The organism is Streptomyces sp. NPDC052496, from assembly GCF_040679095.1.
Classification (GTDB): domain Bacteria; phylum Actinomycetota; class Actinomycetes; order Streptomycetales; family Streptomycetaceae; genus Streptomyces.
In genome coordinates, this window is sequence record NZ_JBFAUH010000001.1 from 470,746 (window position 1) to 528,416 (window position 57,671).

At 70.5% G+C, this 57,671-nt stretch carries 38 protein-coding genes and 1 pseudogene (1 of these 39 running past the window's edge); 19 read left to right on the forward strand and 20 right to left on the reverse strand.

Going from position 1 to position 57,671, the window contains the following annotated elements; genetic code table 11:
• Positions 1 to 104 precede the first annotated feature (104 nt).
• Both AB0L45_RS02145 and AB0L45_RS02150 read right to left on the reverse strand, forming a co-directional pair.
• A complete protein-coding gene (locus AB0L45_RS02145) occupies positions 105 to 890 on the reverse strand; it encodes an ABC transporter permease subunit (protein ID WP_365835626.1) in 786 nt (261 codons plus the stop codon).
• A gap of 131 nt (positions 891 to 1,021) precedes the next feature.
• On the reverse strand, positions 1,022 to 4,003 hold the full coding sequence (locus AB0L45_RS02150; RefSeq protein WP_365835127.1) for an alpha/beta fold hydrolase: 2,982 nt from the start codon (positions 4,001 to 4,003) through the stop codon (positions 1,022 to 1,024).
• Positions 4,004 to 4,214: 211 nt separating this feature from the next.
• On the opposite strand from AB0L45_RS02150, the gene AB0L45_RS02155 reads away from it, so the two are divergent.
• Complete coding sequence (locus AB0L45_RS02155) at positions 4,215 to 5,456, forward strand: styrene monooxygenase/indole monooxygenase family protein (protein WP_365835129.1); 1,242 nt, start codon at positions 4,215 to 4,217, stop codon at positions 5,454 to 5,456.
• Positions 5,457 to 5,593: 137 nt separating this feature from the next.
• Here AB0L45_RS02155 and AB0L45_RS02160 read toward each other — a convergent pair whose 3' ends face one another.
• The 6 genes from AB0L45_RS02160 to iolC form a co-directional block, all read right to left on the reverse strand.
• Positions 5,594 to 6,073 (reverse strand): GNAT family N-acetyltransferase, encoded by a 480-nt coding sequence (locus AB0L45_RS02160; protein WP_365835131.1) that lies wholly within the window; start codon positions 6,071 to 6,073, stop codon positions 5,594 to 5,596.
• A 316-nt stretch (positions 6,074 to 6,389) separates the two neighbouring features.
• Positions 6,390 to 7,883, reverse strand: coding sequence for a CoA-acylating methylmalonate-semialdehyde dehydrogenase (locus tag AB0L45_RS02165; RefSeq protein ID WP_365835133.1), 1,494 nt, complete (start codon positions 7,881 to 7,883; stop codon positions 6,390 to 6,392).
• 82 nt (positions 7,884 to 7,965) lie between these two features.
• A complete protein-coding gene (gene iolD, locus AB0L45_RS02170; protein ID WP_365835135.1) occupies positions 7,966 to 9,876 on the reverse strand; it encodes a 3D-(3,5/4)-trihydroxycyclohexane-1,2-dione acylhydrolase (decyclizing) in 1,911 nt (636 codons plus the stop codon).
• Positions 9,873 to 10,988, reverse strand: coding sequence for a 5-deoxy-glucuronate isomerase (gene iolB, locus AB0L45_RS02175; protein ID WP_365835137.1), 1,116 nt, complete (start codon positions 10,986 to 10,988; stop codon positions 9,873 to 9,875). Before iolB ends, iolD begins: the two co-directional genes overlap by 4 nt.
• A gap of 190 nt (positions 10,989 to 11,178) precedes the next feature.
• Positions 11,179 to 12,072: a deoxyribose-phosphate aldolase gene (locus AB0L45_RS02180; RefSeq protein WP_365835138.1), complete on the reverse strand. Its 894-nt coding sequence runs from the start codon at positions 12,070 to 12,072 to the stop codon at positions 11,179 to 11,181.
• Between the two features lie 393 nt (positions 12,073 to 12,465).
• On the reverse strand, positions 12,466 to 13,482 hold the full coding sequence (iolC, locus tag AB0L45_RS02185; RefSeq protein ID WP_365835140.1) for a 5-dehydro-2-deoxygluconokinase: 1,017 nt from the start codon (positions 13,480 to 13,482) through the stop codon (positions 12,466 to 12,468).
• Between the two features lie 258 nt (positions 13,483 to 13,740).
• Here iolC and AB0L45_RS02190 point away from each other — a divergent pair, with 258 nt between their 5' ends.
• Positions 13,741 to 14,661, forward strand: a complete 921-nt coding sequence (locus AB0L45_RS02190) for a sugar phosphate isomerase/epimerase (protein WP_365835142.1) — start codon at positions 13,741 to 13,743, stop codon at positions 14,659 to 14,661.
• 33 nt (positions 14,662 to 14,694) lie between these two features.
• Positions 14,695 to 15,717: a Gfo/Idh/MocA family oxidoreductase gene (locus tag AB0L45_RS02195; protein ID WP_365835144.1), complete on the forward strand. Its 1,023-nt coding sequence runs from the start codon at positions 14,695 to 14,697 to the stop codon at positions 15,715 to 15,717.
• 383 nt (positions 15,718 to 16,100) lie between these two features.
• On the opposite strand, the gene AB0L45_RS02200 is transcribed toward AB0L45_RS02195, so the two are convergent.
• Complete coding sequence (locus tag AB0L45_RS02200) at positions 16,101 to 16,283, reverse strand: hypothetical protein (RefSeq protein WP_365835146.1); 183 nt, start codon at positions 16,281 to 16,283, stop codon at positions 16,101 to 16,103.
• 20 nt (positions 16,284 to 16,303) lie between these two features.
• Between AB0L45_RS02200 and AB0L45_RS02205 the strand changes: the two genes are divergently transcribed.
• From AB0L45_RS02205 to AB0L45_RS02225, 5 genes are all read left to right on the forward strand, one after another.
• Positions 16,304 to 17,167: a sugar phosphate isomerase/epimerase family protein gene (locus AB0L45_RS02205; RefSeq protein WP_365835148.1), complete on the forward strand. Its 864-nt coding sequence runs from the start codon at positions 16,304 to 16,306 to the stop codon at positions 17,165 to 17,167.
• Positions 17,168 to 17,169: 2 nt separating this feature from the next.
• A complete protein-coding gene (locus AB0L45_RS02210) occupies positions 17,170 to 18,768 on the forward strand; it encodes a sugar porter family MFS transporter (RefSeq protein ID WP_365835150.1) in 1,599 nt (532 codons plus the stop codon).
• 240 nt (positions 18,769 to 19,008) lie between these two features.
• On the forward strand, positions 19,009 to 19,212 hold the full coding sequence (locus tag AB0L45_RS02215; RefSeq protein ID WP_365835152.1) for a MerR family transcriptional regulator: 204 nt from the start codon (positions 19,009 to 19,011) through the stop codon (positions 19,210 to 19,212).
• A 77-nt stretch (positions 19,213 to 19,289) separates the two neighbouring features.
• The gene (locus AB0L45_RS02220) at positions 19,290 to 20,237 is read left to right on the forward strand and encodes a 2-dehydropantoate 2-reductase (protein WP_365835154.1); all 948 of its coding nucleotides are present in this window, start codon (positions 19,290 to 19,292) and stop codon (positions 20,235 to 20,237) included.
• Between the two features lie 335 nt (positions 20,238 to 20,572).
• A complete protein-coding gene (locus AB0L45_RS02225; protein WP_365835156.1) occupies positions 20,573 to 21,631 on the forward strand; it encodes a Gfo/Idh/MocA family oxidoreductase in 1,059 nt (352 codons plus the stop codon).
• Positions 21,632 to 21,740: 109 nt separating this feature from the next.
• Here the strand turns inward: AB0L45_RS02225 and AB0L45_RS02230 are convergent, their stop codons facing one another.
• Positions 21,741 to 22,961 carry a cation:proton antiporter gene (locus tag AB0L45_RS02230; protein ID WP_365835158.1) on the reverse strand — a complete coding sequence of 407 codons (1,221 nt, stop codon included), beginning with the start codon at positions 22,959 to 22,961 and terminating at the stop codon, positions 21,741 to 21,743.
• 543 nt (positions 22,962 to 23,504) lie between these two features.
• Here AB0L45_RS02230 and AB0L45_RS02235 point away from each other — a divergent pair.
• Together AB0L45_RS02235 and AB0L45_RS02240 are read left to right on the forward strand one after the other, a co-directional pair.
• Complete coding sequence (locus AB0L45_RS02235; protein WP_365835160.1) at positions 23,505 to 23,801, forward strand: heavy-metal-associated domain-containing protein; 297 nt, start codon at positions 23,505 to 23,507, stop codon at positions 23,799 to 23,801.
• Between the two features lie 5 nt (positions 23,802 to 23,806).
• The gene (locus tag AB0L45_RS02240) at positions 23,807 to 26,137 is read left to right on the forward strand and encodes a heavy metal translocating P-type ATPase (protein WP_365835162.1); all 2,331 of its coding nucleotides are present in this window, start codon (positions 23,807 to 23,809) and stop codon (positions 26,135 to 26,137) included.
• A 508-nt stretch (positions 26,138 to 26,645) separates the two neighbouring features.
• On the opposite strand, the gene AB0L45_RS02245 is transcribed toward AB0L45_RS02240, so the two are convergent.
• From AB0L45_RS02245 to AB0L45_RS02265, 5 genes and pseudogenes are all read right to left on the reverse strand, one after another.
• Entirely contained in the window at positions 26,646 to 27,935 is a 1,290-nt protein-coding gene (locus AB0L45_RS02245; protein ID WP_150238655.1) for a citrate synthase, read from the reverse strand.
• Positions 27,936 to 28,050: 115 nt separating this feature from the next.
• A complete protein-coding gene (locus AB0L45_RS02250) occupies positions 28,051 to 30,318 on the reverse strand; it encodes an ATP-dependent RecD-like DNA helicase (RefSeq protein WP_365835164.1) in 2,268 nt (755 codons plus the stop codon).
• A gap of 322 nt (positions 30,319 to 30,640) precedes the next feature.
• On the reverse strand, positions 30,641 to 31,519 hold the full coding sequence (locus tag AB0L45_RS02255; protein ID WP_365835166.1) for a sugar phosphate isomerase/epimerase family protein: 879 nt from the start codon (positions 31,517 to 31,519) through the stop codon (positions 30,641 to 30,643).
• Positions 31,516 to 32,592 (reverse strand): annotated as a pseudogene (locus AB0L45_RS02260) (dihydrodipicolinate synthase family protein); the annotation flags it as partial. The pseudogene AB0L45_RS02260 and the gene AB0L45_RS02255, both read right to left, overlap by 4 nt.
• A 95-nt stretch (positions 32,593 to 32,687) precedes the next feature.
• On the reverse strand, positions 32,688 to 33,839 hold the full coding sequence (locus AB0L45_RS02265) for a Gfo/Idh/MocA family oxidoreductase (RefSeq protein WP_365835168.1): 1,152 nt from the start codon (positions 33,837 to 33,839) through the stop codon (positions 32,688 to 32,690).
• 223 nt (positions 33,840 to 34,062) lie between these two features.
• Here AB0L45_RS02265 and AB0L45_RS02270 point away from each other — a divergent pair, with 223 nt between their 5' ends.
• The 5 genes from AB0L45_RS02270 (at position 34,063) to AB0L45_RS02290 (ending at position 40,514) form a co-directional block, all read left to right on the forward strand.
• Positions 34,063 to 35,283 (forward strand): LacI family DNA-binding transcriptional regulator, encoded by a 1,221-nt coding sequence (locus AB0L45_RS02270; protein WP_365835629.1) that lies wholly within the window; start codon positions 34,063 to 34,065, stop codon positions 35,281 to 35,283.
• A gap of 43 nt (positions 35,284 to 35,326) precedes the next feature.
• Positions 35,327 to 36,286, forward strand: a complete 960-nt coding sequence (locus AB0L45_RS02275) for a bifunctional helix-turn-helix transcriptional regulator/GNAT family N-acetyltransferase (protein ID WP_365835170.1) — start codon at positions 35,327 to 35,329, stop codon at positions 36,284 to 36,286.
• A 29-nt stretch (positions 36,287 to 36,315) separates the two neighbouring features.
• Positions 36,316 to 37,125, forward strand: a complete 810-nt coding sequence (locus AB0L45_RS02280) for a sugar phosphate isomerase/epimerase family protein (RefSeq protein WP_365835631.1) — start codon at positions 36,316 to 36,318, stop codon at positions 37,123 to 37,125.
• Between the two features lie 605 nt (positions 37,126 to 37,730).
• The gene (locus AB0L45_RS02285; protein ID WP_365835172.1) at positions 37,731 to 39,554 is read left to right on the forward strand and encodes a glycoside hydrolase family 3 protein; all 1,824 of its coding nucleotides are present in this window, start codon (positions 37,731 to 37,733) and stop codon (positions 39,552 to 39,554) included.
• 318 nt (positions 39,555 to 39,872) lie between these two features.
• Positions 39,873 to 40,514: a hypothetical protein gene (locus AB0L45_RS02290; RefSeq protein ID WP_365835174.1), complete on the forward strand. Its 642-nt coding sequence runs from the start codon at positions 39,873 to 39,875 to the stop codon at positions 40,512 to 40,514.
• A gap of 143 nt (positions 40,515 to 40,657) precedes the next feature.
• On the opposite strand, the gene AB0L45_RS02295 is transcribed toward AB0L45_RS02290, so the two are convergent.
• From AB0L45_RS02295 to AB0L45_RS02315, 5 genes are all read right to left on the reverse strand, one after another.
• Positions 40,658 to 42,079: a S28 family serine protease gene (locus AB0L45_RS02295; protein WP_365835176.1), complete on the reverse strand. Its 1,422-nt coding sequence runs from the start codon at positions 42,077 to 42,079 to the stop codon at positions 40,658 to 40,660.
• Between the two features lie 271 nt (positions 42,080 to 42,350).
• The gene (locus AB0L45_RS02300; protein WP_365835178.1) at positions 42,351 to 46,280 is read right to left on the reverse strand and encodes an ABC transporter ATP-binding protein; all 3,930 of its coding nucleotides are present in this window, start codon (positions 46,278 to 46,280) and stop codon (positions 42,351 to 42,353) included.
• Positions 46,281 to 46,423: 143 nt separating this feature from the next.
• Entirely contained in the window at positions 46,424 to 47,680 is a 1,257-nt protein-coding gene (locus AB0L45_RS02305; protein WP_365835180.1) for an esterase-like activity of phytase family protein, read from the reverse strand.
• A gap of 94 nt (positions 47,681 to 47,774) precedes the next feature.
• On the reverse strand, positions 47,775 to 49,412 hold the full coding sequence (locus AB0L45_RS02310; protein ID WP_365835182.1) for a penicillin-binding transpeptidase domain-containing protein: 1,638 nt from the start codon (positions 49,410 to 49,412) through the stop codon (positions 47,775 to 47,777).
• A 431-nt stretch (positions 49,413 to 49,843) separates the two neighbouring features.
• Complete coding sequence (locus AB0L45_RS02315) at positions 49,844 to 52,792, reverse strand: discoidin domain-containing protein (protein WP_365835184.1); 2,949 nt, start codon at positions 52,790 to 52,792, stop codon at positions 49,844 to 49,846.
• A 205-nt stretch (positions 52,793 to 52,997) separates the two neighbouring features.
• On the opposite strand from AB0L45_RS02315, the gene AB0L45_RS02320 reads away from it, so the two are divergent.
• The 4 genes from AB0L45_RS02320 to AB0L45_RS02335 all read left to right on the forward strand — a co-directional run.
• The gene (locus AB0L45_RS02320; protein WP_365835186.1) at positions 52,998 to 53,816 is read left to right on the forward strand and encodes an ATP-binding cassette domain-containing protein; all 819 of its coding nucleotides are present in this window, start codon (positions 52,998 to 53,000) and stop codon (positions 53,814 to 53,816) included.
• Complete coding sequence (locus tag AB0L45_RS02325; RefSeq protein WP_365835187.1) at positions 53,788 to 55,992, forward strand: YhgE/Pip domain-containing protein; 2,205 nt, start codon at positions 53,788 to 53,790, stop codon at positions 55,990 to 55,992. The genes AB0L45_RS02320 and AB0L45_RS02325 overlap by 29 nt, the downstream gene beginning before the upstream one ends.
• On the forward strand, positions 55,989 to 56,693 hold the full coding sequence (locus AB0L45_RS02330) for a TetR/AcrR family transcriptional regulator (RefSeq protein WP_365835189.1): 705 nt from the start codon (positions 55,989 to 55,991) through the stop codon (positions 56,691 to 56,693). Before AB0L45_RS02325 ends, AB0L45_RS02330 begins: the two co-directional genes overlap by 4 nt.
• 236 nt (positions 56,694 to 56,929) lie before the next feature.
• Positions 56,930 to 57,671 carry the start of an NAD-dependent malic enzyme gene (locus tag AB0L45_RS02335; protein WP_365835191.1) on the forward strand. It continues 965 nt past the right edge of the window, so 742 of the gene's 1,707 nt are visible here — the first part of the coding sequence; its start codon is at positions 56,930 to 56,932; its stop codon lies off the right edge, out of view.

Genomic DNA, 57,671 nt, shown 5'->3' on the forward strand with positions numbered 1-57,671 from the left:
ACCCGCTCAGCCACCTCCTCGCCCCGCCCACACCCCCACTCCCACACCCCCGCCCACAGTCCCACTCCCACTCCCACTCCCGCTCCCGCTCCCGCTCCCGCTCCCTACGACACGATGTCCTTCCTCCCGAACCCCCGGAACGCCAGCGCGAACAACACCAGCGCGTACGCCACCGACACCGCCGCCCCCTGGATCATCCCCGTGCCGTCCAACTGGGGCTGCAGAGCGTCGGCCCAGGCGAACTGCCAGTGCGCCGGGAGGAAGTCGCGCCACTGCTCCAGAGCCGTGACCTGGTCCAGCACATTGCCGACGATGGTCAGGCCGACCGCGCCGCCGACCGCGCCCAGCGGCGCGTCCGTCACCGTCGACAGCCAGAAGGCGAGGGCCGCCGTGACCAGCTGGCTGACGAAGATGTACGCGACGGCGAGCGCGAGGCGGGGCAGCGCGTCGCCGGCGGCCAGCGCGCCGCCGGTGGGCAGTTGGAGCGGCCCCCACCCGTACGCGGCGGTGCCGACGCCGAGCGCGACCAGCGGCAGCAGCGCCATCGCCGCCGCGCTGAACAGCAGGGCCACGGTGAGTTTGCCGATCAGCAGCCGGGTGCGCGGGACGGGCGCCGCGAGCAGGTAGCGCAGCGAGGACCAGCTCGCTTCGGAGGCGACCGTGTCCCCGCAGAACAGCGCTACGGGCACGACCAGCAGGAAGCCCGCCGAGACGAACAGGACGGTCGCGGTGAAGTTGGCGCCCGAGGCGGTCGCGGTGTCCATCAGGGTGATCCGGTTGTTGCGGCCGCTCGGGTCGCCACCGATCGCGAAGGCCGCGACCAGCACGAACGGCAGCGCCACCAGGATCGCGGCGATCACCGACGTACGACGCCGCTTGAGCTGCCGCATCGCCTCGACGCGCAGCGGAAGCGTGCGGCGCGCGCGGTATCCGGGAGCGTGCGACGCGCCCGGTACGGACGAGCCGGCGGGGCCGTCGGGGAGCGTGGGCCCGCTGCTCGTGCCCGGTTCGGTGACGGGGGTCACCGGTCACCTCCGATCATGGTGAGGAAAGCGTCCTCCAGGCGGCGGTGGGGGCCGATGCGGGCCACCGGAATCTCCAGCCGCAGCAGTTCCGGCAGCAGACGCGCGGTGCTCGTCGTGCCGTCCAGCGTGACGAGCAGGCCCTCGTCGGCCCGGACGGCCGTCGCCACACCGGGCAGCGCGGCCACCTTCTCCAGGAGGACGTCGGTCAGCGGTTCGCTGCCTTCCACGCCGACGAGAAGGGTTTCACCGCTGCCGACGATGTCGGCGACAGGTCCCGTCTGGACGAGTTGGCCACGGTCCATGACGACCAGATGCGTGCAGGTCTGTTCGACCTCGGCCAGCAAGTGGCTGGAGACGATCACAGTGCGTCCGCCGGCCGCGTACCGGATCATCACGTCCCGCATCTCGCGGATCTGCGGCGGGTCGAGCCCGTTGGTCGGCTCGTCCAGGATGAGCAGGTCCGGAAGGCCCAGCATGGCCTGTGCGATGGCCAGGCGCTGCCGCATGCCCTGGGAGTACGTGCGTACCGCGCGCTGCAACGCGTCGCCCAGCCCGGCGATCTCCAGAGCCTCCTCGATGTGCGCGTCCTCGGGCGGCCGGCCGGTCGCCTGCCAGTACAGGTCGAGGTTGGCACGCCCGGACAGGTGCGGCAGGAATCCGGCACCCTCGACGAACGCGCCGACCCGCGACAGCACCGGCGCGCCGGGCCGGATCGTATGCCCGAAGACGCGGATCTCGCCGGCGTCCGGCCCGATCAGCCCCATGAGCATCCGCAGGGTGGTGGTCTTGCCCGCGCCGTTCGGCCCGAGCAGGCCGAGCACCTGGCCCTTCTCCACCCGGAAGGAGAGGTCCCGTACGGCGTAGCGGTCGGCGGACTTGGCGTACCGCTTGCTCAGGCCGGTGATCTGCAGCGGTACGTCCGCCAGGTCCGGGTCGGGCGCGCCGGCCGCGGTCCGCCGCCGGCCGACGAACAGCAGCAGTACGGCGACGACCGCGCCCGCGGCGGGCAGCGCCCACGTCCACGCGGGCAGCGGAGCCGCCGCGCTCTTGACGGCGGGCGCGGTCGGCACGCTCAGCACACCGTTGCCGTCCAGGGATGCGGTGTACGTGGCGGGCTCGGCCGGCGAGGCGTAGGCGAGGTCCGTCGAGGACAGCACCAGGCGCAGCCGGTGCCCGGCCGCGAACTCGTGGTCGATGGCGGGCATCCGCAGTTCGACGCTCTTGCCGGCCTTGGCGCCGATGATGCGGTACGGCTCGGCGAGCCCGGCGGGCAGCACCGGCCGGCTGCTGCCGTTCGGCCCGATGTCGTACACCTTGGCGAAGAGCACCGCGTCGTCACTGGTGGAGCCGATACGTACGCGGGCGGTCGGCGCACCGGTGACCCGCAGCGGATCGCGGAGCGGCTGCGACTCGAAACCGGCGAACTGGCCCGGGGAATCGAGGGAGAGCCCGGCACCGACACCGGAGAGGCTGTTGAGCGCGCCGACGCCCGGCACGGTCGAGATGGACGGCGGACTGGCCCCGGCCGGGTTGCTGAAGCGCTGTTCGCGGCCGGTCAGGCGCACCGGGCGCGGGTCGTTGCGCAGGCCGGGGTAACGGTCGCCGCTCGCGCCGCGCAACCGTGCGGCGCCGTTGGTGGAGTCCACGGCCCCGCCGCGGCTGACACGGAAGGCGGGCCCGGTGTCCGCGTCCTTGTCGTCCTTCAGGTAACGGTCGAACCATGCCTTCGTACGGTCGGCGAGGCGGCCGTTCTCGCGGTCGCCGCCGTCGTGCCCGCCGGCGAGCCAGTCGACGGACACGGGCGCACCGTTCTTGCGGAGCGCCCGGTACGCCGCGTCGGCCTGGCCGAGCGGGAACAGCGAATCGGTTCTGCCCTGCATGAGGAGCGTCGGAACCTTGATCCGGTCCGCGACGGCGACGGGGCTGCGCGCTTCGAGAGTCGTGCGGGCGGCGTCGTCGGGCTTGCCGGAGACGGCGATCCGCTCGTACATCTCGCACAGCTGCGGCTCGAACCGGCCGCACCCGTCGGTGACGTCCCGGGACGCGGACCCGTCGGAGGACTTCCCGCTGCCGTCGGCGCTTCCGTTTCCGGCACCGGTGTTTCCTGCACCGGTATTTCCTGCACCGGCGTTTCCGTCACCAGTACCGCTGTTCCCGTTCTCGGCTCCGCTGCTCCCGTTCCCGGCACCGTCGCTCCCGCTCCCGGTACCTGCGCTTCCGTTCCCACCACCGGTGCTCCCGCTCCCCGTACCGGTGCTCTCCTTCCCGGACTCCTCCGCCGCCCCCGCCCCGACCGAACCCGTGGAGAAGAACATGCCGGCCCACAGCTTCTTGAAGACGCCGTTGGGAAAGAGCGCGTCGGCCAGGTTCCAGTACGTGATCTGCGGGGCGATCGCGTCGACACGCTTGTCGTACCCGGCCGCCAGCAACGCGGCCGCTCCCCCGTACGAGGCTCCGGCGATACCGACCCGCGGGTCGCCTGCGGCGTCCAGCCGTACCTCGGGGCGCTTCGCCAGCCAGTCGATGAGCCGGCGGACGTCGGCCACCTCCCGGTCCGGGGCGTTCAGCCCGATCTTCCCCGTGGACGCGCCGAAGCCGCGCGCCGACCAGGTCAGTACGGCGTACCCGTCGCGCGCCAGCTGCTCGGCCTGCGTGCGTACCGACTCCTTGCTGCCGCCGAACCCGTGCCCGAGGAGGACGGCGGGCCGTCGGCCGGCGCCGTCCGCGGTGAAGAACGAGGTGTCGACACGGACCTTGCCGTCACCGCCGCCGCCACCACCACCGGCATTGGCACCGCCACCGGCATTGGCACCGCCACCGGCACCCCCGCCACTCTCCGGCACGCTGAACGTCCGGTCCTCCCGGTGCACGGCCGGCGGGTCGTCGGCGGCGACGGCCGCCCACGTACCTGACCCGGCGAGTACGGCCAGCACGGCCGCCGTCGCGTACAGCCGTCGTCCGCGGAGTCGGAAAGTCATACGGTGAATCCTAAGGACGTTCCGCCGCGGACCACCGAGCCGCCGGGGCGAACCCGCGCACCTCCTCCGGCAGTACGGGCGCCGCCGCACATACCGCGCCCGCAGTACGCGCAACGCGCCCGTGCGCCCCGTGGCCCCCTGTACACCGCACCACGCCGCCGCTACAAAAGACGATGTGGGGGCGGGCCGGGTCGGCCCAGGGGAGGCGGCAATGCGCAGGATCGCCATCGTCGGCGCTGGGCAGGCGGGGCTGCATCTCGCCCTGGCCCTCCTCGCCGCGGACTACGACGTCACGCTGGTCACCGACCGTACGGCACGGGAGGTACGCGCCGGGCGGGTGATGTCGACGCAGCTCATGTTCGGCCCGGCGCGGCGCCTGGAGCGCGCCGCCGGGCTCAATCTCTGGGACGCGACCGCGCCCGGAGCGAGTTCCCTGCGGGTGACGGTGTGGGATCCGCCCGGGAAATCCGCGCTGACGTTCACCGGGCAGTTCGACGAGCCGCCGCACTCCGTCGACCAGCGGGTGAAGATGGCCGGCTGGCTCGGTCTGTACGAGGCCAGGGGCGGCCGGGTCCGGTACGGCTCCGTCACCTCCGCCACGCTGCCCGCGCTCGCCGCCGAACACGAGCTGACGATCGTCGCCTCCGGGCGCGGCGACCTCACCCGGATCTTCGCCCGCAACCCGCTGCACTGCCCCTTCGACCGCCCGCAGCGCACGCTGGCCTGCATGTACGTGCACGGTGTCGCGGCGCCGCCCGGCGAACCGGAACCGCAGACGCGGATCAACGCGGTGGCCGGCGCCGGCGAGGTGTTCGTGCTACCGGCGCTCACCACGGGCGGGCCGTGCGGCATCGTGCTGTTCGAGGCGCTGCCGGGCGGGCCGTTCGACTGCTGGCACGACCAGCCCTCGCCGGCCGGCGGCGTGGCCCGGGCGCTCGAACTGATGCGCACGTATGCGCCCGGGGAGTACGAGCTGTGCAAGGACGCCACGCCCACGGACGCGGGCGCGACGCTGTACGGCGCGGTCACCCCCGTCGTCCGGCACCCGGTGGCCGAGGTCGCGCCGGACACGTACGTGCTGGGCATGGCGGACGCGGTCGTGACCAACGACCCGATCACCGGCCAGGGTTCGAACATGGCGGCCCGCGGCGCGGCCGCCTACCTGGACGCGATCCTGGAACACGGGGACGGGCCGTTCGACGCGGAGTGGATGCATGCGGCGTTCGCCGTGTTCTGGCGGCACGCCCGGCAGGTCACGGAGTTCACCAACCTGATGCTGGAGCCGCTGCCGCAGCACGTACAGCGGCTGCTGGCTGCCGCCACCGAACACCCCGCCGTGGCGCACCGTTTCGTCAACGGGTACGCCGATCCGGCGGACTACCACGACTGGCTGATGACGGCGGCTCTGGCCGAGTCCTACCTGGCCACCGCCACCGCGGGCGCCAAGAGGTGAGAGCCGGCGGCCACCGGCTGCCACTCACCCGGCAGCCGCTCCCTTCCCCCGACTCCCGACTTCTGACTCCCGACTTCTGACCTGCTCCCAGCCTCTGCCGCCCGGCCGGCTCTCAGCTCCTGCTGCCCGGCCCGCCCTCAGCTCCTGCCGCCCGTCTCCAGCACCAGCGTGAAACGTTTCTTGTCCTTGCGGGTCGCGCCGAACCGGTCGTAGAAGCGGATCGCTCCCGCGTTCCAGTCGGGCGTGTTCCACTGCATCTCCGCGACGCCCAGCGCCTTGCCCTCGGCGATGACCGCCTCGGTCAGCAGGGCGCCCAGCCCGAGGCCGCGGTGTTCGGCACGCAGGTAGAGACAGTCCAGGAGCAGGTACTCGCGGCCCTGCCAGGTGTCGAAGGCTGTCGAGCAGGTGGCGTACCCGGCGAGTTCGCCGCCGGACAGTTCGGCGACCAGGCAGCGCAGCCACGGCGGGCGCGGCCCGAAGAGCGCGTCCGCGAGCCGGTCCTCCAGGTCGACGGCGGGCGGCGCGGACCGTTCGTACGCGGCGTGCTCCGCGGCCAGCGCGACCACGTCCGGCAGGTCCGTACGGACCGCGTGGCGGATGACCGGGGCCCCCGTCATGGAGCACCCGCCGCGGCACGCTGCATCTCCACGGCACCTGTGGGCTGTTGTTCGTCATTCATACGCAGCATCATGCGCCATCCGGCCTGAACGGTTCCCCGGTATGACAACGGGTTTCCGCGACGGGTTTTCCACGACGGGCTTCCGCGACGACGGTGACCAGCGGGAGACCAGGAGCCTCACACGCCCCGGCACCCTGGAACAGCAGCCCAGCCCGGCAGCCCAGCCCGCCGGCCGGCATGCCGGACTCGCCCGCGGGCCCGCCTCTCGCGGCCCGCGGGCTCGCACCGTCGTCAGCGGTGCTCTCCCGACGATCTCAGTGGTTGCTGGGGAAGCCCAGGTTGATGCCGCCGTCGGACGGGTCCGGCCAGCGGGTCGTGACGACCTTGCCGCGGGTGTAGAAGTGCACGCCGTCGTTGCCGTAGATGTGGTGGTCGCCGAAGATGGAGTCCTTCCAGCCGCCGAAGGAGTGGTAGCCGACCGGCACCGGGATCGGGACGTTCACGCCGACCATGCCGGCCTCGACCTCCAGCTGGAAGCGGCGGGCCGCGCCGCCGTCCCGGGTGAAGATGGCGGTGCCGTTGCCCCACGGCGAGGAGTTCATCAGCGAGATCGCCTCGTCGTAGGTGTCCACGCGGACGACCGACAGGACGGGGCCGAAGATCTCGTCGCGGTAGGCGTCCATCTCGGGCGTGACGTTGTCGAGCAGCGAGACGCCGATCCAGTGGCCGTTCTCGTGGCCGGCGACCGTGAAGTCCGTACCGTCGATGACGACGTCCGCACCCTGGGCCGCGGCACCGGTCACGTAAGAGGCGACCTTGTCGCGGTGGGCCTTGGTGATGAGCGGGCCCATCTCGGAGGCCGGGTCGTCGCCCGGGCCGATGGTCAGCGCGGCGGCCCGCTCCTTGATCTTCTCGATCAGCGGGTCGGCGGTGCCGCCGACGGCCACCAGCACGGAGACCGCCATGCAGCGCTCGCCCGCCGAGCCGTACGCGGCGTTGATCGCGGAGTCCGCGGCGAGGTCGAGGTCGGCGTCGGGCAGCACCAGCATGTGGTTCTTGGCGCCGCCGAGGGCCTGGACGCGCTTGCCGTTGGCCGTACCGGTGGTGTGGATGTAGCGGGCGATGGGCGTGGAGCCGACGAAGGAGACGGCGGCGATGTCCGGGTGCTCCAGGATGCGGTCCACCGCGGTCTTGTCGCCGTTGACGACGTTCAGCACGCCGTCCGGCAGGCCCGCCTCGGCGGCCAGTTCGGCCAGCTTCAGGGCCGCGGACGGCACCTTCTCGCTGGGCTTGAGGACGAAGGTGTTGCCGCAGGCGACGGCGAGCGGGAACATCCACATCGGCACCATCGCCGGGAAGTTGAACGGCGTGATGCCGGCGACGACACCGAGGGACTGGCGGATCGCGGCCACGTCCACCCGGGTGGAGACCTGGGTGGACAGCTCGCCCTTGAGCTGCTGCGGGATGCCGCAGGCCAGCTCGACGATCTCCAGGCCGCGGGCGACCTCGCCCAGCGCGTCGCTGTGCACCTTGCCGTGCTCGGCGGTGATCAGCGCGGCCAGTTCCTCGCGGTGCGCGTCGATCAGCTCGCGGTAGGCGAACAGTACGGCCGTGCGCTTGGCCAGCGAGCTGGTACCCCAGGTGCGGTACGCCTCCTTGGCGGCGGCGACGGCCGCGTCCACCTCGTCCACGGAGGCGAAGGCGACCTGCTTCTCCTGGGCGCCGGTCGCGGGGTTGTAGACCGGGCCGAACGAGCCGGACACACCCTCGGCGGGCTTGCCGCCGATCCAGTGGTTGATGGTCTTCATGCGGGGGGCCTTTCTCGGTGACGGCGGTGGGTGGAACAGCGGGTCGGTGGGCGGTTCGGGCGGACGGGCGCGGGTGTGCGGTTCACAGGTGGCGGCGGCGCGCGGCGGCGTGCCGGTCGTAGTCCTTGCGGGCCTCGACCGCCGCCGGACGCGTCGCGGTCTCGGCCACAGGGACATCCCACCAGGCTTGGGCCGCGGGCGCGCCCGGCACAGTGTCAGCCGTTGCGGTCTCGACATAGACACATGTGGGGCGCTCGTCGGCGCGGGCCGCGGCGAGCGCGGCGCGCAGTTCGGCGACGGTCGCGGCGCGGATGACGTGCATGCCCAGGGAGGCGGCGTTGGCGGCGAGGTCCACGGGCAGGGGGGCGCCCGTGTACGAGGCGTCGGCGGCACGGTAGCGGTAGGCCGTGCCGAAACGTTCGGCGCCGGTCTGCTCGGACAGGCCGCCGATGGAGGCGTACCCGTGGTTCTGGACGAGCACGACGTTGATGTTGACGCCTTCCTGGACCGCGGTGACGATCTCGGTGGGCATCATCAGGTACGTACCGTCGCCGACCAGCGCCCATACGGGCCGGTCCGGCGCGGCCAGCCGGACCCCGATGGCGGCAGGGATCTCGTAGCCCATGCAGGAGTAGCCGTATTCCAGGTGGTACTGGCGGCGGGAGCGGGCGCGCCACAGTTTGTGCAGGTCGCCGGGGAGCGAACCGGCCGCGTTGATGACGACGTCCTGGTCGCCGACCGTGGCGTCCAGAGCGCCGAGGACCTGGGTCTGGGAGGGGCGTACGGAGTCGTCGGGCGCGGCGTAGGCGGCGTCGACCAGGGTTTCCCAGCGGGCTTTGGCCGCGCCGTACTCCGCCTCGTACGCGGGCGCGACGCGGTGTCCGGACAGGGCTCCAGTGAGGGCTTCGAGGCCGGCGCGGGCGTCGGCGACCAGGGGGAGCGCGGCGAGTTTGTGGGCGTCGAAGGAGGCGACGTTCAGATTGACGAAGCGGACGCCGGGGTCGGCGAAGAGGGTGGCGGAGGCGGTGGTGAAGTCCGTGTAGCGGGTGCCGACACCGATGACGAGGTCGGCGCGGGCGGCCAGCGCGTCGGCCGTGGCGGTGCCGGTGTGGCCGATGCCGCCCACGTCGGCCGGGTGGTCATGGCGCAGGGAACCCTTGCCGGCCTGGGTGGAGGCGACGGGGATGCCGGTGGCGTCGGCGAGGGCGCGCAGGGCGTCCTCGGCCTCGCTGTGATGGACGCCGCCGCCCGCGATGATCAACGGCCGCTCGGCGGCGCGTACCGCCCGTACGGCGTCGGCCAGCGCGGTGGCGTCGGGTGCGGGGCGCGGCACCCGCCACACGCGGTCGGCGAAGAACGCCTCGGGCCAGTCGTACGCCTCGGCCTGCACGTCCTGCGGCAGCGCGAGCGTGACGGCGCCGGTCTCCACGGGGTCGGCGAGCACCCGCATCGCTTGGAGCGCGGCCGGGATCAGCGCTTCGGGACGGGTGATCCGGTCGAAGTAGCGGGATACGGGGCGCAGGGCGTCGTTGACGGACACATCGCCCGCGTACGGGACTTCGAGCTGCTGGAGCACGGGGTCGGCGGGGCGGGTGGCGAAGGTGTCGCCGGGCAGCAGCAGTACCGGCAGGCGGTTGACCGTGGCGAGGGCGGCACCGGTGACGAGGTTGGTGGCGCCGGGGCCGATGGAGGTCGTGACCGCGTGCGCGGACAGGCGGTCGCACTGGCGGGCGTAACCGACCGCGGCGTGCACCATGGCCTGCTCGTTGCGGCCCTGGAGGTAGGGCATCGTGTCCGGGCCGGTCTCCAGGAGGGCCTGGCCGACGCCGGCCACGTTGCCGTGCCCGAAGATGCCCCAGCAAGCATTGATCAGGCGGCGCCTGGTGGGCGCGCCGTCCTGGCCGGCGGGGACCGCGGCGCCGTCCCGCTCCGTGTACTGGTGGGACAGGAACTCGACCAGGGCCTGCGCCACCGTGAGGCGTCGAGTGGTCATCGTGGGTCTCCCGCGGGGGCGTCAGGGGCTTGGGGGGTGTCGGCGGCTTGGAGGGTGTCGGCAGGTGGGAGGGTGTCGGGGGTTTCCGAGGCTTCGGGGGCTTCCGGGGCTTCCGGGGTGGCAAGGTTTCCGGAGACCTCGGGGGCGGCACGGGTTCCGGAACCCCCGGGGGCGGCACGGGCTCCGGAGGCCTCAGGGGCGGCACGGGTTCCAGAGGCCTGCGGGGCGTCGTACAGGGGCAGGCGGGGGTCGACGGGCCGGTCGGGCCAGGTGCCGCGGATCCAGCCGTGGTCGGGGTGGTCGCAGATCAGCCAGGCCCGCTCCGCGCCGGGGCCCGCCATGACGTTCAAGTAGTACATGTCATGTCCTGGCGCGGCGATGGACGGGCCGTGCCAGCCGTCGGGGATCAGCACGGCGTCGCCGCTGCGGACCTCGGCGAGCACGTCCGTACCGCGCCCGTTGCCGGAGGGGGTGACGCGCTGATAGCCGAGTCCGGCGGAGCCGTGGGCGGCGGCGATCTCGAAGTAGTAGATCTCCTCCAGCTCGCTCTCCTCGCCCGGCCGACTCTCGTCGTGCTTGTGCGGCGGGTACGAGGACCAGTTGCCGCCGGGGGTGAGCACCTCGACGGCGATGAGCTTGTCGCACTCGAAGACACCGGCCGCGCCGAAGTTGTTGACCTGGCGTGAGCAGTTGCCCGTACCGCGCAGCTCCACAGGCACGCCGCTCGCGGGCCCGTACCGCGCGGGAAGACGGCGCGTACAGCGGGCCCCGGTCAGCGCGAACCGGCCGCCGGCGGCGCTGCTGATCACCACCTCCGCGTCGCGCGGTACGTAAGCGAAGTCGGTGACCCCACTGAACACGTCCTTGCGCCCGGCCAGTTCGAAGGGCGCGCCGCCGTCGGCCGTGACCGTACAGCCGCCGTTCAGGGGCAGCACGATCCACTCGCTGTCGCCGGTGGCGAACGTATGGCTGCCGCCGGGCGGCAGGCGCAGAACGCGCAGGGACGAGTGGCCCCAGCCCGCCCGGTCCGGGTCGATGTCCAGTTCGTACGGCCCGTCGGCCGCGTCCTGGGCCCTGATGTGGAACTCGGTGTCACGCCGTTCGCTCGTCATACCTGCAAGTCTCCTCCCGACCACTGACAGTCACCGAAAACATCGCTGGGTCGATCGCCACGGGGGGCAATCACCACTGGGGAAATCACCACGGGGCCAACCACCACTGGGGAAATCACCACGGGGCCAACCACCACTGGGGAAATCACCACGGGGGCGATCGCCACGGGGCCGATCACCAACGGGGCAATCACCGCTGGAGCAGGGAAACAGCGGTGTCCACGGCCGCCGTCACGTCCCCGTCGGCCGGATAGAGCAGCGACCGGCCCACCACCATCCCCTGCACGCTCGGCAGGCGCAGCGCCTTGCGCCACTTCTCGTACGCCGCCTCCTGGTCCTCGGCGGTGCCCTTGACGTCCCCGCCGAGCAGCACCGTCGGCAGCGTCGAGGTCTCGCAGACCTGCGCCATGTCGTCGGGGTTGTCGGTGACGGGCAGCTTCAGCCAGGTGTACGCGGAGGTGCCGCCCAGGCCCGAGGCGATGGCGACGGACTTCGTCACGGCCTCCGCGCTCAGATCGTTGCGGACCTTGCCGTCCACCCGGCGGGAGAGGAACGGCTCGACGAAGGTGGGCAGTTCCAGCGCGGCCATGGCATCTATCGCGCGGGCCGTGGACTCCAGAGTGGCCAGCGATCCCGGGTCGCCGTAATCGATACGCAGCAGCAGCTTGCCGGCGTCGAAACGCAGCCGGGCGATGTCCTGCGGCCGGTGGCCGGTGAACCGGTCGTCCATCTCGAAGGAGGCGCCGGCGATGCCACCGCGGTTCATGGAGCCCATGACGACCTTGCCCTCAAGGGCACCGAGCAGCAACAGGTCCTCCAGGATGTCGGCGGTGGCCAGCACGCCGTCCACACCGGGACGGGACAGCGCGAGGCACAGGCGCTCCAGGAGGTCGAGGCGGTTGGCCATGGCCAGTTCGCGGTCGCCGACGGCGAGCGCGCCGCGCGCCGGGTGGTCGGCCGCAATGATCATCAGCCGGCCGCTGTCGCCTATCAGGGGCCGGCGGGTGCGGCGCGCCGCGGCCTCCGCGACGGCTTTCGGGTACCGGGCCCGCAGCGTCACGATGTCGGAGATCCGAGTGGTCAAGGCGGTTCTCACCTTCTGGTGGGACGGTTGGTACGGGTGACCACCGGGCGGGGCACCCGGTCGGACACGCGGCGGGGCGAGCACCCGGTGGCACCGGGACGGGAGGGCCGGAGCGGTACGGCTGGAGCGGCACGGCCGGAACGGGACGGCAGAGGCGGGGCAGTCGGTTCGGACCGGCAGAGGCGGGGCAGTCGGTTCGGGACGGCAGGGAGCGAGGCAGCCGGTTCGGGACGGCGGGGGCGGGACAGTCGGTTCGGGCCGGCGGGGCGAGAAGGGCCCGCCAGAACGGAGCAGGCCACTCTGGAGGCAGGTACAAGGCCGACCAGCCGTACCGCGGCCACACAGCGGCCATACCGCAGCCATACCGCAGCCATACAGCACCGACCGCAACGCTCATCGATCGGCGAGGAATTCCTCGACCTCGGCACGCGTCGGCATGGCGGACGAACAGGCCAGCCGGGACGCGACGATCGCGCCGGCCGCGTTGGCGTACCGCATCACCGGTTCCAGCTCCCACCCGGACAGCAACCCGTGGCACAGCGCACCCCCGAAAGAGTCACCGGCGCCCAGCCCGTTGACGACGTCGACGGGAGTGGGCGGCACCTCGACGCTCCGGCCGTCGCGGTGCACGGCCAGCACGCCCTTGGGGCCCTGTTTGACGACGGCCAGTTCGACGCCCATGTCGAGCAACGCCTGCGCGCACTGCTTCGGTTCGCGGGCGCCGGTGGCGACCTCGGCCTCGTCGACGTTGCCGACCGCGACCGTCGCATGGGCGAGCGCCGCCTCGTAGTACGGGCGGGCCGCGGCTCTCGCCGCTGCGCCGGTGACGCCGCCGGCACCGGAAGCGCCGCCCTCGCCGCCCCAGAACATCGGCCGCCAGTCCAGGTCGAAGACGGTGATGCCCGCCTTGGCGCGCGTCCGCAGCGCGGTGAGGGTGGCCGTACGGCTCGGCTCCTCGCACAGGCCGGTGCCGGTCATCCAGAAGATCCGGGCGTCCCGTACGGCGTCACGGTCCAGCTCTTCGGGGTGGATGACCAGGTCGGGCGCCTTGGGGCGGCGGTAGAAGTAGAGCGGGAAGTCGTCCGGCGGGAAGATCTCGCAGAAGGTGACGGGCGTCGGGTACTCCGCGACGGGTGTCACCCAGCGGTCGTCCACGCCGAAGTCGCGCAGCGCCTGGTGGACGTACTCACCGAAGGGATCGCGGCCGGTGCGGCTGATGACCGCCGTACGCCGTCCCAGCCGGGCGGCGGCGACCGCGACATTGGTGGCCGAGCCGCCGAGGAACTTCCCGAACGTCTCGACCCGGGACAGCGGAACGCCGGTCTGCAACGGGTAGATGTCCACCCCGATGCGGCCCATGGTGATCAGGTCGTACGGGCCGTTCTCTGCGGCCTGCCGCGGCTCGGTCATGTGCGCCCCTCCGGTTCGTCACTGACCACAGGTCTAACCGGCCGCCCGAGACGCTGTCAATACTTTGTCCTTACATTCTGACGTCGGCCGGAAGTGGGCCTGCGGACACACCCACCGCGTACTCCCGAGTACAAAGTCCTTAAGTCCTTATGTCATGACGAAGTCTTGACACTCTTCCGGCCGGGATGGAGGCTGTGCCCCACAACCCAGCCCCCCGCCTTCCCGGTCACCGGCGACCGGCGAGAGGAGAGCCGCAGCATGTCCGTTCCCCCTGCCGTCCCGCGCGTTCTGAACCGTCTGCGCATCGGATCAGCCCCCGACTCCTGGGGGGTCTGGTTCCCCGACGACGAGCAGCAGGTCCCGTGGCAGCGCTTCCTGGACGAGGTCGCCGAGGCCCAGTACGAGTGGATCGAACTCGGCCCGTACGGCTACCTCCCCACCGACCCCGCCGTCCTGCACGCGGAACTCGACCGGCGCCGGCTGAAGGTCTCGGCCGGCACGATCTTCACCTCGCTCCACCATGGCCCGGACGTCTGGGACGCCACCTGGGCGCACGTCAGCGAGGTCGCCACCCTCACCCGTGCGATGGACGCCAAGCACCTGGTGGTCATCCCCTCTTTCTGGCGCGACGACAAGACCGCCGAGGAACTGGAACCGCGCGAACTGACCACCGAACAGTGGCGCCACCTGAACAGCGGCATGGAACGGCTGGGCAAGCAGGTACGGGAGGAGTTCGGCCTCGACATCGTCGTGCACCCGCACGCCGACACCCACATCGACACCGAGGAACACGTCGAGCGCTTCCTCGACGGGACCGACTCCTCCCTGGTCAACCTCTGCCTGGACACCGGGCACTACGCGTACTGCGGCGGCGACAACGTCAAACTCATCAAGACCTACGGCGAGCGGATCGGCTACCTCCACCTCAAGCAGGTCGACCCGGAGATCCTCGCGGACGTCGTCGCGAAGGGCACGCCCTTCGGGCCCGCGGTCCGCCAGGGCGTGATGTGCGAACCGCCGCTGGGCGTCCCCGCGCTGCCGCCCGTCCTGGAGGCCGCCCAGGACCTGGACGTCGACCTCTTCGCCATCGTCGAACAGGACATGTACCCCTGCCCCGCCGACCAGCCCCTGCCCATCGCGCAGCGCACCCGCCGCTTCCTGCGCTCCTGCGGCGCCTGAGTCCCGTCCGTACGGAGCGAGGAGTTCTACGAGATGAGCCAGCAGCACGGAACGCTCGGCGTGGCCGTCATCGGCACCGGCCGCATGGGCGCCGACCACGTACGGCGTATCAGCGACGTCATCAGCGGAGCGCGGGTGGCGGCGGTCGTCGACATCGACGCGGACCGGGTCAAGCGCATCGCCGACACCATCGAGGGCTGTACGCCCTGCACCGACCCGGAGGCCGCGATGGCGGACCCGGACGTCGACGCCGTACTGATCGCCTCACCGGGCGCGGCCCATGAGGGGGCGCTGCTCACCGCCTTCGCGCGGGACCTGCCGGTGCTGTGCGAGAAGCCGCTCACCCCGGACCCGGCTTCCGCGCTGCGCGTCCTGGAGGCCGAACAGCGGCTGGGCCACCGGCGCGTACAGGTCGGCTTCATGCGCCGGTACGACAGCGACTACCTCAAACTCAAGTCGCTGCTCGACCAGGGCGCGTACGGCCGGCCCCTGATGCTGCACAACAAGCACCGCAACGCCGGCACACCGCCCGGCTTCACCAACGCCATGATGATCCACGACTCGGTCGTGCACGAGATCGACGTGACGCGCTGGCTGCTGGACGAGGAGATCACCGCCGTACGCGTCCTCCGCCCGGCCCCCACCGGCAGCGCGCCCGACGGCCTCAGCGACCCGCAGCTCATCCTCTTCGAGACCGCCGCCGGCCAGGTCGTCGACACCGAGCTGTTCGTCAACTGCGGCTTCGGCTACCAGGTCAGCTGTGAGGCGGTCTGCGAAGGGGGCACCGCGCGGATCGGCGACGATCACGGGGTGTTCGTCAACGCCGCCGGAAAGTGGGGCGGCTCGATCACGCCGGGTTTCGTGGAACGCTTCGAGGAGGCGTACGACCGGCAGGTGCAGCGCTGGGTGGACGCCACGCGGCGCGGTGAGGTCGAGGGCCCGAGCTGCTGGGACGGGTACGCGGCGGCCGTGGTGTGCGAAGCGGGCGTACGCGCCCAAACCACGGGCGAACGCGTCGAGGTCGAACTGGGAGAACGGCCGGCGCTGTACCGCTGAGCCGGGAGCGGCTCGCGCTTGGTGGTGTCGCCGGCCTTTCGTCTCCCGTCTCCCTTTCGCCTCCCGCCTCCCTTTCCTCTCCCTCCCGTCTCCCTTTCGCCTTACTTTCACCGGCGTCTCACGGTCGGCGCACCACTGCTGACCGGTTGCCGCTTTCTGCCTGCCGGGGCGGACGGCGCGTTGCTCCCCGCAGCGGACGGTGCGCTGCTCCCCTGCGGCGGACGGTGCATCGCTCCCCCGCGGCGGACGCGCGACCTCAGCTCCGGTACGGCCGGCGCGCCGTTACTTCTTGCTCATGGCCGGCGCGCTGCCGCCTGTCGATCTGTCGTCGCGGCCGGCGCGCCCGCTGCCTCTCGTCACAGCCCACGTGCCGCCGCTCTTCATCACAGCCCGCGTGCCGTCGCTTTCATCACAGCCCGCGTGCCGTCGCCCTTCATCACGACCCGCGTGCCGTCGCTCTTCATCACGACCCGCGTGCCGCCACCCGTCATGACCGGTGCGTCGTTCCGCGGCACGGCGCGGCGGGTTTCGGCCTGCTCAGCGGCCGGAGACGCGGCCCGCGTCACTTCCGAAAGGTCTCCCCCTCATGAAGATCGCTCTCGACCCGTACATGTTCCGCGACGTTCCCCTGCTCGAACTGCCCGCCCTGGTGGCCGAGCTGGGTTACGAGTGGATCGAACTTTCACCGCGTTCTGATGTGAATCCATTTTTCCTGCACCCGCGCATCGACGATGCCACCGTCCGCGCTTTCCGCAGGGAACTGTCCGCCGCCGGCGTCGGCATTTCCTCCGTACTGCCCCTGTACAAGTGGTCCTCCCCGGACGAGGACGAGCGCCAGGCCGCCGTCCGCTACTGGAAGCGCGCCATCCAGATCACCGCCGACCTCGGTGTCGACGCCATGAACTCGGAGTTCAACGGCCGCCCCGAACGGGCGGACCGCAGCGAAGGCCAGTTCTGGCGGTCCCTGGAGGAACTGCTTCCCCTGTTCGAGCGCGAGGGCATCTCGCTCGCGCTCGAACCGCACCCGGACGACTTCATCGAGGACGGACACGCCGCCGTCGACATGATCCGCGGCATCAATTCCCCGCTGGTGTCCTTCCTCTACTGCGCGCCGCACACCTTTCACCAGGGAAACGACGCTCCCGGCATTCTCAAGCGCGCCGGCGCGCTGACCACCGCGGTGCACCTCGCCGACACCTTCGACCACACCGCGTCCTCCGGGCTGCGCTACATCGTCAACCCGCCCGGATCGGCCGTACGCGTCCACCAGCACCTGGACATCGGACAGGGCGAGGTGGACTTCGACGAGCTTTTCCGGGAACTGGCCGCCAACGGCTTCGACGGCACGCTCGTCTCTTCCGTGTTTGCCTGGGAGGAGCGCGCCAAGGAGTCAGCACGCTTCATGCGCGAGCAGCTGGACACGTACGTCAAGAAGAACTGGAGCCGATGATCATGGCCGCATCCAGTGGGCCGACGGCATCCACGGGCGACCCCGACGCCGCACACTCCACCACTCCCTCGCCCACACATCCCGCCACCCCCTCGCCCGGACACCCCGGCTCCCCCTCGCCCGGACACCCCGGCTCCCCCGTCACCACCCCCGCCCCACCCGCTACCCCCGCCCCACCTGCTGCTCCCGCCTCCCCCGCACCCTCGCCTGCCGCCGCCACCCGCAACGCCAAGCGCTTCATCATCGCCATCGCCGCCATCGCCGCTCTCGGTGGTGCCCTCTTCGGTTACGACACCGGAGTCGTCTCCGGCGCGCTCCCCTTCATGGAGACGCACTTCGGCCTCACGTCACTCGGTGAGGGCGTCATCACCAGTGCCCTGCTGATCGGCGCGGCGTTCGGGTCGCTGGCCGGCGGGCGGATGGCGGACGGGCTGGGGCGGCGCAACGCGCTGCTGTGGGCGGGCGCGGTGTTCATCGGCGGCGCCCTCGCCGTGGCGCTCGCCCCCACCGTCCCCTTCATGGTCCTGGCGCGCTTCGCGCTCGGCCTCGCGGTGGGCAGCGCCTCGGTGATCACACCGCTGTACCTCTCGGAGATCGCACCGCCGCACATCCGCGGCCGGCTGGTCTCCTTCAACTCCCTCATGATCGTCAGTGGGCAGTTGCTGGCCTATCTGATCAATGCGGTGCTCGCCCGGTGGGAGGCGTGGCGCTGGATGCTGGGCCTGGCGGCGCTGCCGGCCGTGGCCCTGTTCGTCGGGCTGTTCTTCCTGCCGGACACGTCGCGCTGGTACATCAGCAAGGGACGTACGGAACAAGCCGCGCGGGTCCTGCGGCGCACGCTGCCCGCCGAGGAGGTCGACGGGGAACTGGGCCGCATCCACCAGGCCCGCGCCCTGGAGGCCGACGCGCGCCGCGGCGCCTGGCAGGAACTGCGTACGCCCTGGGTACGGCGCCTGCTGCTCATCGGCGTCGGACTGGCGATCGTCCAGCAGATCACCGGCGTCAACGCGGTCATCTACTTCGCGCCCAAGATCCTTGAATCCACGGGCCTGGGCACCAACGCCTCGATCACCGCCACCATCGCGATCGGCGCCATCTCCGTCATCGCCACCGCGATCGGCATGTCACTGATCGACAAGGTCGGACGACGACCGATGCTGATCACGGGCCTTTCCGGAATGACCGTCTCACTGGCCCTCCTGGGCGCCTCCTTCCACCTCCCGAAATCCACCGGCGTCAGCTGTCTCGTCCTCGGCCTGATGGTCCTCTACATGGGCTTCATGCAGGCCACGCTGAACACCGGAGTCTGGCTACTGCTTGCAGAAATGTTTCCGCTGAAGGTGCGGGGCCTGGCGATGGGCGCGGCGGTCTTCGTCATGTGGCTGGCCAACTTCACAGTGGCGCTGGTGTTCCCGGTGCTCCTCGACGCGGCCGGCGCGAGCATCACGTTCTGGCTCTTCGGCCTGATGTGCGTACTGTCCCTGCTCTTCTGCAAGCGGTACGCCCCGGAAACCAAGGGCATGGCCCTGGAGGACCTGGAACACGAACTGCGCAAGACGGCCACGGAGACGGAGGCGGGGCGGCCAGTTAGGCAGCGGTGACGTCGAGGCGTGCGCCCCTTTCCCCTCCCCGCCCCTCCTCAACCCACGACATCAATGCCCCGTTCGTCACAGCTGTCACCATTACGCGCGTCTTCCGTCACAGCCGCTCAACAGGCCCTCGCCCTTGCTCACTCGGTGTCGTTCACCGGGCACAGGCTGAGTGATCACCAGGCCGCACGCAGTTTCTCCGCCGGCTCCCCCGGGCCGTCACTGCGCGCGGCTGAGGGAGGTGCGAGACATATGACCGACCGCAGACTCTGGTCGTACAAGGAGATCGCCGCACACATCCGCGTCCAACCCGACACCGTGCGCTCCTACCGTAAACACGGGCTACTGCCGTCACCGGATCTCGTCGAGGGCGGCAGACCGTACTGGTTCGCCGACACCATCCGCACCTGGGTCGCCCAGCGCCCCGGCCACGGCGGACGCCGCGACAAGGACTGACGCCCCGCCTCCCGGGCCCCGCGCCACCGCCGCGCGGGGCCTCCGCAACCCGTCCACGAGGGGGTTACGCTCGGCGCATGCCGCCCCTACCCGCACCGGCCACGCCGTTGCGCATCGCTGTGATCGGCGGTGGCGCGATCGGCGGATTCGTGGCAGCACTGGCGCACCTGACGGGACACCACGTCACCTTGTGCGTACGCACACCGCTGGACCGGCTCGTGCTGGAGACGGACGGCGAAAGCATCGACGCCCCCGTACATATCGCCGTCGCGCCGGAGACGGCCGGGCCCGCCGACTGGATCTTCCTGGCCACCAAGGCCCAGGACACCGCCGGCGCCTGTGCCTGGCTGCGCCGGCTCTGCCACCCCGGCACGGTCGTCGTCGTGCTCCAGAACGGCATCGACCACACCGAACGCGTGGCCCCGTACGCCCCTGACGGTACGGAGATCCTGCCCGCGGTCATCTACGCGTCGGTCGAGTGCACCGCCCCCGGCCGGGTCAGGCACTACGCCGGCAATGTGATCCACGTACCGGACGGCGCCCTGGCCGCCCGCCTCGCCGGCCTCCTCACGGGCGGCCGCCTCACGGTCGTACCGGTTCCCGACTTCACGACGACCGCCTGGCAGAAGCTCCTCACCAATCTCGCGGCCAACCCCCTCACCGCCCTTCTCCAGCAACGCATGCGCATCTTCAACGATCCCGGCATGGCCGCCCTCACCCGGGACATCCTGGGCGAAGCCGCCGCGGTCGCGCGGGCCGAGGGTGCGGACGTGCACGACGCGGACATCGATCGCGTACTGGAGATGTACGCGATGGTCCCGCCGGACGGTGGCTCGTCGATGCTCTACGACCGCCTGGCCGGCCGCCCCATGGAGCACGAGCACATCACAGGCGCGGTGGTGCGCGCCGGGGAGCGCCACGGAATCCCCACTCCCCTCAACGGAATGCTGCTCACCCTTCTGCGCGCGGTGGACCGGGAAATCGCCGCCCGGAGAAACGCCGGCGGACAGCACACCGGGACGTAAGAACCGGGGCGCAAGAACCGGGATGTAAGAACCGGCGCGTCACATGTGAAACCGACGCGCCGTCCGGCACTCGCCCCGCCAGGCGGCGAGGCGCGACGCGCCGGCAGCCCACCCCCCCTTCAGGGGTTGACATAAGTATGTCTGGACATGCACTCTGCGGCGGAACTCAGGTGCGCCCAGGAGCGCGTCCCGTGGCCGCAGCCGTGGCCCCGGCATGCTGAAACCTTCCTGCACCCGCCTGACCCGTCCTCGAACTCCTCGGCCGACCGCCCCGTCAACCGGTCGGCCTGGTCGGCCCACGGACGGCATCGGCCCCAGACGACAGGAGCTGGCACATGAAGATCGGCCTCATCGGCACCGGACGCATCGGAGCGTTCCACGCCGAGACCTTGAAGTCCGTGCCCGGCGTGGACCGCATCGTCGTCGCCGATGCCGATGCGGCCCGCGCACGTGTCCTCGCGGACACGCTGGGCACGGAGGCCGCTGAAACGCTTCCGCAGATGTACGCGGACGGCCTGGACGGCGTTGTCATCACCGCCGCGACGAGCGCGCACGCCGAACTGATCCACCAGGCACTGGACGCCGAGGTGCCGGTCTTCTGCGAGAAGCCGGTAGCGCTGGACGTCGCGGGCACGCTCGCCGTCGTAGAACGTTGCGCGACCATCACCGTCCCCGTACAGATCGGTTTCCAGCGCCGCTTCGACCGTGGCTACCGGGCCGCCCGCGAGGCCCTGCGGTCCGGCGACCTCGGCTGGCTGCACACGCTCCGCGCCTGCACCAGCGACCAGGCGCCGCCGCCGGCCGCCTTCATCCCCACCTCCGGCGGGCTCTTCCGCGACTGCAGCATTCACGACTTCGACATCCTGCGCTGGCTCACCGGCCGCGAGGTCGTCTCCGTGTACGCGCAGGGCGCCAACCGCGGCGACTCCTTCTTCGCCGACGGCGACGACGTGGACACCTGCGCCGCGCTGTTGCGCTTCGACGACGACACGCTGGCCACGGTCACCGCGACCCGCTACAACGGCGCGGGCCACGACGTCCGTCTGGAAGTCTGCGGATCGAAGGGCGCGCGCATCGTCGGGCTCGACGACCGGGCCCCGCTGCCGAGCGCCGAACCCCACGTCTCCTGGCAGCAGTCCGCTCCGTACGCGACCTTCATGGAACGTTTCCACGACGCGTACGTCACCGAACTGCGCGCCTTCGTGGACGTGGCCGCCGGCCACGCGAAGAGCCCCTGTCCGCCCACCGACGCGCTGGAAGCGCTGTACGTCGCCGAGGCGTGCGACCGTTCCCGCCGCACCGGCGAGCCGGTCAGTGTCGCGGACGTACGCGTTCCCATGGCCGAGGCGGACGTGTACGACGCCCCCGACCGACACCGTGCGCCCCTCCCGTAAACCCCTCGCTGACACCTCTGGGGCGTAACCGACCTGGCGCCCTACAGGTCGGACGCCGGCGGCGAACAGTCCACTCGCCGGCACCGATGATCCGACGATGCTCAGCGCCTCACCAGGACTCCGACGCACCCTTCCGCGGCCCCTCCGGAACCGGTGCCAGTCCTTCCGCTCCCGCCCGCAGCCGCATGGCCACCAGCGGGAAAACCAGTACGGAGATCATCGCCGCGCCCACCATGGCTGCCGCCTCGCCGGCGTCGAGTACGCCGCTGTCCTGGCCGATCGTGGTGATAGCGACGACCAGGGGCAGCGCCGTCGACCCGTAGAGCATCAGCGCGGCGCGGTCCTTGCGGCCCAGATCGCGCGGCGCGAGCAGCACGAGCGGCAGCCCGCGTACGACGAGCAGCAGAACGAGGAAGAGCGGCAGCAGCAGAAGTGAGCGCCCGTTCGCGAAGAGCGACGAGAGGTCGAACTCGACGCCCGTGACGATGAAGAACAACGGCACCAGGAACCCGAAGCCCATCGCCTCCAGCCGCCCGAGAATCTCCTGGCTGCTGTCCGGCGCGGCCTCATGCAGCACCAGGCGCATGATGACCCCGGCCGCGAACGCGCCCAGCAGAATGTCCAGCCCGAACACCTGCGAGATGCCGAGCATGACGGCCAGCAGCAGAACGAACAGCCGGATGGCGAACTGGCCGCTGCTGTGCAGGGTCCGGGCGATGATCCGGTAGAACCACATGGGGCTGGGCTTCAGGGCCCAGTAGACGGCGCCGGCGGTCAGCAGGGCGAAGGCGAAGAGCAGGATCGTCGATTCGCCGGGATCCCGCCCGCTGAGCAGCAGCGCCATCGCGATGATCGGCCCGAATTCACCGACCGCACCGGTGGCCATCATCACCGAACCGAAGCGGGTTCCCAGGTCGCCGGAGTCGCGCAGTACGGGCAGGACGGTGCCGAGGGCCGTGCTGGTGAGCGCCGTACCGACGACGATCGCCTTGGTCAGGTCGCCGGCGGCGAAGCCGAAGGCGATGGCCAGGCCGAGGACGAGTGAGACGACCCAGGCGTAACCGGCGCGTTTGAGGGTGTCCCCGCGGACCTTGGCGAACTCGATCTCGTACCCGGCGATGAACATCAAGGTGGCCAGTCCGAGGTCGGAGAGGGCGTTGATGACCTCTCCGGAGTGCGCCCAGCCCAGGACGTCCGGACCGATCAGGATGCCCAGCACGATCTCGAAGATGACCAGGGGCACCGGCAGCCAGCGGCCGAGACCGTATGCGAGAAGCGGCGCGGCCACGGCGATCGCCATGATCAATACGAGTGTTGCTGACTGCGACATAAGCCGCTTTTCTACCATATGCGGCAGCGCGTTTCCGCTTCGCGAGCTGGGCGGACGGGCACTCCTTACGAGACGTCGGCACGCCTGACAGGCATGCCGACAGCCCGCTTTTCTTCGATGCCCTTGTCGCCGTCATCGGCCAGGCGCGCGGAGCGCCGACACGCCGTCAGCAGGTCCCTGCGCCACCCACTGCACCGGCGCGCCCCGCAGGGCATCCGAGACCGTACGGGACCTCCGAAGCGCCACGCAACCAGGCGTTTCGGCAGATCACTGAAGCCCGCGCGGCCCGCAGTGACCAGCAGGACGACGGGGAGCTCCAGGCGACACGGACGCACAGACACACAGACGCACGAGCTCACGGGCGCACGGCGCACGGGCAAACAGCCACGCTTGGCACCCCCCTGGCCTCAATACCCCCTAGGGGTATAGAGTTGTCGACGTCGGGGCGCGCCGGAGGCTCCCGGGACTCCGGAGTTCCCACGCCGCAGGCGTATGTCAGTGAAAACTTCGAGCACGGCGACCACACGCACCAAGGAGAGACCCATGACTGCCGAACAGACCAACGGTTCCTGCTGCTCCCCCGAGGGCTCGTGCAACTCCGGGACCGCCGATGTCCAGGTGGGCGGCGTCACCACCACCTACGAGGTGAGCGGTATGACGTGCGGTCACTGCGAAGGCGCCGTCTCCGCCGAGATCTCGGAGATCCCGGGCGTGCAGTCGGTGCAGGCGTCCGCCGCCACCGGCCTGGTGACCGTCGCCTCCAAGGCACCGCTCGACGAGGCGGCCGTACGCGCAGCGGTCGACGAGGCCGGCTACGAGCTCAAGGGCCTGGCGGCCTGAGCCCCATGACCGGTACGACCGCGCAGGCGCGGGTCGAGCTCGCCATCGGCGGCATGACCTGCGCCTCGTGCGCGGCGCGCGTCGAGAAGAAGCTCAACCGGTTGCCGGGCGTCAGCGCCACCGTCAACTTCGCCACCGAAAAGGCACGCGTCGAGTACGGCACCGAAGTCTCGGTCGACGACCTGATCGCCACGGTCGAGAAGACGGGCTACACGGCACAGCGGCCGGCACCCGCCGAACCCGCGAAGCCGTCCCCGGCCGGCACCCCCGCCCAGAATTCCGCCACCGCCCCGACCGCTCAGACCGCCCCGCCCCCCACGGACCACGGCTCCGAGGCGCGCGACCGGGAGCTGGCCGGGCTGCGCGAGCGGCTGCTCATCTCCGCCGTGCTGGCCGTTCCCGTCATCCTCTTGTCGATGATTCCCTCGCTCCAGTTCGACAACTGGCAGTGGCTCTGTCTGACGCTGGCCGCGCCCGTCGTGGTCTGGGGCGCGTACCCCTTCCACCGGGCCGCCTGGACGAACCTGCGGCACGGCGCCGCCACGATGGACACCCTGGTGTCCATCGGGACGCTCGCCGCCTTCGGCTGGTCCCTGTGGGCGCTGTTCTTCGGCGACGCGGGGGTGGCCGGCATGCGGCACGGTTTCGACCTCACCGTGGGCCGCACGGAGGGGTCGTCGGCCATCTACCTGGAGGCCGCGGCCGGAGTGACGGCGTTCCTGCTCCTCGGCCGCTATCTGGAAGCGCGCTCCAAGCGGAAGGCCGGCGCGGCGCTGCGGGCGCTGATGGAGCTGGGCGCGAAGGACGTGGCGGTGCTGCGGGACGGGCACGAGGCACGCGTCCCGGTGGAGCAGCTGACCGTCGGCGACCGGTTCGTCGTACGCCCCGGAGAGAAGATCGCCACGGACGGCACGGTCGCCGAGGGTTCTTCCGCCGTGGACGCCTCGATGCTGACCGGCGAATCGGTTCCGGTCGACGTGGCTCCCGGCGACAGCGTGACGGGCGCGACGGTGAACACCAGCGGCCGGCTGGTGGTGGAAGCCACTCGGATCGGCGATGACACGCGGCTGGCGCGCATCGCGGCACTGGTCGAGGACGCGCAGAGCGGCAAGGCCGCGGTGCAGCGGCTCGCCGACCGGGTTTCCGCCGTCTTCGTCCCCGTCGTCCTGCTGGTGGCGCTCGGCACCCTGGCCGGGTGGCTCCTGGCGACCGGCGACGCGACCGCGGCGTTCACAGCGGCCGTCGCCGTACTGATCATCGCCTGCCCCTGCGCTCTCGGCCTGGCGACGCCCACCGCCCTGATGGTCGGTACGGGCCGAGGCGCCCAGCTCGGCATCCTCATCAAGGGGCCCGAGGCCCTGGAGTCCACCCGCCGTATCGACACCGTCGTCCTGGACAAGACCGGCACGGTGACCACGGGACGGATGAGCCTGTACGAAGCCGTGCCGGCGCCGGGTGTCGCCCAGGACGAGCTGCTGCGGCTGGCGGGCGCGCTGGAACACGCCTCGGAACATCCGATCGCGCGCGCCATCGCGGAGGCGGCACGCGAGCGCCTGGGCGCGCTTCCGGAGCCGGAACACTTCGAAAACATGGCCGGCCTCGGCGTACGCGGCATGGTGGAAGGCCGACGCGTCCTTGTCGGGCGCGAGCGGCTGTTACGCGACGGCGCCGAAGGCGGGACGGCGGCCGACGCCAGTGGCCTTCCAGAGGCGCTGGCCGCCGCCAGGGACGCCGCCGAGGCTGCCGGGCGGACCGCGGTGCTCGTGGCCTGCGACGGGCAGCCACGCGGGCTGCTGTCGATTTCCGACACCGTGAAGGAAGGCAGCGCCGAGGCGGTACGCCGGCTGCGCGCGCTGGGGCTCTCCCCGGTACTGCTGACCGGTGACAACCAAGCGGTGGCCGACGCCGTGGCCGCCGAAGTGGCCATCGACGAGGTGATCGCGGAGGTGCTGCCCGAGGACAAGGTCGCGGTGATCGAGCGGCTGCGCGGCGAAGGCCGCAGCGTCGCGATGGTGGGCGACGGCGTCAACGACGCGGCCGCCCTGGCCGCCGCCGACCTGGGTCTGGCGATGGGCACCGGCACGGACGCGGCCATCGAGGCCGGCGACCTCACCCTCGTACGCGGCGATCTGCGGGTCGCGCCGGACGCCATCCGGCTCGCCCGGCGGACGCTGGCCACGATCAAGGGAAATCTCTTCTGGGCCTTCGGCTACAACGTCGCGGCGGTTCCGTTGGCGGCGGCCGGCCTGCTCAATCCGATGATCGCTGGCGCGGCGATGGCCTTTTCCTCGGTCTTCGTGGTCAGCAACAGCCTCCGGTTGCGGCACTTCCGCTGACGGATGTGTCCGGCGCGAAGTTTTTTTGCCTTCACAAGTTCCCTACAACTGACACAACACCCATACGGACGGGCCTCGATCTCCAGATCGAGACCCTTGACCGCATTCGCCCAGTTATGGCAAGAGACCCAGATCACACCGCTTGGAACGTAACCATTGTGGGGGGTCGCGAGTCTAACCGTGCGGTGCAGGCACCTCGGCGGGGCCTGTACCGCAACGGCCAGGCTGGTCTTGGGGGACCACGCCCGGCAACGCGTGGCCGGGGCGACGTGCCCGGGGAGCTTTGAGCGGCCCTCCCGTACGTGCGCGTCCCGGCAGATCGCGGCACCACCATGAAGCGCCCGGACGGATCCCGTGGGGGGAATCCGACCCGGGGAACAAGGGAAGCGCCCCGCGCTCCGGACCCGTGGGGGGATCTGGAGGCGGGGCGCTTTCTGCTGGGCGGACCGGCCCGGGCCGCCACGCGGGCGGCCGGCCGGTCAGCAGCTGTCCCGGAGGGCGGAGTCGCTCAGCGCTCCTCGACCGGGACGAAGTCGCGCTCGACGACCCCGGTGTAGATCTGGCGCGGGCGGCCGATGCGGGAACCCGGCTCCTTGATCATCTCGTGCCACTGGGCGATCCAGCCGGGCAGCCGGCCGAGCGCGAACAGCACGGTGAACATCTCGGTCGGGAAGCCCATGGCCCGGTAGATCAGGCCGGTGTAGAAGTCCACGTTCGGGTAGAGCTTGCGCGAGACGAAGTAGTCGTCCGAGAGCGCGTGCTCCTCCAGCTTGAGCGCGATGTCCAGCAGCTCGTCGCTCTTGCCGAGCGCCGAGAGGACATCGTGCGCCGCCGCCTTGATGATCTTCGCCCGGGGGTCGAAGTTCTTGTAGACGCGGTGCCCGAAGCCCATGAGCTTCACGCCGTCTTCCTTGTTCTTCACCTTGCGGATGAAGGAGTCGACGTCACCGCCGTCGCGCTGGATGCCTTCCAGCATCTCCAGCACCGACTGGTTGGCGCCGCCGTGCAGCGGGCCCCACAGCGCGTTGATGCCGGCCGAGATCGAGGCGAACAGGTTCGCCTGCGAGGAGCCGACCAGGCGCACGGTGGAGGTCGAGCAGTTCTGCTCGTGGTCCGCGTGCAGGATCAGCAGCTTGTCCAGAGCGCTGACCACGACCGGGTCGAGCTCGTACTCGGCAGCCGGCACGGAGAAGGTCATGCGCAGGAAGTTCTCGACGTAGCCGAGGTCGTTGCGCGGGTAGACCACCGGGTGACCGACCGACTTCTTGTACGCGTACGCGGCGATCGTCGGAAGCTTGGCCAGCAGCCGGATCGTCGAGATGTGGCGCTGCCGCTCGTCGAACGGGTTGTGGCTGTCCTGGTAGAACGTCGACAGCGCGCTGACCACGGAGGACAGCATCGCCATCGGGTGGGCGTCCCGCGGGAAGCCGTCGAAGAACCGCTTGACGTCCTCGTGCAGCAGGGTGTGGTACGTGATGTCCTGCTTGAAGTTCGCCAGCTGGTCGACGGTGGGCAGCTCACCGTTGATCAGCAGGTAGGCGGTCTCGACGAACGTGCTGCGCTCTGCGAGCTGCTCGATCGGGTAGCCGCGGTACCGAAGAACGCCGTTCTCACCGTCCAGATAGGTGATCGCGGATTTGTACGCGGCAGTGTTGCCATAACCGGAATCCAGGGTCACCAGACCGGTCTGGGCGCGCAGCTTCGAGATGTCGAAGCCCTTGTCGCCGACGCTGCTGTCGACGACCGGGTAGCTGTATTCGCCGTCCCCGTAACGCAGTACTACAGAGTTGTCGCTCACGTCATCCCTCACCGACGTTGTGCCTCTTCTTCGAGGTGCCCTGACTGCCTATACCTTCCCCCATTTGGACCTTGGCTGTGCACTCGGGGTCGGCCATAGGGCCTGCGGGCGGCACTCAGTGCCGCTCAGAGTGCCCATCCTGCTCCCCTTCGCCCCGATTGGGGAAGAGGTGACCACGCACCGCACCGACGAGTCGATGACGCAGCGCGGTCCACCTTCGACCTGCGGACACGGTGCGTACAGCCTGCCCCAGAGCCTTGCGCGAGCCGACCAGCACCACCAGCCTCTTTGCCCGCGTGACGGCGGTATAGAGCAGGTTTCTCTGCAGCATCATCCAAGCGCTGGTGGTGACCGGAATCACCACCGCCGGATACTCACTGCCCTGAGAACGGTGGATGGTCACCGCATAAGCGTGCGCCAGCTCGTCCAGCTCATCGAAATCGTACGAGATCTCCTCGTCCTCGTCCGTGCGCACCGTCAGCCACTGCTCGTCCCGATTGATCTTGGTGACGACACCGACCGTGCCGTTGAAGACGCCGTTCTGCCCCTTCTCGTAGTTGTTGCGGACCTGCGTGACCTTGTCACCCGCCCGGAACACCCGGCCTCCGGAGCGCCGCTCCGGCGCCTCGGGCCGGGCCGGCGTGAGGGCCTGCTGGAGGAGGCCGTTCAGCGTGCCGGCGCCGGCCGGGCCGCGGTGCATGGGGGTGAGCACCTGCACGTCCCGTCGCGGGTCCAGGCCGAACTTCGCGGGGATACGGCGCGCGACCACGTCGACCGTGATCCGGCCGACCCCCTCGGAGTCCTCCTCCACGAAGAGATAGAAATCGGTCATCCCTTCGACGATCGGCAGCATCCCCTCGTTGATGCGGTGGGCGTTGGTGACCACACCGGAGTGCTGGGCCTGGCGGAAGATCCGGGTCAGCCGTACGGCCGGGACCGGGCAGTTCTCGGCGAGCAGGTCCCGCAGCACCTCGCCCGCCCCCACGGAGGGGAGCTGGTCCACGTCCCCCACCAGGAGGAGGTGGGCCCCCGGCGGCACCGCCTTGACGAGCTTGTTGGCGAGCAGCAGGTCGAGCATGGACGCTTCGTCCACCACCACCAGGTCGGCATCGAGCGGCCGGTCCCTGTCGTACGCGGCGTCCCCGCCCGGCTTGAGCTCCAGCAGCCGGTGTACCGTCGACGCCTCGACGCCGGTGAGCTCCGACAGCCGCTTGGCGGCCCGGCCCGTGGGAGCCGCGAGCACCACCTTGGCCTTCTTCGCACGGGCCAGCTCCACGATCGAGCGGACCGTGAAAGACTTGCCGCACCCGGGCCCGCCCGTGAGCACCGAGACCTTTTCCGTGAGCGCCAGCCGTACGGCGGCCTCCTGCTCGGGTGCCAGGGTGGCCCCCGTACGGTTGGCCAGCCAAGCCAGCGCCCTGTCCCACGCCACGGTCCGGAACGACGGCATCCGGTCCTCCTGCGTCCGCAGCAGCCGCAGCAGCTGCGCCGCGAGGGAGGTCTCGGCCCGGTGGAACGGGACCAGGTAGATCGCGGCGATGGGGTTGCCGCCCTCCGGTGACGGCACGGCTTCGCGGATCACTCCTTCCGGGTCCTCCGCCAGCTCCCCCAGACACTCGATGACCAGCCCCGTGTCGACCTGGAGCAACTTGACCGACGCGGCGATCAGCTCCTCCTCCGGGAGGTAGCAGTGCCCCTGCTCCGTCGACTGCGACAGTGCGTACTGCAATCCAGCCTTGACCCGGTCCGGGCTGTCGTGCGGGATGCCGACGGCCTGCGCGATGCGGTCGGCGGTCAGGAAGCCGATGCCCCAGACGTCGGCGGCGAGTCGGTAGGGCTGGTTCTTGACGACGGAGATCGAGGAGTCACCGTACTTCTTGTAGATGCGCACCGCGATGGAGGTGGAGACGCCCACCCCCTGGAGGAAGATCATGACCTCCTTGATGGCCTTCTGCTCTTCCCAGGCGTCACCGATCATCTTCGTGCGTTTCGGGCCGAGCCCGGGGACCTCGACAAGGCGCTTCGGTTCCTTCTCGATGATGTCGAGGGTGTCCAGGCCGAAGTGGCCGGTGATGCGATCGGCCATGACCGGGCCGATGCCCTTGATGAGGCCGGAGCCGAGGTAGCGGCGTATGCCCTGGATCGTGGCGGGCAGGACGGTGGTGTAGTTCTCGACGGTGAACTGCCGTCCGTACTGCGGGTGGGAGGCCCAACGGCCCTCCAGCCGCAGCGACTCCCCCGGCTGTGCTCCCAGCAGCGAACCGACGACAGTGAGGAGATCGCCGGAGCCGCCCGTGTCCACACGGGCGACCGTGTAACCGGTCTCCTCATTGGCGTAGGTGATCCGCTCCAGGACCCCTTCGACCACGGCTGGATTGAACATGAGCCGACGGTACCGCCGAGGTCCGACATCGCGTTCGGGCCTGTGGATAACTCGGTCGGAAGGCTCCGCGAAGCGGTTCGGTGGCCGCTTCACCACGGCCTCGGCAACGGTCGCAGCGGGCTCCGCCGCACCGGTTCGCACCCCGCGTCGCAGACACTTCGAGGGGCCCGGTCCAATGACCGGGCCCCTCGATTCCCCCTCCGCTCGGCCCCCTGATCCCCCCTCGGATCCCCCCGGTTCCCTCTCCCCTCGGGAGCCTGACGACAAGTACGACCCGCCCGGCCCCGGAACGGTTGCACGGATCCGGTGAGTTATTTCTTCGTTACCTGGTGTGCATGACGTGGGTGGTGAACCGCTCGACGACTTCGGCCAGCACCTCTGCCCCCGGCCGCTCCCACAGCACCGGATTGAAGATCTCCACTTCGACGGGGCCTCGATAGCCGGCGGCATCCACCTGCTCCAGGAACCAGCGCAGGTCGATCGCTCCGTCGCCGAGTTGACCGCGCCCGAGCAGAACGCCGGCGGGCAGTGGTGTCACCCAGTCGGCGAGCTGGAAGGCCGCGATACGGCCTCCGGCGCCCGCGCGGCCGATCTGCGAGCCGACCGTGTCGTCCCACCACAAGTGGTAGGTGTCCACGACCACACCCACCCGCTCGGCCGGGAACCGTTCGGCGAGCGCCAGAGCTTGGGCGAGCGTGGAGACTACGCAGCGGTCCGCCGCGTACATGGGGTGGAGCGGCTCGATGGCCAGACGTACCCCCGCATCGGCGGCATGCGGGACGAGCTCGCCCAACGCGTCGGCGACTCGCTCTCGGGCACCATGCAGGTCGCGGCTCCCCGGCGGCAGCCCACCTGAGACCAGCACGAGAGTGTCGGTCCCCAGGGTGGCGGCTTCCTCGATGGCGGTCCGGTTGTCGGCCAGTGCTTCCGCACGCTCCTTGGGGTCGATGGCGGTGAAAAAGCCGCCACGGCAGAGACTGGTGACGGTCACGCCTGCGTCCCGTACGAGCCGGGCGGCGGCGGCCACACCGTACTCCTGCACCGGAGCACGCCAAAGGCCGACGCCGCGTACTCCCGCTTGCGTGCAGCCGGCTACGAGTGCGGGCAGGGACCATTGCTTGACGGTCTGCTGGTTGAGGCTGAAGCGCGAGAACAGAGCGTCCCGCTCGGCCTGAGTGGAGGCGAGGGAGCTGCTGCTCACGCCACGCCTCCGAATACTGCTTGGAGTTGACGCATGCGAGCCGCGGCCAGATCCTGGTCCGGAAACAACCCCAGGCCATCGGCCAGTTCGTACGCCCGCTTCAGATGCGGCAGCGAGCGTGCCGACTGGAGACCGCCGACCATCGTGAAGTGGGGCTGGTGGCCCGCTAGCCAGGCGAGCAGGACAACGCCGGTCTTGTAGTAGCGCGTCGGTGCCTGGAAAAGGTGGCGGGACAGCTCGACGGTCGGGTCCAGCATCTTGCGGAAGCCGGCCGTGTCGCCGCTGTCCAGGAGGCGTACGGCGTCGGCTGCCAACGGGGCGAGGGGGTCGAAAATGCCCAACAGGGCATCGCTGAAGCCGTGTGTGTCGCCGGCGATCAGCTGGGGGTAGTGGAAATCGTCGCCCGTGTAGCAACGCACTCCCTTCGGGAGGCGTCGGCGCAACCGGACTTCCCGGTCGGCGTCCAGCAACGAGACCTTCACGCCGTCCACCTTGTCCGGGTGCTCGGCGATGATCTGAAGAAACGTCTCGGTTGCGGTGTCCAGGTCCGTACTGCCCCAGTAACCGCGCAGTGCGGGATCGAACATCGGGCCGAGCCAGTGAAGGATCACCGGCCCGGCCGCCTGGCGCAGCAGGTGTCCGTAGATTTCCACGTACGGGTCCGGGCCCGCGGCTGTCGCGGCGAGCTGCCGGGAGGCCATGACGATGGCCTGGGCGCCGGCGCTTTCCACGAGTGCAAGCTGTTCCTCATAAGCGGCCCGCACGGCCTGGATGTCGGCGCGGCTCCCTGCAGGAACGTTCAGCTGGTCCGTCCCCACTCCGCAGGCGATGCGCCCGCCCACCGCCGCGGCTTCGGCGGCGGAGCGGCGGATCAGCTCGGCCGCCGAGGACCAGTCGAGGCCCATGCCGCGCTGCGCGGTGTCCATGGCCTCGGCCACGCCCAGGCCGTGTGACCACAGGTGATGCCGGTACGCCAGGGTGGCGTCCCAGTCGATGGCGGCGGGGCCGTCGGGAGTGGTGTCAGCGGAGGGATCGGCGACCACGTGAGCGGCGGCGAAGACGGTACGGGAGGCAAAAGCGCCGACCCCGTGGCCTGCCGCAGACGCCGGCCCGGGCCTGCGCCCGTTCCCGTACGAAGACGCACTTCCCGTCCCGCTCCCCTGCCCGCTCATCGCCCCAGCTCCGGCACGTCCAGGCGCCGGCCCTCGGCGGAAGACCTCAGCCCCAATTCGGCGAGCTGGACGCCACGCGCGCCCGCTGCCAGATCCCAGCGCCAGGGCTCGTCCCGTACGACATGCCGCAGGAAGTGTTCCCACTGCACCTTGAATCCGTTGTCGAATTCCGCGTTGTCCGGGACCTCCTGCCACTGTTCCCGGAACGGCTCGGTCGCCGGCATGTCCGGGTTCCAGACGGGCTTGGGAGTGGTGGCACGGTGCTGGATGCGGCATTTACGCAGCCCCGCGACGGCGGAGCCGTCCGTACCGTCCACCTGGAACTCGACCAGTTCGTCGCGGTGAACCCGCACCGCCCAGGAGGAGTTGATCTGCGCGACGATGCCGCCGTCCAGCTGGAAGATCCCGTACGCGGCGTCGTCCGCGGTGGCCTCGTACGGATTCCCGCTCTCGTCCCAGCGGCGCAGTACGTGCGTGGTGACCTGGGCTTGTACGGTGCGTACGCGGCCGAAGAGTTCGCGCAGCACGTACTCCCAGTGAGGGAACATGTCGGCCGCGATGCCGCCGCCGTCCTCGGCGCGGTAGTTCCAGGACGGGCGCTGCGCCGACTGCCAGTCGCCTTCGAAGACCCAGTAACCGAACTCGCCCCGGACGGACAGGATGCGTCCGAAGAAGCCCCCTTCGACCAGGCGGCGAAGCTTGAGCAGCCCGGGCAGGAAAATCTTGTCCTGGACGACGCCGTGTTTGACGCCGGCTTCGTCGGCCGCGCGGGCCAGTTCCAGCGCGCCGTCCAGACCGGTGGCGGTCGGTTTCTCGCAGTACACGTGTTTCCCGGCAGCAATCGCTTTCTTCACGGCGTCCTCGCGCGCGGAGGTGACCTGCGCGTCGAAGTAGATGTCGACGCTCTCGTCCGCGAGCACCGCGTCCAGGTCGGTGCTCCAGTGCTCCAGACCGTGGCGTTCGGCGAGCGTCCGAAGCTTGTGTTCGGCGCGGCCCACGAGGAGCGGCTCGGGCCAGATGACCGTGCCGTCGCCGAGGTCCAGGCCGCCCTGTTCCCGCAGCGCGAGGAGGGAACGGACCAGGTGCTGGCGGTACCCCATGCGTCCGGTCACGCCGTTCATGGCGATGCGTACGGTCGTGCGTGTCACGGTCCGGCCCTTCCTTCTGGAGAATGCGGCTCGTGTGGCGGGCGCGGAGAACGCGCCGGCGCGCGCGGCGAGTGGAAGTCAGCGGTTGGCGGTGCATGACGAGAGTGACCAAGCCGACGGCGAGCGCGGTACGGAAATGCGTAGTAAGCGCTTTCCATCGCGGGAGAAGCTAGCCTGCGGCGCGAGGCAAGGACAAGAGGCACGACAGGGGGCGGAGCGAGCGATGGCAGTGACGCTGGCGGAGGTTGCGGCGCGGGCGCGGGTTTCGACGGCGACCGTCTCACGCGTACTGAACGGCAATTATCCGGTGTCCGAGAGCACCCGCGCCCGCGTGCTGCGCGCCGTGACGGACATGGAGTACGTGGTCAACGGTCCGGCCAGCGCGCTGGCCGCCGCTACCTCCGACCTGGTGGGCATCCTCGTCAACGACATCGCCGACCCGTTCTTCGGGATCATCGCCTCGGCTGTGCAGTCCGAACTGAGTGGTGGGGCTGGCATACGGACGACCGACGGAGCGGCCACCCGAACGGGTGATGGCAATCCGCGCCGTAGCCCGGGCAGTGCGTACGGGCTGGTGCCGACCGACGAGAAATTGGCCATCGTGTGCAACACCGGCGGCTCCCCGGAACGCGAACTCACCTACCTGACGTTGCTCCAACGCCAGCGCGCGGCGGCGGTAGTCCTGACCGGCGGCGCGGTGGAGGACGCGGATCACGCCGAAGCCGTGGCTGCGGCGCTGTCACGGCTCGCCGCGGCCGGCACCCGGGTGGTCTTGTGCGGCCGGCCGCCTGTCACGCGAGAAGCCGCAGTGTCAGAGGCCGGCCAGGTTCCTCAGGCGCGCAATTCTGCGAAGCGTTCCCACCCCGGGGCCGCCACTCCATCCGCCCCTGCCGCCCCCTCCCCCATCACTCTCGCCTTCGACAACCGCGGCGGCGCCCGCCGGCTGACCGAGCACCTGGTCTCGCTCGGCCATCGGAACATCGGGTACATCGCCGGCCCGGCCGGCCGTACCACCACCCGCCACCGCCTGGAGGGCCACCGTGTCGCCCTCGCCGCGCACGGCATCCCCGACCCGGCTCACCGCACCATCCACGGCGCTTACGACCGCGCCGCCGGTTACGACGCGGCGCAAGAACTGCTGCGCCGAGACGCTTCCTTGACGGCCGTCCTCGCGCCCAACGACACCGCCGCCCTGGGAGTGTGTGCCGCCGTGCGCGATCGCGGCCTGCGGGTGCCGGGTGACATCTCCGTGGCGGGTTTCGACGATCTTCCGTTCAGTGCGGACGCGGCCCCGGCGCTCACCACGGTGCGGCTGCCACTTCAAGAAGCCGGTGCGCGGGCCGGGCGGTTGGCCATGGGGCGCGAGGCGCCGTCGCCGGGTGAAGTCGCGACGTTCAGGGCTGAGTTGATGGTGCGGGAGTCACTGTCCGTACCGTACTCTTGACGCAGTCAACCTTGACTGGGTCAAAGATAAGGCGGGATGCGCCATGTCAGCCCATGAGGTCCAGGAAATTCGCCGGTTCAATCGCTTCTACACGAACCTCATCGGCGCGCTTGATTACGGCCGCCACCTCTACACCCCGTACACCCTCACCGAAGCCCGGGTCTTGTACGAGCTCGCGCACGCCCACCAGGTGGACGCCGCCGACCTGCGTGTGTCGCTCTCCCTGGACGCCGGTTACCTCAGCCGGCTGCTCACCAGGTTCGAGGAGAGCGGGCTGATCACCCGCGGCCCCTCGGAGCGGGACGGGCGGCGCCAGCGCATCACGCTCACCGAGGAAGGCCGCGCGACCGCGAACCTCCTGGAGGAACGTTCGTGCGACTCCGCGGGCTCGCTCCTCAACCGTCTCTCCCGCTACGAACGGGCGCGGCTCGCGGAGTCGATGGCGACCGTGCGAGAACTGCTCGGCGACACGGCGGAACGCCCCGAGCCGGTGCTGCGGCTGCGCGCCCCCGAGCCCGGGGACCTGGGCTGGATGGTGCAGCGCAACGCCGTCCTGTACGCGCAGGAGTACGGCTTCGACCTCAGCTACGAGGCGCTGGTGGCCCGCATCGTCGCCGAATACGCCGAACGTTACGACGCACGCTGGGACCGTACCTGGGTCGCCGAGCTGGACGGCGAACGGGCGGGCGCGGTCATGTGCGTACGGGACGGAATCGACACGGCGCACGAGCCGGCGGACGGGTCACCGCCCCGTACAGCCCGGTTGCGTCTGCTCCTGGTCGAGCCGGAAGCGCGCGGCCACGGCGTCGGCCGGGCGCTCGTGTCCGCGTGCGTCGATTTCGCCCGCGAAACCGGATACCGCGAGCTGGTGCTGTGGACGAACTCCGTACTGAGCGCGGCGCGCGTCCTGTACGAGCGCGCGGGCTTCGTCCTGACCGCCGAGAAGCCCCACCACAGTTTCGGCCGGGAGCTCGTCGGACAGGACTGGCGTTTGCCGCTCTGATCTGTGTTCACATGGTTCTCATGAGCGATATGCGATATGCGTTCTCGACACTCGGAGTGCCCGGGATGCCGGTGGGCGAGGTCGTGCAGCTGGCGGCCGGCGCCGGATTCGACGGGGTGGAGCTGCGCGCTCACCCCGAGGAGCAGGTACATCCGCGCATCGGGCTGCGCGAACGTGCCGCGGTGCGTCAGCAGTTCGCCGATGCCGGGGTGGAGATTCTGGCGGTCTCCGGGTACGCGCGGGTGGCCGCGGCGCACGACGAGCGCGGCGAGGAGGAGCTGGCGGCGGAGCTGACCGAGCTGGTGGTGCTCGCTGCGGATTTGGGAGCGACGTTCGTGCGAGTGTTCCCTGGCGGCGGTGACCGGCCTGCCGGGGAGGCCGACGCGGACGCGGCGCGGCATCTGGCCGCGGTGGCGCCGTTCGCGGCGGAGCGGGACGTACGCGTTCTCCTGGAGACGCACGATTCGCACCCGCGCGGAGCCGACGCGGCGCGGATCGTGGGCCCCGTGGGACACCGGCACATCGGTGCGCTCTGGGACGTGCTTCATCCGTGGGCCGGTGGGGAGGCGCCGGCCGACACGTTCGCGGCGCTTGCTCCGTATCTCGGGTTCGTGCAGGTCAAGGACGCCGCTTCGGCCGAGGACACCGCTCCACTGCCGCTCGGCGCCGGTGCGGTCCCGTTGGCCGACTGCATCGGTGTGCTCGCTCGCGCGCAGTGGGACGGCTGGCTGTGCTGGGAGTACGAGAAGCGGTGGTATCCGCGCGCCGCCGCTCTCCCCGGGCTGCTGAGCGCGGGGCGTGAGCACCTGGAGCGGTTGGTGGCATCGGCTGCGTCCTGAGGAACGCGGGGCTGCGAGGCGTCGGCGTACGTGCGTGGCGTCCCGAAGGCGGGGCGCCGTACGTCCGCGTGCCGCGACGTCGACGTACGTGGAGCCGGTCCGTCACCTCCGACTTCAGGAACGTTTCTGCACCGCCCGCGCTCGCCTCAGGAACACATCCCCCCACATCCGTACCATTTCCCGTATTCCTGCCGAACCCGGGAACCCACCCGGGCCGCCGACCGTCAAAACGGTGTGCTGTGTGACCCCGCAGTGCGGTGTCGGCCTCGCTGCTGGCTGCGTTGCTGACCACCCTCTCCGCCGCCTGCGGCCGGCAGCACCCGCCACCGGTGCACCCCCCTCCAAACGCGCCGGTGGCGGCTCACGTTTCCCGGTTTGCCCCTGCCCGGGCGTCGCGCTCGGGCTGCCCGCCTGATTCCGCGCGCTCGCTTCCTAAGCCTCTCCCTCGGAGACGTTGCTCGTTCCCAGCACCGATGCTTCCCCCGACTGGCAGAGCCGCCGAGCATTGACCGGCCGTACTTTTCCGGTTACTCGTGACTTCTTGGGAGTTTCCTTCAGACCGCCGGGGCCGCACTCGGCGAGGAAGCCCTCCGGAAGGAGCGCAGATGCACTCCAGACGTACCGTTCTGACCACCGCCGCGGCCGCCGCCTGTGCCATGGGTACGGGCGGCGGCGCCGTTCACGCCGTCGCTTCCGGCCCGCGCGCCGCCGGGGCCGGCGATGCTCGCGCCCGCGCGGCCCGGCTCATTTCCCGGATGAATCTGGAGGAGAAGGTCGGGCAGTTGTTCGTCATGCGGGTCTACGGCCACTCCGCGACCGACCCGGACCCGGCCGACGCCGAAGCGAACCGCAAGGAGATGGGTGTCTCCAACGCGGCCGAACTGGTCGCCAAGTACCACCTCGGCGGCATCATCTATTTCGGCTGGGCGCACAACACCCGCGAGCCCCATCAGATCGCCGACCTCTCCAACGGCATCCAGCGCGCCGCTGCCGTCCAGCGCGTTCCCGTACCGCTGATGATCTCCACCGACCAGGAGCACGGAATAGTCGCACGCATCGGTGCGCCCGCCACGCTCTTCCCGGGCGCGATGGCGCTGGGCGCCGGCCGTTCGCGCGAGGATGCCCGCACGGCCGGACGGATCGCGGGCGAGGAGTTGTACGCGATGGGCATCCGGCAGGACTACGCGCCGGTGGCCGACGTGAACGTCAATCCGGCGAATCCCGTGATCGGGGTGCGCTCTTTCGGCTCCGACCCGAAGGCGGTGGCGCGTCTGGTCACCGCGCAGGTAAGCGGTTACCAGCGGGCGGGAGTGGCCGCGACGGCCAAACATTTCCCGGGGCACGGGGACACCGACACCGACAGCCACGTCGGTCTGCCCTACATCCGGCACACCGCCGAGGAGTGGGCGCGGCTGGACGCGCCGCCGTTCCGGGCGGCCATCGAGGCCGGCATCGATTCGATCATGACGGCGCACATCGTCGTACCCGCCTTCGACCCGAGCGAGGACCCCGCCACGCTCTCCCGGCCGATCCTCACCGGCCTCCTGCGCGAGCGTCTCGGATTCGACGGGGTGGTGGTGACCGACTCGCTCGGTATGGAGGGCGTACGGACGAAGTACGGTGACGCCCGGGTGCCGGTGCTCGCACTCAAGGCGGGCGTCGACCAGTTGCTCAATCCGCCGGACATCGCCGTCGCCTTCGCGAGCGTGGTCAAGGCGGTACGGACGGGGGAACTGACCGAGCGGGCCATCGACGAGAAACTGACGCGCATCCTGGTGCTCAAGGAGCGGCGCGGGCTGTTCGACGATCCGTACACGACGCACCGCGCGGTGGAACGTTCCGTCGGCACCCGGCGGCATCTGGCCACGGCGGACCGGGTCGCGGAGCGCACCACCACGCTGCTCGTCAACGACGGCGGGCTGCTGCCGTTGTCCCGGCGTGCGCAGCCGCGTCTGTTGGTGGCCGGCGCCGCCCCAGCGTCACCGTCCGGGACCGGGGGGCCGCCCACGAAGGTGCTCGCGGAAACCTTCAATCAGCTGGGATTCACGGCCACCGCGCTCTCCACCGGCACCGCGCCCACCCAGGAACTGATCGAACGGGCGGTCACGGCGCTGCGTACTCAGGACGCGGCGGTCGTGGCGACGTACAACGTCACGGCGACCTCGTCGCAGCGCGCTCTGGTCGACGCGCTGCTGGGCACCGGGAAGCCGGTCGTGCAGGTAGCTGTCCGTAATCCGTACGACATCGCTCAGTTGACCGGCGTACGGGCGGCGCTGGCCACCTACTCCTGGACGGACGTGGAATTGCGGGCCGCGGCCCGAGTGATTGCCGGCCGACGCGATCCGGAAGGAAAGCTGCCGGTTCCGGTGATGCGCGCCGATGCGCCGGGAACGGTGCTCTATCCGGTCGGACACGGCTTGTCCTATTGAGCCGGCGGCCGGCATTCGGCTGGCCGCATGGACCGTACGGGGCTTCGGCGCCCAGAGTCCCGTACGGCCCGGACTGCTGATCCCCGGATTTGCCCAGCCCCGCGGCCATGCGGATTTCCGAACTGCCCAGCTCCCCAAGCCTGTGAATCCCCGTGCGCCCTGCGGCAGCCCCCGTTCAGCTCTCGTACCGCCGGCCCCGCAGTGGTGCCTACTGCGCGCCCCGTACCTCTTACGCAATGCGTCCGTTACGTCTGGCGTGCGTCCGAATGGACGGGTCACGCTGGTGTGCACGCACCGGGGAACGCAGGGGGGGCCGCGATGCGCGGGGGCGAAGGCCACGGTGGTGGCGCGTTGGGCTGTGTGGTGGTGGCTCTGCTGCTCGTGGCGTTGCCGGCCTGCCAGCGCGAGAGCGGTAGCAGCGGCAATGGCTCGCCGGCGGGCGGGAACGGTGGTGCGACCACCGCGTCGCCGTCTCCCTCGGCCACGTTCCTCGCTCCCGGTACGTGCAGCACTCGCGGGCGTACCGTCTTCCACCAAGTGTCCTGCCGCAGCGAGAAAGCCGCGGCCCTGGTGCTCGCGCGGTACGACGGTCCGCGGGCGCAGGGGCCGCTGTGTCCGGAGCGTACGGATTTCGTCCTGCACATCAGCGAGCACCGGCCGGACTCCGACGAGAACGGCGACGGCGCGGTACCGCAGGGATACGCCTGTATGCGCAATCTGGAGGCGCCGCATCCCGGCGACCCGGGCGGGGGCGGTGGCCCGCGCACCGTCGTCGGCGACTGCGTCCGCTCGTCGCGGCCGGGCGAGGTGAAGGAGACCGCCTGCGGCAGAACGGGGATTAACGCACCTGAGTTCATCATCGCAGCAGCGGTCCGCGCCCGTTCCGCCTGCCCGGCCGGCACGGACCTGTACGTACAGCTCGGCGGCGGGGCACCGGTCGGGTGCGCCCGCCGCCTGTGACGCGCCCGGCCCGGGGACGAATGTGGTCCCGCGGGCCGAGCCCGGCCTATGGTTCCGGCGGTCAGGCCGGCCGTCAGCCGTGACGTATCAGCCGTAGCACGCCAGCCGTGACGCATCAGCCATAGCACGTCAGCCGTGGCACATCACGGACGCAGCATCTGCATCTTCATGTCGTCCCGCTTGTCCAGCTTCTTGTCGTACGGAGCCAGCGGCGCGGACTCGGCGCCCTTCGGCGCGTCGACGCCGGCCCATTCGAGCAGCGCCTCGGTCGCCTTCTTGCGGTCGGCCTCCCGCAGCTTCGCGATGTTCGAGCCGTGGTTGCCACCGGGGACCTTGTAGACGTACGAGTCCTCGGAGCCGGAACCCAGCCGGAACGGCTCGGAGCTCCACGGATCCCACTCACCGTTGACGAACATCATGTGCTCGGCGTGGTGGCGCACCCACCGGTCCACGTCGCGCATCGCGTTCTTGTCGAACTTCATGGGGATGGTGCGCGGCACGAAGGTCCGGGAGTTGTTGATGCCCGGGTAGCGCAGCAGGTCCTTGAGGTGGTCGTACTTGTAGCCGGGCTCACCGAGCTGGGTGCCCGCCTGGTAGTAGTACGGCATGTTGGTTTCGAGGCCCTGGTCGGTGTAGCTGTCGAAGCCGCCGATCTTGTCGATCCACTTCCACAGTTCGTCCGTGGTGGCGGTCTTCTTGGGCACCTCGGCGCAGGCGGTGGCGGCCGGCTGGTACTGCCAGAAGCCGAAGACCAAGTCCGTGACCAGGACCTCGTAGGCCTTGTCGACGCTGCCGACGACCTTGAAGGTCTGCTTGTTCTCCTTCGCCCACTGCGTGTAGCGCTTGACCATCTCGCCGCGGCGCAGCAGCGCCTCGCGCTCCAGCGCCGCGAGGTCGGCGCGGCACTGCGCGGTGCCGACGGTGCGGAAGAACCGGTCGTACGCCGAGTCCTCCTTGTTGTTCACGTCGTTCGGCGCGACGTAGGCGACCGTGCCGTCCATGTCGTCCGGGAAGAAGCGGCGGTAGTACGTGGCGGTCATGCCGCCCTTGCTGCCGCCGGTGGATATCCAGTTCTGGTCGTAGATCCGGTTCAGCGCCTTGAAGATGCGGTGCTGGTCGTTGGCGGCCTGCCGGATGTTGAGCTTCTTCCAGTCGGCGGGCTGCGGCCGCGACGGCGTGAAGTATCGGTACTCCATCGACACCTGGTTGCCGTCGATGATCTGTGTCGGCTCGCTGCGCCGTACGTCCGTACTGACGTTGTAGCCGGAGGTGAAGAAGACCGTGGGCCGGTCGACGGACTTGTGCAGCAGGGTCAGCCGCTGCTGGAAGGTCCCCTTGGAGGGGTGCTGGTGGTCGATCGGCTGGGTGTAGTTCAGGACGAAGAAGCGGTAGCCGTCGACCGGCTTCTCCTGGACGAGACTCATCCCCGGGATCGCCAGGATCCGGTCCTTGATGTCGGTCGCCTGCGGCGTGGCGGCGGTGGCCGCGGTCGCCGACGCCGTGCCGGCACTCGCCGTGCCTATGAGCACCGCGAGCGACAGCAGGCATCTGATGGCCTTGCGCATTGCACCCTCCCCTTGGGACAGCAAAGGTCGGGCTGAACCTATCGGCGCGGCAACGGTCCCACCAGCCCCTTCTTTTCACAAAGATCCGGTGGTACGTCGTCGCGGCCAGGGCGGTGGGCCGCTGGAGCAGCCGGCGGTACGGCTATGCAGCAGCCGGCGGTGCGTCGTACAGCACCGCCGACCGATCGTCGCAGCACCGGCGGCCACCCGTCAGAGCGGCCGGCCGCCGGTTTACGCAGCCGCCTGGTGCGCGAAATCGCCGCGGCAGTCGTCAGGCCGCCACCGACTCCGCCTCGCCTGTGAACGTCCGCCACAGTTCGGCATAGCGCCCATCTCTGGCCAGGAGTTGGGCGTGGGTGCCGTCCTCGACGACCCGGCCGTGGGCGAGGACCACGACCCGGTCGGCGCGGGCCGCGGTGGTCAGGCGGTGCGCGACGACCAGCGTCGTACGCCGTACGGACAGCCGGTCCGTGGCCTCGTTGACGGCGGACTCGGTGGCCAGGTCGAGGGCGGCGGTCGCCTCGTCGAGCAACAGGATGTCGGGGTCGACGAGTTCGGCGCGGGCGAGCGCGAGCAGCTGGCGCTGGCCGGCGGAGAGGTTGCGGCCGCGTTCGGCGACCTCGTGCAGATAACCGCCGTCGAGGCCGGCGATCATGTCGTGCGCGCCGACCGCCCGGGCCGCGGCTTCCACCTCGGCGTCCGTGGCGTCCGGCCGTCCGTAGGCGATGGCGTCGCGGACCGTACCGGCGAACAGGTAGGACTCCTGCGGTACGACGCCGAGACGGTGCCGGTAGCCGGTGAGGTCCAGTTCGCGCAGGTCCGTACCGTCGACGCGGACGGTGCCGGAGGTCGGGTCGTAGAACCGCGCCACCAGTTTGACCAGCGTCGACTTGCCCGCGCCGGTCTCGCCGACGAAGGCGACGGTCTGCCCGGCGGGGATGGTCAGGTCGATGCCGGAGAGCGCAGTGGCGTCGGCGCGGTGGGAGAGGTGCGAGCCACCGGAAGCGTCACCTGAGTCGTGAGAAGCGCCAGAGCCGTGAGAAGCACCGGAAGCGCGAGAGGCGTCGGGGTCGTGAGAGGCGCTCGGGCCGTGAGCGGCGTCCGCGCTCCCGTAGGAGAAGTGCACGTCCTCGAAGGTGACCTCGCCCGCCAGCTCACGCACCGGGCGCGGATTCTCTGCCTGGGGTGTGGTGGTCGGCTCGCGCAGGAGTTCCTGGATGCGGCCGAGCGAGACGGCGGCCTGCTGGTATCCGTCGAAGACCTGCGAGAGCTGCTGTACGGGGGCGAAGAACAGGTCGATGTAGAGCAGGTACGCGACGAGCGCGCCCGCCGTCAGGGTGCCCTCGCCGACCCGGCCGGCACCGACGATCAGGACGAGCGCCGCGGCGACGGAGGACAGCAGCTGCACGAACGGGAAGTAGACCGAGATCAGGAACTGGCCGCGGACGCGGGCCGCGCGGTAGGCGTGGCTGCGCTTCGCGAACCGGTCGGCGCCGCTGCGTTCGCGGCGGAAGGCCTGCACGATCCGCAGTCCGGCGACGCTCTCCTGGAGGTCGCCGTTGACGACGCTGATGCGTTCGCGGGCGAGTTCGTACGCCTTCACGCTCTGCTTGCGGAAGAAGTACGTACCGATGATCAGCGGCGGCAGGGTGGCGAAGACGACCAGGGCCAGCTGGACGTCGATGGCCAGGAGGGCGACGAGGATGCCGAAGAAGGTCAGTACGGAGACGACGGCGGTGACCAGGCCGGTCTGCAGGAACGTGGACAGGGCGTCCACGTCCGTCGTCATCCGCGTCATGATCTTGCCGGTCAGCTCGCGCTCGTAGTAATCGAGACCGAGGCGCTGGAGCTGCGCGAAGATCTTGACGCGCAGCGAGTACAGGACGCGTTCGCCGGTACGGCCCGTCATGCGGTTCGAGCCGATCTGCGCCGCCCACTGGACGAGTACGACGAACAGGGCGAGGCCGGCGGCCGTCCAGACGCCCGCCAGCTGCGCGCGCCGTACGCCGTCGTCGATGCCGTGCCGGATGAGGACCGGAAGCAGCAGCCCGGCCACGGCGTCCACGGCGACCAGCGCGAGGGCGACGGCCAGCGGGCCGCCGAAGCCGCGCAGGAGCCGGCGCAGTCCGTAGGACTTCTCGGGGCGGGCGGCGCGCTCTTCGTCGATGTCCGGGGTGTCGGTCGCGGGCGGGAGCGCGGCGACCTGGGCGAGGAGTTCGGGAGTGGCGGACGCGCCGGGGGCGGCATCGGAGCCGGTGTCCGCCGCCTCGTCGGCACGGATCCACAGTTCGGGGGTGACGCCGTTGACGCGGCGGTCCGGGGTGGTGCTGCCGGGCGTCGTACCGGCCGGGTCGCGTGTCGCGCCCGCCGGATCACCTTCCGTCCGCGGCAGATCGTGTTCCGTCCCCGCCGGGTCACATTCCGCCCCCACCGGGTCGGGTTCGGTCCCGCCCAGTTCGTCCGGGTCGGTCAGCAGCCGGCGGTACAGCTCGCAGCGGCTCTCCAGTTCCTCGCGCGTACCGATGTCGACCAGCCGGCCGCCGTCCAGGACGGCGACGCGGTCGGCGAGCGCGAGGGTGGAGGCGCGGTGGGCGATCAGCAGCGTCGTACGGCCGGCCATCACGCCGCGCAGCGCCTCGTGGATCTCGTGTTCCACGCGGGCGTCGACGGCGGACGTCGCGTCGTCCAGGACCAGCAGCCGCGGGTCGGTGAGGATCGCGCGCGCCAGCGCGACCCGCTGGCGCTGGCCGCCGGACAGGGTCAGTCCCTGTTCGCCGACCTCGGTGTCGTACCCGTCCGGCAGGGCGGATATGAAGCCGTCGGCCTGTGCGGCACGCGCGGCGATACGTATCTGCTCGTCGGTGGCGTCGGGAGTTCCGTAGGCGATGTTGTCGCGCAGGGAATCGGAGAACAGGAAGCTGTTCTCCGGTACGAGGCCGATGGCCGCGCGCAGCGACGCGAGGCTGAGGTCGCGTACGTCGTGGCCGCCGACCAGGACCCGGCCCTCGGTCACGTCGTAAAAACGCGGCAGCAGGAGCGAGACGGTGGACTTTCCGCTGCCGGACGTGCCGACGACGGCGACGGTCTCCCCTGGCTCGATGCGCAGCGAGAAATCCTCCAGGACGGGCCGGCCGTTGCCGTAACCGAAGGAGACGTGCTCGAACTCGACGGTGGCCGGCGCGTCGGCGGGCAGTTCCAGCGCGTCCTGACGCTCTTCGATCATCGGCTCGGTGTCGACGAGTCCGAAGACCCGCTCCACGCCGGCCCGCGCCTGCTGCCCGACGGTCAGCATCATCGCGAGCATCCGCACCGGCGCGACGAGCTGCGCGAGGTAGGTGGAGAAGGCGACGAAGGTGCCGAGAGTGATCTGCCCGTTGGTGGCCAGCCAGCCGCCGAGGGCCAGCATGGCGACCTGCCCGAGGGAGGGCACGGCCTGGAGGGCGGGGGTGTAGCGGGCGTTGAGCCGTACGGTGCGGAGCCGGCCGGCGAAGAGGCGGCGGCCGGCCGTACGCAGCTTGCCGGTCTCCTGCTCCTCCTGGCCGAAGCCCTTGACGACGCGGACACCGGAGACCGCGCCGTCGACGACGCCCGCGACGGCAGCGGCCTGCCCCTGCGCGTACCAGGTGGCGGGGTACAGGCGCTTGCGGCTGCGCTGGGCGATGAACCACAGGGCGGGGGCCACGGCGAGCGCGACGACGGTGAGCAGCGGGGAGAGGGCCACCATCACGACCAGCGAGATCGCGAAGAGCAGTACATTCCCGATCATCATCGGCAGCATGAACAGCAGGCTCTGGATGAGCTGCAGGTCACTGGTGGCGCGGCCGACGACCTGTCCGGTGCTCAGTTCGTCCTGCCGGTGCCCGTCCAGCCGCGCTATCGAGCGGAACATCCGGGTGCGCAGGTCGTGCTGTACGTCCAGCGCCAGCCGCCCGCCGTAGTAGCGGCGTACGTACGTCAGTGCGTAGACGGCGAGCGCGGCGACGACCAGCAGGGTCGCCCACGGCGCGAGCGGGCGCTCATGGCTGACGATCACATCGTCGATGATCAGCTTCGGGATGAGCGGGACGAGGGCCATCACGCCCATCCCGGCGAGTGACGAGCCGAGTGCGAGCAGTACGTCCTTCTTGTACTGCCAGCACAGGCGTGTCAGCCGCCGCGCCCAGCCGCCTTGTCTCGATGGATCGGTCCCCGTCGCCGTCACGCACTGCCTCCCGCATCTCGTGGTTCACCAGGAGGCACCAACGCCGTGGGCAGCGGATTTCATCCCGCTGCAACATGCGCTGCGGCACTGCGGAGCGCGTCAGGACGGTGGACTCGGGCTCTGAGCGGACTCCGGCCGGGCTGTCAGCGGCCGCCGGGGCGCACCGTCAGGCTGTACAGGCGCGTGATCTGCTTCGGGCTCTCGTTGTCGTCGCTGACCAGGAGGAGGCGCAGCCGGCCGCCGGGCGCGTGGCCGGTGATCGCCATGCCCTCGATGTTGTCCAGCAGCGGATTGGCCTGCGGCTGGTGGGCGGGGGCACCCAGGGAGGGGCAGGCGCCGAGGTCGGCGAGGAGCTTTTTGCGGGCGGGGCGTACGTTCTTGCCGGCCGGCAGTTCGATGACGCGGCTGACGTCACCGGCCCGGCGCGGGTCGGCGAGGTAGAGGCGCACGGTGTTGCCGACGCCGGCGGTGAAGCCGCGTTCCAGGACGAGCAGCCGGCCGTCGGGGAGGGCTGCGATCTCGGAGACGGCCAGTCCGGGATCCACGGGGTACGCGTACTGCTTGCTCAGCCGGTACGGAACCGTGCGGGATCCGCCGCTCTGTCGCTGCCAGGTCTGGAAGCGCAGCAGCGGGCGGGCGGCGGTGTCCTTGCCGTCGGCGGTGAGCTGTCCCTCCATGGCGGCGGTCAGGGTGGCGCCGCCGGGGGTGAGTGTGAGGCCTTCGAAGGTCTGGTTCGCCTGGGCGCGGCCGGCGGGCTCGACACGGAGCGGCCCGGGGAGCGGGAGCCGGCCGAGCAGCCGGTGGGAACGGTCGTAGCGCCGTACGGCCGGCTCGCCCTCGGAGGAGACGAGGTAGCTGCCGCCCGGTTCGACGGCCAGGCCTTCGGCATCGAGGACGGCGCCCTGCTCGTCGGTGAGCTTGTCGGCCCGTACCGGCCGGTGGCTGCGTCCGTCCAGGCCGAGCAGGACGGAACGGTCGGACAGGGCGGCGAGGGAGCCGTCGGTGTCGCGGGTGAGTGCGGAGAGGTTGCCGACGAAGGTGCCCTGATAGGTGGTTTTGTCCAGGGCGTCGGAGTAGCGGTCGAGGGAGACGGACGGGGAGCAGGGGTGACCGCCGGCGGCCGGGCGGCGGTCGTCCTGGACCGAGGGTTGTCCGCCCGTGTCCGAAGGAGCGCCGCTGTTCTTCGTGCGGGCGGAGGCGGCGGACGTTCCCGGGCCGGTGCCTGCCGAAGCTGCCCGGCCGGCAGTGGCCGACGCCGCCGCATCCGCGGCGGCCGAATCCGCGGCGGCCGTGGCCGCCGGGTCCGGGGCCGCCGCCGGTGCCCCCTCGGCGCACGCCGTGAGACAGCCGGCGGCCAGTACTGCTGCGGTGACACGGACAACCGCGGAACGTACGCGCACGAGGGGTCCTCCCGTTCGTCGACGCCCCGGGGCAGGTGCGCCCCGGGATGTGGGCCGGCCCGACGCGGGCACGCCCCAGTGTCGACCCTTCCCCTCAGCGGCGCGCCGCGAGCACCCTTCGGACAATCGGTCCCGCCGCGTCGCCGCCGTGGCCACCCTGCTGGACGACGGCGGCCGCCGCGGCGTCGTTGCGGTAACCGAGGAACCAACTGTTGGCGTCGCCCTGGCCGTCGGCCTCAGCGGAGCCGGTCTTCGCGCCGATGTCACCGCTGAGACCGGCCATCGCCCGCGCGCCGGTGCCGCTCACGGCCGTACGTCGCATCATGGCCCGCAGCTGCGCGGCGACCGAGGAGGGCAGTGCGCGGCTAGCGCGAGCGACCGGCCGGTCGTCCAGCTCCGGGGAGACCAGAACGGGTTGGGAGAAGAAGCCGGCCTTGGCGGTGGCGGCGACGGACGCCATGTTCAGCGGGTTGGCCTGGACGCGGCCCTGGCCGATGAGCGCCGCCGGGGTGTCCGCGCCGTCGCTCGGCGGCACGCTGCCGTCGAACGTGGGGATGCCGACCTTCCAGTCCTTGCCGAGCCCGAAGACGTCGACGGCCTCACTGCTCAGGTCCGTGCCCGAGAGGCGGTCGGCCAGGCCGATGAAGGCGGTGTTGCAGGAGCGCGCGAAACTGTCGGAGAACGTACCGCCGCTGATCGAGAACATGCCCTGGTTGTGGAACGATCGCCCGCCCGCCGAGGCGTACTTCGGACACTCCACACTCTTGCCCGCGGAGACGAAACCTTTCTCCATCAGCATCGCGGCGGTGACGACCTTCATCGTGGAGCCGGGCGCCAGCCGGCCCTGGAAGGCCGCGTTGAACTGGTCCGTACGGTGATTGGCCACCGCGAGGATGTCCCCGCTGCCCGGCTTGACCACGACGACCGACGCCTCGCGAAAGTCCTTGACCGCCGCTTCGGCTGCCCGCTGGACGTTCGCGTCCAGCGTCGTCCGGAGCGTTCCTTCGCGGCCCTTGACGATGGTGTGCAGTGTTTTGCCCGGCTCGCCGCCCTCGCTCATGACGCGCACCTCGATGCCCTGGACGCCGCCCGCCTTCTCTCCGTAGCTCTCCCGGAGGGCGGGCAGGATGGCTTCGAGCGACGGAAGTTCCGCGGCGTCCAGTGCGGTGCCGTTGCGGTCGACCGCCTTGACGGGCGGCGCGCCGCCGGAGCCGGTCTGCAGGCTCTCGCCGCGCCGCAGGGCGGGGTGGACGACGGCCGGCTGCCAGTCGACGAGCGCCTTGCCGGTGGTCTTGCCGCGTACGACGCGCAGCGCGGAATCGTACGACCACTTCGGATGCTCCGTGCCGCCCTTGCCCAGCGACAGTTCGGCGGTGACGTGGAAGGGGACCTTCGCGCCGCTGCTCCGACCGGCCTCGAACGTCACCTTCGACACCCGCGCCTCGTCATGGAATCCGGTCAGCGCCTGGCGCGCGCCGGCGGCATTGTCCGTGAGGAGGGCGGCGGCCTCCGTGTCGCCCTTGCTCCAGGCCGCGAGGAAGTCGCGCGCCGTGTCGCGCACTTCTTTCTCGGTCGGTGGTCCGGTCTGTCTGGACGCGTTCGTGCCGGCCGTGGACCCAGACCCGTCGGAACCGCCGGCAAACGCCTCGTAGACGTTGTACGCGCCCACCCCGGCCACACCCACCATCGCGGCGAACACGCCGCCGACCACGTACTTCGCACCCGTACGCACAGTTCCCTCCCAGGTCAGACACACCGTGCGTGTCCGGACACTATGTGACGGAAGCGGTCACGGATGTCTCGTTACGAGGACGGAATGGTCACTATCGGTCCAGACCAGTGGGCATGTCGTTGACTGTGTCAAGAAAAAACACATCAGTGAGCTCTGGGGTTTCGGAGCCCTGGTGTCTCTGGGGCTGCGGGGTCCTGAGGCTCTGGGGCTTTGAGGGTCTGGGGCTCCGGAGCCTCGGTGGCTCTGGGGCTGCGGGGGCTCAGGCGGCGCAGCTAGTTCGGACGAGCTTGCGGGCTCAGACGGCCCTGGAGGCCAGGGGCCAGGGAGTGAGCCGCCTCGTAACGGCCCGGATCGACTAGGCGTCGCGCCGATCCGGGCCGTTCCAAAGGAAGTCAACGCAAGTCAACGCACGTAGCTGCGCCCGCTTGGGGCTACTTCCCCTTGGCCGGCTCCGCAGCCTTCTGCACCGTCAGCTCCGCGAGTCCGGGGCGCTGTCCGCCCTTCGTCGCCTCGGCGCCGCGCACCGTGAGCCGTACGTAGCGGGCCGTCGTACGCCCGTCGTACCCGGTGCCGTACCAGTGCTTACCGTCCGTCGAGACCTGCGCCACGTACGAGGCGGGCTCGCCGCCCTTCCAGCGCGGGGTGATCTGCCCGATGCGCGAGGACTTTCCGAGGTCGACGGTCAGGCTGCCGTCGGGGCCGTCCGGCACCCAGGAGGTGGCCGCGTTGCCGTCCACCGCGGCGCCCGCGTACATGCCGGGCTCTTCCGACGTGGCCCGCGCCGTCATGCACCGGGCCGCGTTGTCCGTCGCGGCCAGGTCGGGGCGGCGGGTCTTGAGCGTCAGCGGTACGCCGCGGCTCACCACCCGCTCGCCCTCCGGCGACTCGACGCGCATCGGCGCGCCGGCCGTCAGCCGCACCGTCGTGCTGTGGGCGCCGATCTCCACGTCGTACGTACGCCCCTGCCAGCGCAGCCCGCGCAACGTGACGCCGTCGGACAGCTGCGGCGGCAGCATCGGGTCCAGGTGCACCCGGTCCTCGCGCATCCGCAGACCGGTCAGGCCGTTGGTGAAGGTCTGGAGGAATCCGCCCTTGCCGGTGAGGAAGTCCTGCGCGGGCGATCCGGCGTGCGGGTCGCCGGCGCCCGCCTTGTCGCCGCGCGCCTCGGAGAACTGGTGGAAGGCGCCGCGGACGAACGGCTTGATGGAACGCATCATGTACGTGTACGTCGAGCAGCCCGGCTCACCGGCTCCGGCGGCGGCGACGGCGTGCACCGAGTCGGTCATGGCCGGGCCGTCCGGGTCGGTGAGCCCGGCGTAGTGGTCCAGCGTGCTGACCTTGTCGCGCTGCGACATCGGCCATTCCAGCGGGTACATGAGCAGCACGGTGTCGGCCTGCTTGATCACCGTGTTCTTGTAGCCGTCGTACTGCTTGAAGACGTTGTTCTTCGCGTCGTACGGGATGCGGATGCGGTCGGCGATGTCCTTCCAGGCGGAGGGGGCCGACTGCCCGAGGAGCGCGGCGGCGCGTCCGGCGTTGCGCAGCGCGGTGACCGCGCCGGCGTTGGTGAAGACGCCGTCGTCGACGCCGTTGCTGTACTCGTCCGGCCCCGCGACGTTCTTGATCGAGTAGCTGCCGTCGGGGTTACGGGTGACGCGGGACGCCCAGAATTCCGCGATGCCCTTCATCACCGGCCAGCCGCGTTCGCGCAGCCAGGTGGTGTCCTTGGTGGCGAGGTAGTACTGCCAGGCGGCCAGGGAGACGTCGCCCATCAGGTGGTTCTGGGTCTTGCAGTGCGGCGGATCCCAGCTGTGGCACTCCTTCCAGAGGTCGCCCTTGCTGCCGCTGGTCCATGGGTAGAACAGGCCCTTGTAGCCCAGCTTCTTCGCGTTGGCGGCGGCGCCGGCCCGGGTCTTGTAGCGGTAGTCCACGACGGACTTGGCCAGCTCGGGGTGGGCGGCCAGCAGCCCCGGGTACATCCAGGTCTCGGCGTCCCAGAAGATCTCGCCCGCGTAATTGTCGCTGGTCAGTCCGGCCGGGCTGATGCTGTTGCTGCTGCCGGCGCGCGTGCTGGACAGCAGCCCGTACTGCGCCGCGCGCACCCACGCCTGCAATTCCCGCTGTCCGCGCCCCTTCACCTCGACGTCGCTGCGCCACAGCTTCTGCCAGGCGGCGGCGTGCTTCCGGTACAGGGCGTCCCAGCCCCGGTCCGCGGCCCGCTGAGCGGCTGCGGTCGCGGCGGCGCGCGGAGTACGGGAGGTGAGGGCGGTGTCGACGCCGACGTACTTGGTCAGTTCGTAGGAGCGTCCGGCCAGTACGGGGAACGTCACGCTCTGCTGATTGCTCAGTTCTTTCGCCGCGCCAGCGCGCTGCGTCGTCACGTGCTGCGGACGGATCTGCGAGCCGGGGCGCAGGGCCGAGGCCACCGCGCCGTCCGTCTTCGTGCCGTCCGTACGGAAGGTGACGTCCATCGTCCGGTCCCCCGGCCGCGCGCTGCCGCCGGTCTGCGTCATACGGCGCGCGCCGCGCCCGTCGAGCCGGTCGGTGACGGTGGCCCGGCCGGCCCAGTGCGGCGTCATGCGCAGCCGTACGGCGCCGGTGTGCGCGTTGGTGCGGTCCGCGAGGACGTCGTACACGAGGTCGGTGGCCCGGCCGTCGGCGGCCGTCCACGTCAGCGACGTGCGGACCAGGCCGCAACGGATGAACTGCGTCTGGCGGTAGTTCGAGATGCGGCCCGCTGGAGTCGACGAGTCGAAGGTCTGCGGGCGGTCGCCGGCGGCGGTGACGTCGAGGCCCGTCCAGGTGGGCAGCGCGGCGATGGCTTGGCGGCCCTCCAGCTTCTCCGGGCCGCGTGCGTACAGGCCGGAGACGAAGGAACCGTCGTAGCGCGGTGTCTTCAGGGGCCAGCCGGTCGTCTCGCCGGGGGCCGTGTAGCCGGCGCCGTTGGGGGCTATGCGCTGTCCGAGGTAGCCGTTGCCGACGAAGGCGTGGTGGCCGTCCTTGGGGTCGATGCGGGTGGCGGTGGGGGTCCAGCCGTCGCCGTCGCCGGTGGCGGAACGTTCCGCCGCGGAGGGCCCGGACGACTTCGCGCCGGAATCCTCCGCCCCTGAGGGCTGCGCACTGGAACGTTTCTGCTCAGGCAGCTTCGCATTCACATCAAATCGTTGTAGATCCCGCGGCGCGCAGGAGGCGCCGGGCGACTGGGCGGCTTCAGTGGCCGCGGTAGCGGAGTCCGCCGCCGCGGCTCCCGAAGCGGGCGCCGCGGTCGGCGCCGCCGTGGTGTGCGATGCCTGGGTGGCTGCCGACGCCGAGGCCGGCGGCAGCGTCGTGACGAGGGCCCCCGCGAGGAGCGGGGCGATCAGTTTGGCCGAGTGAGTCATCGGTCTCCGTCGCAAGTGTCCAACCGATGCGGCCGTGCGCTCAGCACCACGGACCACACCGAGAACATCACCAACAAACGCCCCAAAAGCATCGGAGCGCCCCACCCGCCACATGACGGAGTTCACAGGATCGCGTGCTGATTGGTCAATAGGCCGCTCCATGCGGCACACTTTTAGACTGACCAGTCAGAACAAAGGAGGGGCCGTGGACACCACCCGCCAGGGGGCGGCGGTCAACGCCAGGGGAATCGGAGTCAGGGGCCCGCGAGGGTGGGCGTTCAGAGACGTCCACATCACCGCGGACCCGGGTTCGCTGATCGCCGTCGAGGGCCCGTCGGGCTCCGGCCGCACCTGTCTCCTGCTGGCGCTCACCGGCCGTATGAAGCTCGCCGAGGGACACGCCACGGTCGCCGGCTTCCCCCTCCCCAAGCGCATGGGTACGGTGCGCAGCCTCACCGCCATCGCGCACGTACCCGGGATCGCCGACCTGGAACCGGCTCTGACCGCTGGGGAACACCTGGAGGAGCAGGCCCTGTTGGGCCACCGGATGGCCGGCTCGCTCGGTGCCCGGCTGCCCTGGGGCCGCCGCTACAAGGAGGCGACGCGGGCCCGCGTCGAGGCGGCACTGGCCGCCGTCGGCCTCGACCCCGCCACCCTGCCCAAGGGACTGCGCACGGCCGTACGCGATCTGGAGCGCATCGAGGCGCTGCGGCTCTCGGTCGCCCTGGCCGTCATGCACGGCCCGCGGCTGGTGGCCATCGACGACGTCGACCTCAAGCTCTCCGAGGACGAGCGTTCCCAGGTCTGGCAGATGCTGCGGGACCTGGCTCTGAGCGGTACGACGGTGGTGGCGTCGGCCAGCACCGCCCCGGCCGACGCGATCGTCGTCCGTACCGCCCCGGCAGCCGCGAAGCCGGACGCGAAGGCGTCCGCCACCACCACTTCGACCACCGGCACATCCGGTACGACCGACATCCACGAGGAGGAAGCAGCCCATGCGCTCGCCGAAGCTCGCCGCGCTTGAGCTCAAGCGCTTCGGCAGGGGCAAGCTCCCCCGGCTGGGCCTCGTCGCCCTGATGCTGATCCCGCTGCTGTACGGCGCGCTGTACCTGTGCTCGTTCTGGGATCCGTACGCGAACCTGAACAAGATCCCGGTCGCGCTCGTCAACAACGACAAGGGCGCCACCGCCGACGGCAAGAAGATCGAGGCGGGCGACCAGCTCGTCAAGAACGTCAAGGACAGCAACACGTTCAACTGGGAGGAGGTCAGTTCCGCCGACGCCGAGAAAGGCGTCGAGAACGGTACGTACTACCTCTCGCTGACCGTCCCGAAGGACTTCAGCGAACGGATCGCCTCCAGCTCCGGTGACCACCCGGAGACGGGCGCGCTCCAGGTCCGCACGAACGACGCGAACAACTACATCGTCGGCTCGATCTCCAAGACGATCTTCTCGGAGATCCGCGCGAAGACCTCGGCGAAGTCGTCGCGGGAGTTCTTCGACAAGATCTTTGTGTCGTTCTCGGATCTGCACGACAAGACGCAGCAGGCTGCGGACGGCGCCGGCAAGATCGACAAGGGGCTTGGGGACGCGAAGAAGGGCTCGGACGACCTGTCCGACGGCCTGGGCAAGCTGGACAAGGGCTCAGGCGACGTCAGCAAGGGCGCGGGCACGCTCCACGACAAGGCCGGCGAGCTGAGCAAGGGCGCCAGCGACGTCAACAAGGGCGCCAACACCGCGAGCGCGAAGGCCAAGCAGCTCAGTGAGGGTGCAGGCAAGGTGGCTGCCGGTACGCAGCAGCTCGCCAACCAGGTCAACGGTCTGGCACAGAAGGACCTGCCGTTCCTCAAGCAGCACGGCAAGGAGATCGCCCAGAAGGCCCGGAACCTCGCCGAGTTCATGAAGGGGCTCGACGAAGACCTCGGCAAGCTGCCCGGGAATTCGGCGAAGGCCGTTCAGAAGGCGCGGCAGAACGCTGAAGACGCTGCCTCTCTGTACAAGAAGCAGTGCGGTGTCGCGGGCGCGGACGAGCTCGACTGCGCCAAGCTGAAGGGCATAGCGGACGGCACCGCCGTCGCTCTGGACCTCGCCCAGAAGGTCGACGGCGCCATCGCCAAGACCGACCTGCAGCCGCTGCACACCAAGCTGCGGGACGTGCAGCACGGCGCGGAGATGGTCGCCGACCAGGTACCGGGCATCGTGAACAACGCGGACACCTCCCTGCGCAAGATCAACGAGCTGAACCAGGGAGCTCTCCGGGTTTCCCAGGGAGCCGGGCAGTTCGCGCAGGGCATCAACGCGCTCGCCGACGGCACCGGCCAGGTGGCCGACGGAGCGGGGAAGCTCACCGACGGCGCAGGCAAGGTCGCCGACGGGGCGGGGAAGGTCCACGACGGTGTGGGTTCCGCCAAGGATGGCGTCGACAAGCTCAACGGCGGTATCTACAAGCTCAAGGACGGCTCCAACCAGCTGGCCGGCAAGCTGGACAGCGGCGTCGCGCAGATCCCGGACTACGACAAGAAGGACCGCGACGCGCGGACCGACGTCATGTCCAACCCGGTCGAGCTGGCGTCGAAGTCGATGCACAAGGCGCCCAACTACGGCACCGGGCTCGCCCCGTACTTCATTCCGCTGTCGCTGTGGGTCGGCGCGATGGTCGCGTACATGCTGCTCGCGCCGCTCGGCAAGCGCGCGCTCGCCGCGGGGGCGCCGGGCTGGCGGATCGCGCTCGGGTCCTGGCTGCCGGTCTTCGCCATCGGCGTCGTGCAGGTACTGGCCCTGATGGCCGTACTGCACTGGGGCCTCGGCCTGGAGATGGCGCGCGCGGGTGCCACCATCGGCTTCCTGCTGCTGGCGACGGCCGCGTTCACCGCGATCATCCAGTTCTTCGGCGCGCAGTTCGGCCCGGCGGGCCGCGTCCTGACGCTCGTCGTGCTGATGCTTCAGCTGACGTCGGCGGGCGGTACGTACCCGGTGCAGACCAGCCCCGGATTCTTCGGCTGGATCCACCCGTTCCTGCCGATGAGCTACGTGGTGGACGGCCTGCGCCGGCTCATCACCGGTGGTGACCTCGGGATCGTGTGGCAGGGCTCCATCGTCCTGGCCGCGTTCACGATCGGCGCGCTGGCGCTCACGTCGCTGACCGCGCGTGGCCGGCAGGTCGTACGGATGAAGGACCTGCACCCGGAACTGAGCCTGTGAGCGTGCGGACCGAGCACCTTCGCAGGCACGGGGGCGGCGCCGTTCACGGCGCCGCCCCCGGCCCCGGGGCAGAAGCCGTCGCCCCGGCCCACGGGCCCCGTCGCGGCGCCACCCGGCGCAAGCTGTTCGACGCCGCGGTCACGCTCATCGCCGAGCAGGGTTTCTCCGCCACCACGGTGGACGAGATCGCCGAACGCGCCGGCGTGGCCAAGGGAACGGTCTACTACAACTTCGCCAGCAAGAACGTTCTCTACGAAGAGCTGCTGCGGGACGGCATCGACCTGCTCGCCGCCTCCCTCCAGGACGCCGCCGACCGGGCGGTGCGGGCGGACGGCGGCACCCGGGTCGACGCGCTGGACGCGATGATCCGGGCGGGCCTGGACTTCATCGCCGGCTCGCCTTCCCTGACCCAGCTGTACGTCGCGGAACTGTGGCGTACGAACCGGGTCTGGCAGCCGACCCTGCAGTCCGTACGGGGCCGGGCGGTCGCCGTCGTCGAGTCCGTACTGCGGGATGCCATCGCCGTCGGCGAGCTGAGCGAGGAACTCGACGTTCCTCTGACGGCGTCCGCCCTTCTCGGCATGGTGCTCGTCGCGGCGCTGGACTGGCTGTCGTTCCAGCCGCACCGTTCGGTGGAGGACGTGCACGCCTCCCTGTCGCGGTTGCTCCAGGGCCGGGTCAGCCCCATGCGCCTGGATTGACAACGCCACTGCGTGAATATTCGGGTCAGAGCCCCGTTCCCGTATCCACCGGATGCGGGAACGGGGCTCTCGCGTGAGACTGGCCGGGGGCGACGGGCGCGGGAACGGCTCCGGGGCGGAGAAACAACAGGGGCGGAGAGACGGGAGCGAACGGAGGAGTGCGGGGGCGGGAGCGACGGATACGTGAGGGCGGACGGCATCGGTGAGCGGGGGACGCGAGAGCAGGGTGCAACGGTATGGGCAGGTTGTCGCCGCGCGTCATGAACGATCCGCTGACCAATCGCGGAACCGCCTTCACCACCGCCGAACGTGACCGTCTCGGCCTCGTCGGCCGGCTGCCCGACGCGGTGCTCACTCTGGACCAGCAGGCGCGGCGCGCGTACGAGCAGTTGCACCGCCAGCCGAGTGACCTGGCCGCGTACATCGATCTTGAACAACTGCACGACCGCAACGAAGTGCTGTACTACCGGCTGCTCACCGAGCACCTGGCCGAGCTGCTGCCCATCGTCTACGACCCGACCGTGGGCGAGGCGGTCAAGACGTACAGCCATGAGTACCGGCGCCCGCGCGGTGTCTTCCTGTCCATCGACCGGTCCCGGGACCTGCGCCGCTCGTTCGAGGAGCTGGATCTCGCGCCGGACGAGGTGGACCTGGTCGTCGTCACCGACGCCGAGCAGATTCTCGGTATCGGTGACTGGGGCGTGCACGGCATTCAGATCGCGGTGGGCAAACTGGCGGTGTACACGGCGGCCGCGGGCATCGATCCCGCCCGCTGCCTGCCGGTGGTCCTGGACGTGGGCACGGACAACGAGACGCTGCTCAACGATCCGCTGTACCTGGGCGTACGGCACAGCCGGGCACGCGGCGAACGGTACGACGCCTTCGTCGCCGCGTACCTGGACACGGTCTCGACGCTGTACCCGGACGCGCTGCTGCATTTCGAGGATTTCGGCGCGGGCAACGCGCGGCGCTTCCTGG

What these genes read in the sequence shown, in the direction of transcription:
- AB0L45_RS02145 (WP_365835626.1), bottom strand. Translation starts at nt 890, where the DNA reads ATGCGGCAGCTCAAGCGGCGTCGTACGTCGGTGATCGCCGCGATCCTG.
- AB0L45_RS02150 (WP_365835127.1), bottom strand. Translation starts at nt 4,003, where the DNA reads ATGACTTTCCGACTCCGCGGACGACGGCTGTACGCGACGGCGGCCGTG.
- AB0L45_RS02155 (WP_365835129.1), top strand. Translation starts at nt 4,215, where the DNA reads ATGCGCAGGATCGCCATCGTCGGCGCTGGGCAGGCGGGGCTGCATCTC.
- AB0L45_RS02160 (WP_365835131.1), bottom strand. Translation starts at nt 6,073, where the DNA reads ATGACGGGGGCCCCGGTCATCCGCCACGCGGTCCGTACGGACCTGCCG.
- AB0L45_RS02165 (WP_365835133.1), bottom strand. Translation starts at nt 7,883, where the DNA reads ATGAAGACCATCAACCACTGGATCGGCGGCAAGCCCGCCGAGGGTGTG.
- iolD (WP_365835135.1), bottom strand. Translation starts at nt 9,876, where the DNA reads ATGACCACTCGACGCCTCACGGTGGCGCAGGCCCTGGTCGAGTTCCTG.
- iolB (WP_365835137.1), bottom strand. Translation starts at nt 10,988, where the DNA reads ATGACGAGCGAACGGCGTGACACCGAGTTCCACATCAGGGCCCAGGAC.
- iolC (WP_365835140.1), bottom strand. Translation starts at nt 13,482, where the DNA reads ATGACCGAGCCGCGGCAGGCCGCAGAGAACGGCCCGTACGACCTGATC.
- AB0L45_RS02190 (WP_365835142.1), top strand. Translation starts at nt 13,741, where the DNA reads ATGTCCGTTCCCCCTGCCGTCCCGCGCGTTCTGAACCGTCTGCGCATC.
- AB0L45_RS02195 (WP_365835144.1), top strand. Translation starts at nt 14,695, where the DNA reads ATGAGCCAGCAGCACGGAACGCTCGGCGTGGCCGTCATCGGCACCGGC.
- AB0L45_RS02205 (WP_365835148.1), top strand. Translation starts at nt 16,304, where the DNA reads ATGAAGATCGCTCTCGACCCGTACATGTTCCGCGACGTTCCCCTGCTC.
- AB0L45_RS02210 (WP_365835150.1), top strand. Translation starts at nt 17,170, where the DNA reads ATGGCCGCATCCAGTGGGCCGACGGCATCCACGGGCGACCCCGACGCC.
- AB0L45_RS02215 (WP_365835152.1), top strand. Translation starts at nt 19,009, where the DNA reads ATGACCGACCGCAGACTCTGGTCGTACAAGGAGATCGCCGCACACATC.
- AB0L45_RS02220 (WP_365835154.1), top strand. Translation starts at nt 19,290, where the DNA reads ATGCCGCCCCTACCCGCACCGGCCACGCCGTTGCGCATCGCTGTGATC.
- AB0L45_RS02225 (WP_365835156.1), top strand. Translation starts at nt 20,573, where the DNA reads ATGAAGATCGGCCTCATCGGCACCGGACGCATCGGAGCGTTCCACGCC.
- AB0L45_RS02230 (WP_365835158.1), bottom strand. Translation starts at nt 22,961, where the DNA reads ATGTCGCAGTCAGCAACACTCGTATTGATCATGGCGATCGCCGTGGCC.
- AB0L45_RS02235 (WP_365835160.1), top strand. Translation starts at nt 23,505, where the DNA reads ATGACTGCCGAACAGACCAACGGTTCCTGCTGCTCCCCCGAGGGCTCG.
- AB0L45_RS02240 (WP_365835162.1), top strand. Translation starts at nt 23,807, where the DNA reads ATGACCGGTACGACCGCGCAGGCGCGGGTCGAGCTCGCCATCGGCGGC.
- AB0L45_RS02250 (WP_365835164.1), bottom strand. Translation starts at nt 30,318, where the DNA reads ATGTTCAATCCAGCCGTGGTCGAAGGGGTCCTGGAGCGGATCACCTAC.
- AB0L45_RS02270 (WP_365835629.1), top strand. Translation starts at nt 34,063, where the DNA reads ATGGCAGTGACGCTGGCGGAGGTTGCGGCGCGGGCGCGGGTTTCGACG.
- AB0L45_RS02275 (WP_365835170.1), top strand. Translation starts at nt 35,327, where the DNA reads ATGTCAGCCCATGAGGTCCAGGAAATTCGCCGGTTCAATCGCTTCTAC.
- AB0L45_RS02280 (WP_365835631.1), top strand. Translation starts at nt 36,316, where the DNA reads ATGCGATATGCGTTCTCGACACTCGGAGTGCCCGGGATGCCGGTGGGC.
- AB0L45_RS02285 (WP_365835172.1), top strand. Translation starts at nt 37,731, where the DNA reads ATGCACTCCAGACGTACCGTTCTGACCACCGCCGCGGCCGCCGCCTGT.
- AB0L45_RS02290 (WP_365835174.1), top strand. Translation starts at nt 39,873, where the DNA reads ATGCGCGGGGGCGAAGGCCACGGTGGTGGCGCGTTGGGCTGTGTGGTG.
- AB0L45_RS02295 (WP_365835176.1), bottom strand. Translation starts at nt 42,079, where the DNA reads ATGCGCAAGGCCATCAGATGCCTGCTGTCGCTCGCGGTGCTCATAGGC.
- AB0L45_RS02315 (WP_365835184.1), bottom strand. Translation starts at nt 52,792, where the DNA reads ATGACTCACTCGGCCAAACTGATCGCCCCGCTCCTCGCGGGGGCCCTC.
- AB0L45_RS02325 (WP_365835187.1), top strand. Translation starts at nt 53,788, where the DNA reads ATGCGCTCGCCGAAGCTCGCCGCGCTTGAGCTCAAGCGCTTCGGCAGG.